Source organism: Marinomonas sp. UCMA 3892, from assembly GCF_012726345.1.
Taxonomy (GTDB): domain Bacteria; phylum Pseudomonadota; class Gammaproteobacteria; order Pseudomonadales; family Marinomonadaceae; genus Marinomonas.
In genome coordinates, this window is the sequence record NZ_PTXN01000015.1 from 57,672 (window position 1) to 109,451 (window position 51,780).

41 protein-coding genes (1 of these 41 cut by a window edge) are annotated in these 51,780 nt (G+C 44.7%); 12 read left to right on the forward strand and 29 right to left on the reverse strand.

Translation table 11 applies throughout. The features are described from left to right. The 3 genes from B6N13_RS18660 to B6N13_RS18670 form a co-directional block, all read right to left on the reverse strand. A protein-coding gene (locus B6N13_RS18660) for an MATE family efflux transporter (protein WP_169460294.1) crosses the window boundary here: on the reverse strand, positions 1-274 show its beginning. It extends 1,061 nt beyond the left edge of the window; 274 of the gene's 1,335 nt are visible here — the first part of the coding sequence; the start codon lies at positions 272-274; the stop codon falls past the left edge of the window. 102 nt (positions 275-376) lie between these two features. Beyond that, entirely contained in the window at positions 377-1,621 is a 1,245-nt protein-coding gene (locus B6N13_RS18665; protein WP_169460267.1) for a multidrug effflux MFS transporter, read from the reverse strand. A 63-nt stretch (positions 1,622-1,684) separates the two neighbouring features. Then, the gene (locus B6N13_RS18670; protein WP_169460268.1) at positions 1,685-3,043 is read right to left on the reverse strand and encodes an amidohydrolase family protein; all 1,359 of its coding nucleotides are present in this window, start codon (positions 3,041-3,043) and stop codon (positions 1,685-1,687) included. Between the two features lie 570 nt (positions 3,044-3,613). Between B6N13_RS18670 and B6N13_RS18675 the strand changes: the two genes are divergently transcribed. Together B6N13_RS18675 and B6N13_RS18680 are read left to right on the forward strand one after the other, a co-directional pair. Further along, complete coding sequence (locus B6N13_RS18675; RefSeq protein ID WP_169460269.1) at positions 3,614-4,624, forward strand: ABC transporter substrate-binding protein; 1,011 nt, start codon at positions 3,614-3,616, stop codon at positions 4,622-4,624. Positions 4,625-4,756: 132 nt separating this feature from the next. Continuing rightward, positions 4,757-5,707 (forward strand): LysR family transcriptional regulator, encoded by a 951-nt coding sequence (locus tag B6N13_RS18680; RefSeq protein ID WP_012071764.1) that lies wholly within the window; start codon positions 4,757-4,759, stop codon positions 5,705-5,707. An 86-nt stretch (positions 5,708-5,793) separates the two neighbouring features. Here the strand turns inward: B6N13_RS18680 and B6N13_RS18685 are convergent, their stop codons facing one another. The 7 genes from B6N13_RS18685 to chvE form a co-directional block, all read right to left on the reverse strand. Next, positions 5,794-7,302 carry an aldehyde dehydrogenase (NADP(+)) gene (locus tag B6N13_RS18685; RefSeq protein ID WP_169460270.1) on the reverse strand — a complete coding sequence of 503 codons (1,509 nt, stop codon included), beginning with the start codon at positions 7,300-7,302 and terminating at the stop codon, positions 5,794-5,796. 170 nt (positions 7,303-7,472) lie between these two features. Beyond that, positions 7,473-9,233 (reverse strand): L-arabinonate dehydratase, encoded by a 1,761-nt coding sequence (araD, locus tag B6N13_RS18690; protein ID WP_169460271.1) that lies wholly within the window; start codon positions 9,231-9,233, stop codon positions 7,473-7,475. Further along, the gene (locus B6N13_RS18695; RefSeq protein ID WP_169460272.1) at positions 9,230-10,000 is read right to left on the reverse strand and encodes an SDR family oxidoreductase; all 771 of its coding nucleotides are present in this window, start codon (positions 9,998-10,000) and stop codon (positions 9,230-9,232) included. Before B6N13_RS18695 ends, araD begins: the two co-directional genes overlap by 4 nt. Then, entirely contained in the window at positions 9,997-10,965 is a 969-nt protein-coding gene (araD1, locus tag B6N13_RS18700; protein WP_169460273.1) for an AraD1 family protein, read from the reverse strand. Before araD1 ends, B6N13_RS18695 begins: the two co-directional genes overlap by 4 nt. A 23-nt stretch (positions 10,966-10,988) precedes the next feature. Further along, complete coding sequence (gene mmsB / locus B6N13_RS18705) at positions 10,989-12,188, reverse strand: multiple monosaccharide ABC transporter permease (RefSeq protein WP_012071769.1); 1,200 nt, start codon at positions 12,186-12,188, stop codon at positions 10,989-10,991. A 13-nt stretch (positions 12,189-12,201) separates the two neighbouring features. Next, positions 12,202-13,740 carry a multiple monosaccharide ABC transporter ATP-binding protein gene (gene mmsA / locus B6N13_RS18710; protein ID WP_012071770.1) on the reverse strand — a complete coding sequence of 513 codons (1,539 nt, stop codon included), beginning with the start codon at positions 13,738-13,740 and terminating at the stop codon, positions 12,202-12,204. Between the two features lie 125 nt (positions 13,741-13,865). Beyond that, complete coding sequence (gene chvE / locus B6N13_RS18715; RefSeq protein WP_012071771.1) at positions 13,866-14,927, reverse strand: multiple monosaccharide ABC transporter substrate-binding protein; 1,062 nt, start codon at positions 14,925-14,927, stop codon at positions 13,866-13,868. Between the two features lie 289 nt (positions 14,928-15,216). On the opposite strand from chvE, the gene B6N13_RS18720 reads away from it, so the two are divergent. Beyond that, positions 15,217-16,803 carry a cation:proton antiporter family protein gene (locus B6N13_RS18720; protein WP_169460274.1) on the forward strand — a complete coding sequence of 529 codons (1,587 nt, stop codon included), beginning with the start codon at positions 15,217-15,219 and terminating at the stop codon, positions 16,801-16,803. Between the two features lie 92 nt (positions 16,804-16,895). On the opposite strand, the gene B6N13_RS18725 is transcribed toward B6N13_RS18720, so the two are convergent. From B6N13_RS18725 to B6N13_RS18765, 9 genes are all read right to left on the reverse strand, one after another. After that, on the reverse strand, positions 16,896-17,066 hold the full coding sequence (locus B6N13_RS18725; protein WP_012071773.1) for a DUF6435 family protein: 171 nt from the start codon (positions 17,064-17,066) through the stop codon (positions 16,896-16,898). A 163-nt stretch (positions 17,067-17,229) separates the two neighbouring features. Further along, on the reverse strand, positions 17,230-18,651 hold the full coding sequence (locus tag B6N13_RS18730; protein ID WP_169460275.1) for an FAD-dependent oxidoreductase: 1,422 nt from the start codon (positions 18,649-18,651) through the stop codon (positions 17,230-17,232). A 118-nt stretch (positions 18,652-18,769) separates the two neighbouring features. Further along, positions 18,770-23,221 carry a glutamate synthase large subunit gene (gene gltB, locus B6N13_RS18735; RefSeq protein ID WP_048814150.1) on the reverse strand — a complete coding sequence of 1,484 codons (4,452 nt, stop codon included), beginning with the start codon at positions 23,219-23,221 and terminating at the stop codon, positions 18,770-18,772. A 516-nt stretch (positions 23,222-23,737) separates the two neighbouring features. Then, the gene (locus B6N13_RS18740) at positions 23,738-25,303 is read right to left on the reverse strand and encodes an AAA family ATPase (RefSeq protein WP_169460276.1); all 1,566 of its coding nucleotides are present in this window, start codon (positions 25,301-25,303) and stop codon (positions 23,738-23,740) included. A gap of 32 nt (positions 25,304-25,335) precedes the next feature. Continuing rightward, a complete protein-coding gene (gene aroB / locus B6N13_RS18745) occupies positions 25,336-26,442 on the reverse strand; it encodes a 3-dehydroquinate synthase (RefSeq protein ID WP_169460277.1) in 1,107 nt (368 codons plus the stop codon). Further along, complete coding sequence (locus B6N13_RS18750; protein WP_169460278.1) at positions 26,442-26,990, reverse strand: shikimate kinase; 549 nt, start codon at positions 26,988-26,990, stop codon at positions 26,442-26,444. The genes aroB and B6N13_RS18750 overlap by 1 nt, the downstream gene beginning before the upstream one ends. Positions 26,991-27,032: 42 nt before the next feature. Beyond that, on the reverse strand, positions 27,033-28,214 hold the full coding sequence (locus B6N13_RS18755) for a type II and III secretion system protein (protein ID WP_169460279.1): 1,182 nt from the start codon (positions 28,212-28,214) through the stop codon (positions 27,033-27,035). Further along, a complete protein-coding gene (locus tag B6N13_RS18760) occupies positions 28,207-28,917 on the reverse strand; it encodes a hypothetical protein (protein WP_169460280.1) in 711 nt (236 codons plus the stop codon). The genes B6N13_RS18755 and B6N13_RS18760 overlap by 8 nt, the downstream gene beginning before the upstream one ends. After that, on the reverse strand, positions 28,889-29,863 hold the full coding sequence (locus tag B6N13_RS18765) for a hypothetical protein (protein ID WP_169460281.1): 975 nt from the start codon (positions 29,861-29,863) through the stop codon (positions 28,889-28,891). The genes B6N13_RS18760 and B6N13_RS18765 overlap by 29 nt, the downstream gene beginning before the upstream one ends. Positions 29,864-30,023: 160 nt before the next feature. Between B6N13_RS18765 and B6N13_RS18770 the strand changes: the two genes are divergently transcribed. Continuing rightward, positions 30,024-32,468 carry a penicillin-binding protein 1A gene (locus tag B6N13_RS18770; protein ID WP_169460282.1) on the forward strand — a complete coding sequence of 815 codons (2,445 nt, stop codon included), beginning with the start codon at positions 30,024-30,026 and terminating at the stop codon, positions 32,466-32,468. A gap of 91 nt (positions 32,469-32,559) precedes the next feature. On the opposite strand, the gene B6N13_RS18775 is transcribed toward B6N13_RS18770, so the two are convergent. The 4 genes from B6N13_RS18775 to rpmE form a co-directional block, all read right to left on the reverse strand. Further along, entirely contained in the window at positions 32,560-33,120 is a 561-nt protein-coding gene (locus tag B6N13_RS18775) for a TIGR00730 family Rossman fold protein (RefSeq protein ID WP_169460283.1), read from the reverse strand. 111 nt (positions 33,121-33,231) lie between these two features. After that, the gene (locus tag B6N13_RS18780; RefSeq protein WP_012071784.1) at positions 33,232-34,500 is read right to left on the reverse strand and encodes a malic enzyme-like NAD(P)-binding protein; all 1,269 of its coding nucleotides are present in this window, start codon (positions 34,498-34,500) and stop codon (positions 33,232-33,234) included. A gap of 170 nt (positions 34,501-34,670) precedes the next feature. Beyond that, positions 34,671-35,405, reverse strand: a complete 735-nt coding sequence (locus B6N13_RS18785; protein ID WP_248280384.1) for a thermonuclease family protein — start codon at positions 35,403-35,405, stop codon at positions 34,671-34,673. Positions 35,406-35,461: 56 nt separating this feature from the next. Beyond that, the gene (rpmE, locus tag B6N13_RS18790; protein WP_012071786.1) at positions 35,462-35,677 is read right to left on the reverse strand and encodes a 50S ribosomal protein L31; all 216 of its coding nucleotides are present in this window, start codon (positions 35,675-35,677) and stop codon (positions 35,462-35,464) included. A 265-nt stretch (positions 35,678-35,942) separates the two neighbouring features. On the opposite strand from rpmE, the gene B6N13_RS18795 reads away from it, so the two are divergent. The 6 genes from B6N13_RS18795 to B6N13_RS18820 all read left to right on the forward strand — a co-directional run bounded on the left by B6N13_RS18795 (position 35,943) and on the right by B6N13_RS18820 (position 42,073). Beyond that, on the forward strand, positions 35,943-38,174 hold the full coding sequence (locus tag B6N13_RS18795) for a primosomal protein N' (RefSeq protein ID WP_169460284.1): 2,232 nt from the start codon (positions 35,943-35,945) through the stop codon (positions 38,172-38,174). 76 nt (positions 38,175-38,250) lie between these two features. Further along, positions 38,251-38,874, forward strand: a complete 624-nt coding sequence (locus tag B6N13_RS18800; RefSeq protein ID WP_012071788.1) for an SPOR domain-containing protein — start codon at positions 38,251-38,253, stop codon at positions 38,872-38,874. Between the two features lie 119 nt (positions 38,875-38,993). Next, on the forward strand, positions 38,994-39,545 hold the full coding sequence (gene hslV, locus B6N13_RS18805; RefSeq protein WP_169460285.1) for an ATP-dependent protease subunit HslV: 552 nt from the start codon (positions 38,994-38,996) through the stop codon (positions 39,543-39,545). A gap of 86 nt (positions 39,546-39,631) precedes the next feature. Next, entirely contained in the window at positions 39,632-40,954 is a 1,323-nt protein-coding gene (gene hslU, locus B6N13_RS18810; protein ID WP_169460286.1) for an ATP-dependent protease ATPase subunit HslU, read from the forward strand. A 77-nt stretch (positions 40,955-41,031) separates the two neighbouring features. Beyond that, complete coding sequence (locus tag B6N13_RS18815; protein WP_169460287.1) at positions 41,032-41,415, forward strand: DUF971 domain-containing protein; 384 nt, start codon at positions 41,032-41,034, stop codon at positions 41,413-41,415. 37 nt (positions 41,416-41,452) lie between these two features. Beyond that, on the forward strand, positions 41,453-42,073 hold the full coding sequence (locus B6N13_RS18820) for an SCP2 sterol-binding domain-containing protein (RefSeq protein WP_169460288.1): 621 nt from the start codon (positions 41,453-41,455) through the stop codon (positions 42,071-42,073). A gap of 21 nt (positions 42,074-42,094) precedes the next feature. Here B6N13_RS18820 and B6N13_RS18825 read toward each other — a convergent pair whose 3' ends face one another. From B6N13_RS18825 to ilvA, 4 genes are all read right to left on the reverse strand, one after another. Then, entirely contained in the window at positions 42,095-42,964 is an 870-nt protein-coding gene (locus tag B6N13_RS18825; RefSeq protein WP_012071793.1) for a DMT family transporter, read from the reverse strand. A gap of 70 nt (positions 42,965-43,034) precedes the next feature. Beyond that, the gene (locus B6N13_RS18830) at positions 43,035-44,015 is read right to left on the reverse strand and encodes an asparaginase domain-containing protein (RefSeq protein WP_169460289.1); all 981 of its coding nucleotides are present in this window, start codon (positions 44,013-44,015) and stop codon (positions 43,035-43,037) included. A 113-nt stretch (positions 44,016-44,128) separates the two neighbouring features. Continuing rightward, the gene (gene argS / locus B6N13_RS18835) at positions 44,129-45,862 is read right to left on the reverse strand and encodes an arginine--tRNA ligase (RefSeq protein WP_169460290.1); all 1,734 of its coding nucleotides are present in this window, start codon (positions 45,860-45,862) and stop codon (positions 44,129-44,131) included. 134 nt (positions 45,863-45,996) lie between these two features. Further along, positions 45,997-47,502, reverse strand: a complete 1,506-nt coding sequence (gene ilvA, locus B6N13_RS18840) for a threonine ammonia-lyase, biosynthetic (RefSeq protein ID WP_169460291.1) — start codon at positions 47,500-47,502, stop codon at positions 45,997-45,999. Positions 47,503-47,798: 296 nt separating this feature from the next. Here ilvA and rpiA point away from each other — a divergent pair, with 296 nt between their 5' ends. Next, positions 47,799-48,470, forward strand: a complete 672-nt coding sequence (rpiA, locus tag B6N13_RS18845; protein WP_012071797.1) for a ribose-5-phosphate isomerase RpiA — start codon at positions 47,799-47,801, stop codon at positions 48,468-48,470. 28 nt (positions 48,471-48,498) lie between these two features. Here rpiA and B6N13_RS18850 read toward each other — a convergent pair whose 3' ends face one another. Then, positions 48,499-49,467, reverse strand: a complete 969-nt coding sequence (locus B6N13_RS18850) for a zinc transporter ZntB (protein ID WP_169460292.1) — start codon at positions 49,465-49,467, stop codon at positions 48,499-48,501. A 147-nt stretch (positions 49,468-49,614) separates the two neighbouring features. Between B6N13_RS18850 and B6N13_RS18855 the strand changes: the two genes are divergently transcribed. After that, positions 49,615-50,574, forward strand: coding sequence for a class 1 fructose-bisphosphatase (locus B6N13_RS18855; RefSeq protein ID WP_012071799.1), 960 nt, complete (start codon positions 49,615-49,617; stop codon positions 50,572-50,574). 101 nt (positions 50,575-50,675) lie between these two features. Here B6N13_RS18855 and wrbA read toward each other — a convergent pair whose 3' ends face one another. After that, positions 50,676-51,272: an NAD(P)H:quinone oxidoreductase gene (gene wrbA, locus B6N13_RS18860; protein WP_169460293.1), complete on the reverse strand. Its 597-nt coding sequence runs from the start codon at positions 51,270-51,272 to the stop codon at positions 50,676-50,678. Positions 51,273-51,780: the final 508 nt, after the last annotated feature.

Consider the following 51,780-nt stretch of genomic DNA (forward strand, 5'->3'; position numbering starts at 1 on the left):
CTAACTGCTTAGCATATTGTGTATTTCCAGCACCCAGAGCACGGGAAATAATCGCCGTTGTGGCAATGCCTAACCCCACCTGTAGACCAATCACAATCATCTGAATTGGCAAGGTAAAACCTTGTGCGGCCAAAGGTAATAGCCCTAGTTGACCAATAAAAGCACTATCCACCAGCTGAAAACTCATCAAAGACAATACACCAAACAACATTGGCCATGTCATGGAAAATAGCTGTTTGGCTAAAGAGTTAGATGAAGTAACTTGAGAGGACATAGAAGGGCTCATATTAAAAAATACAGAACCCATAGTTTACCTTATTTTGCTATGGGCAGGACGTGGACAAACAGACAGATTGAAACAATGCAGAATAAAATCTTATTCTTCTGGATAGGTTTTGCTGGCAAGGTAACCATATATCAGCATGATCAAGGCGACGGCGGAAAATAAAACAAAGCCAACCGCCAAAGGAACTAAAGTAAAGTTATAAAACTGCCCTAAAATAGCCGCTAAAATAATGGCGATAAAACTGGAAAGGGAAGAAATGAGAGATGCACCAAGCCCTGCCACTTTACCCAATGGCTCCATCGCCATAGCATTCACATTACCAAAGATCATCCCAAGACAAGAAAACATCACCACACCCAGCACCATAAAGACACTAAAGGGTGGTACCCCATCAAAACCCAAAGACACTCCCAGCAAAATCAGCGCCGTAGTTAACATCACACTTAACGCTCCAATCACACAGCGCAACATACCAACACGCATCACGATCTTGCCATTGGAAAAGTTAATGATGGCGGAACCTATCGCTAAGATAGCGAAGTACAGTGGGAAGCGATCACCCGTGTCATACACATCCTGAAAAATGGATTGAGCCGTACTGATATAAAGCATAAGCGCGCCAAACACACAGCCTAATAAAATGGTGTAAGCCACCACATCACGACGACTTAAAACAAATCGAACATCTGACCAGATACGCTGCCAGCGTAGGGGAATACGATTTTCTATGGCCAATGTTTCTGGTTGACGTAATAACAACCAAATACCGGCGACGGCAGACTGCGTCATTAACAACACAAAAATCCAGCGCCAATCAGCCACCTTCACCACCAACTGCCCTACTGAAGGCGCTAACATAGGCACAAGAAGAAAAATCATCATCACAAAGGACATAATACGAGCCATGGCCGCGCCTTTGTACATATCTCGAATCAAGGCCCGCGAGGCAATCTTAGGGCCTGCGACACCAAAGCCTTGAATCATTCGTCCGATTAAAAACGCTTCAATCGAAGACGCTAGCAAAGCAATTACAGACCCAACCAAATAAACACTAATGCCTAGCAAAATACTTTTCTTGCGCCCAATCGCATCTGACAAAGGACCAAATACTATCTCGCCAAATACCATCCCCAAAATCATCGCTGAGACAATCCACTGGGTTTTCTGGTAGTCCACAATCGCCAAAGACTCAGCAATATTAGGAAACGCCGGCAACATGGCATCCATACTTAACGCCGTAAGCGACATCATCAAAGCAAACAACGCCACCAACTCTTTTTCAGCCAAGCGCTTTACTGTTGATCCAATGGGTTGTGGTGAATGAGAAAGCGACATCCTTTTCCTTAATGACGAATAAAATGGATCAATAGTTTACTCGCCTATTCAAGTATCTCGCAATTAATTAGATGGCGCTCTTGCTAATAATTCCAGCACAGCGGCTTTGACATCATGTACTAACTCAGCTTCATCCACGCCCAATACTTGGCCGTTTTCAACTACTCGCTTGCCGTTTACAAAGCTGTGTTTAATCAGCGCAGGTTCCCCACATAAAATTGGCGCTTCTAATGGACTGTGTACCCCAGAAAAACGTGGTGCATCAAGGGAATACAAGACTAAATCCGCCGCATAACCTTCAGCAATTTGACCTGTTTTTAGGCCCAAAAGCTCGGCTCCGTTTTGGGTCCCCCATTTAAGCACTTGCGAGACATTCGTTGCCGAGGGCCCGCTATGGGTTCGATGTAATAACCAAGCTAAATTCAACTCCTGCAACATAGAAGCACTTTCACTAGACGCGGAGCCATCAACACCGAGGGTAATCGGAATACCCGCTTTTTCCATTGCAAGAACTGGCGCAATACCACTACCAAGGCGACAATTTGACGTAGGGCAATGGGCAATTCGCGTTTTCGTTTGCGCCAGTAATTCAATCGCATGAGCATCCGCTTGAACCAAGTGAGCAAACCACACATCGTCACCCAACCAATCACAATGGGCGGCGTAATCAATAGCGCTCATACCGAAGTTTTGTTGTGCCATTTGCTCATCAAAAGATACTTCTAATAAATGCGAATGACGCAGTAATTTTCGTTCTTTTGCCCACTGAGCATAACTGCGTAAATCCTCTGCTGGCGAGGTATGAACCAAGCTAGTCGGTGCAACAACCAAGCGTCGCATACTGAATGGGGTGGCATCATGATAACGTTTGTAGGAAGCTTCAAGGCGATCCAGTGACAAATCCAATGACTCTGGAACAATGCCGCTGTCTTTCATACCTTTATGACTGCCTTGCACCGTTGCGCCACCACGGCATAAAACTAAGCGAATACCTAAATCTTCGGCAGCTCGCCAAACAGCGTCTTCCAACTCAGGTGATGTGTTCGCATGGTATAAATAATGGTGGTCCGCGCAGGTTGTCACCCCAGAGCGCAGCTGTTCATAAAGACCTAATTTCGCCGCGACATACATTAAATCTGGCGTGATTTGTGGCCAAAAACGATAGGGAACGCTTGCCAGCCATTCCCCTAAACCTTGATTCAAACCCGCTGGTACGCCTTTTAGTATCGACTGAGCAAGATGATGGTGAGTATTCACAAAACCGGGATAAACCACACAATGAGACGCATCTATTAACTCGTCGTCAAGCTCGCGATTTAATGTGGGAGCAATGGCTGAAATCACGCCATCTTTGATACGGATGTCTTGAGGAAACTCATAACCAAAAACCGCTTTGGCTTGGCGGATTAAATACTGGGACATAACACTCTCCTTATTTTAGGAAAGAGCAATGTCCAGGCCGTAAGGCTTAACCGCTTCTACTCTTTATTTCACATACAATTTAACTAGACCAACAAGCAAACCCTATACCAGTCTATGCAACGGCAATAAACACACAGCAAGCACGAACCAATCATCATATTTTGCATGCTGTCACTCATATTTGTGGTGCGACGTGGCCGCAAAACGCCCAATTCAAGTGCAAAACAGAGCACTAACAACCGATTTATTGCCGAATTTATAGACAAGTGCATTTGGCCTGCTTGTTGCTTAGCCATAAATAGCGCAAACAGTTTGCGTGACGCAATGAGTAGAAGCGGTCAAATTTGGTGTCGAGTTCCAATAAACCAAATTCGGGCATTGCTCACTGCCTTGTCGACAACCCAAAGAGGATGTCGAAAGGGAAGTGACAGCCGTTTCTATCTTACTCGACTGTGTACCCAGCCCTCTCGCTCTTTCCTCATCTGGTTTTCTTTGTGGTTGTTTCAGTGACTGAGTTTGGTTTGCTTAAAAAAAGCAAAGCCGAATCTATGATGAAGCATGGAGAAAACAATGAACAACCAACTAAAAATCCCCCTATTTCGTAATCTATGCCTAGCTGGGGCAGTGGCATGCACCGGATTCAATGCTAGTGCAGTATTGGCCGCGGACAAAGTAAGATTTCAACTAGATTGGCTACCGGGGGGTGACAAAGCACCCGTTTACGTTGGCATCAAAAAAGGTTTTTTTGAAGAGGCTGATTTAGACGTCACCGTTGCCAGCGGCCGTGGTTCTAATGATTCGATTAGCAAACTCGCAACAGGCAATGCCGACATAGGTTTGTCTGACTTGGTGGCATTGTTAATGGCAAAAGCTGAAAACGATGTGCCAGTTTCTGCGATTTATTCTGTATTTAGCAAAGCTCCCCATGCTTTCTTTGTACCTTCTGACTCAAACATTAACAGCGTAAAAGACGTTGCAGATAAACGCATTACCACCTCACCTTATACCTCTTCAAATGTCTTTTTACCCTTGTTGTTAGAAGTGAATGACGTTGATCCAAACAGCATAAAATTGATCAAAGCAGACGCTGGCGCCTTAAACCCAATGTTACTTTCCGGTAACACAGACGTGGTTATTTCATGGATAACCGATACAGTGATTTACCAACAACAAGCCAAAAGTGCAGGAAAAACCTTACGAGTATTACCTTGGTACGATGCCGGATTAGAGTTTTACTCCACTTCTATCATTGCATCTGATCGCTTTATTAATAAACACCCAGACGTGACCAAACGCTTTGTTGCAGCTTATAAAAAAGCCATTGAATACACTTGGGAGCATCCAGAAGAAAGCGGAAAAATCGTTCATGACATGGTGCCAGAAGTCGATGCTAGCACGGCAACGGACACAATTAATTCCATCAAATCTTTAGTCTATAACGCCATCAGCGACCAAGACGGCTATGGTGCGTTTACCAAAGAACGACTGGCCACCACATGGAAATGGACCGCCAAAGCACAGAATATTCCAATAGACATTTTTGATCCAGAGTCAGCCGTAAACCGCAAATTTATCCCTTAATTCACATCATAATTCAGTGGACTCAAAAACTCTTCAAAAGCCCATTTATTTGGGCTTTTTTATTGCTATTAGGCACAAATAGCTTCTATTTAGAGTAAGATATCTTCATTAAAAACAATAACAGAGGTCGATATGGACATAGGTCTGGCCAAGCATTTAAAACTCAATCAGTTGCGCTTGATTTCGGTCATTTCAGAGCATGGTCAACTTGGCATCGCCGCGGATGAAATGGCGATGACACAGCCTGCCGCGTCACGTATGCTGAGTGAAATTGAACAAACTATTGGGACACGTTTATTTATTCGCCATGCCAAAGGCATGGAGCCAACACTGGTAGGTCAAGCTGTTGCACGTCGTGCGCACAATCTTCTGGTTGAGCTGCGAGATCTTGCCCGTGAAGTAGGCGAACTAAAAGAAGGTGGTGGAGGCACCACCTCAATTGGTGCGGTTACCGGAGCCGCGGTGGGCTTTGTGATTCCCGCCATTCAACAACTGCGCGCGATTGCTCCAAAAGCAGAAATTGATATCAACGTTGATACCAGTGATATTTTAGTACGAGACTTGATCGCTGGTCACAATGATTTTGTTTTGGCGCGCATCCCCAAACAATACGACGCCAATGAGTTTGAGATTTACCCTGCACGAACTGAATCGGTCACACTCGTGGTGCGTAAAGAGCACCCATTAGCCAATCTTGATAAAGTCCGCGTCAAAGACCTCGCTCATTTTGAATGGGTGATGCAATCTCATCGCGCCCCTATTCGCGAGGCCGTCGAAGCAGCTTTTATGGAAGAACGTGCGGAACTGCCGCTAAGCATTACCAACAGCACCTCTTTATTAGCATTAATTGCCATTCTAGTGTCTTCCAACGCAATTGCGCCGATGGCGAGAGAAGTCAGTGATTTACTGGTCGGTCATAAAGTAAAAGCCGACCTCAAAACACTGAAATTGGACAAAAAAATTGTCATGAGCCCGTATTATTTATTGCAAATGCGCGGCCGTCAGCTATCGCCTCTTGCCAACCAACTTAAACGCTTGGTGTTGGCGGAACTGGAGCAAAAACCCATAAAAAGTGAGGCATAAAAAAAGCGAGTCGGTTACTTTCAAAACCGAACTCGCTAAAACCCGCCTTGGGCTTCTTAACGGTAAATCATTTCTAAATCTACAAGCTAGCCAAGCAGATCTTTTGGCAACAAGGCTTTTGGAATATTTTGGTAACACACAGGACGCAAGAAACGACGAATCGACAAGGTACCGACTGAGGTTGCACCGAAGTTTGTCGACGCAGGATAAGGGCCACCATGCACCATGGTATCGTTCACTTCAACACCAGTCGGGAAACCATTTGCTAACAAACGCCCTGCTTTACGTTCCAATACAGGTATAAGTTTCTGACACGCAGCATAATCGCCTTCATCAAGGTGAATAGTACAGGTCAGCTGACCTTCCAAATGACGAGCAAGCTCGACCATTTGCTCAACACTGTCTGCCAAAACAACCAAGCCAAGCGGACCAAATACTTCATGGTGCAATGTCGGATGATCCAACCACGCTTGCCCCGTTACCGTAAATAAGTTTGGTCGTGCGGTACGATCTTCTGTATCTGCCGAACGAACCACCGCTTGAATACCCGTTTTTTCTATCGCCGCCACACCTGAGCGGTACGCATCAGCAATGCCATCCGTTAGCATGGTTTGCGCTGCCACTTCGGATAAAGCGGCACTCGCTGCTGCTATCATGGCTTTTGAGTCCTCGTTATCCAGCAGCACCGCAATCCCAGGGTTGGTACAAAACTGTCCAGCGCCCATGGTTAATGAACCAGCCCAACCTTTGCCCAATTCTTCAGCGCGGTTTTTAACAGCTTCTGGCATCACAAACATTGGGTTCACAGAACCCAGTTCACCAAAGAAAGGAATCGGCTCTGGACGCGCCGCACATAAATCAAACAAAGCACGGCCACCCGCCAAGCTGCCAGTAAAACCAACCGCTTTGATCAATGGATGCTGAACCAGAGCCTGCCCAACTTGGCGATTTCCTCCTTGGATAAGAGAAAAAACACCCGCTGGCATATTACAACGCTGCATAGCCTTATCAATGGCTTGCGCCACTAACTCGCCCGTTCCAGGGTGCGCAGAATGCCCTTTCACCACAACAGGACAACCTGCTGCCAAGGCAGCAGCAGTATCACCACCCGCGGTGGAAAACGCCAATGGAAAGTTAGACGCACCAAACACAGCAACTGGGCCGATAGGACGTTGTACCATGTACATATCTGGACGTGGCAATGGTGCGCGATCTGGCAAGGCTTCATCAAACCGACGATCTAAGTATTCACCTGATAAAATACGCTCAGCGAACAAACGAAGTTGCCCTGTTGTACGACCGCGTTCGCCTTGCAAACGTGCTTCAGGTAATCCCGTTTCTTGTACACCAATTTCGGTGATTTGATCACCTAACACATCAATTTCATCGGCGATGGCGTTTAAAAACGCCGCTCGTTCTTCTCGAGAAGAATAACCAAATGTCTCAAAAGCAGCCTCGGCTGCTTCTACCGCTGCATCCACATCAGACACGCGACCAACAGCAAATTCATGAGAAGGTCCTGTAGCAGGCGTTGAAGAAAATGTCGCGTCGCCCTTTATCCATTTACCGGCAATAAAATGCTGTCCCGTTAACATAAACACTCCTCTCTTTAATAAATGAAATTCAACACATTAAGTTAAGCTCTGAAGTAGCCTAGTGATGGTAAGCATCAAGCCCAAGGATGGGCGTTACGCCCCTCGCGGACAGGGATGTCCGTTGGGGCGGTGCTGCCATAACAAGGCAGAGTCAGACTTAAAAACTTAATTTAATGACTATCTTTTGGCACCGCTGCGCCTCGACAGCCTTTTAGGAAGTCAAAATCGGCACCCGTATCGGCGCCCTGTACATGGTCATGGAATAGTTTGATATAACCACTTTTTGGTGGTTCCAAATGACTTTTCCAGTTTGCTAAACGTGTTGCCATTTCTTCATCGGAAATATCCACATGAAGGCGGCGATTTTCTACGTCTAACTCAATCATGTCGCCATTTTGAATGACGGCCAATGGTCCACCAGCAGCAGCTTCTGGTGTGGTATGTAAAACTACAGTTCCATAAGCCGTTCCCGACATACGAGCATCAGAAATCCGCACCATGTCTTTAATGCCTTTACGCAGCACTTTTGGTGGCAAGCCCATATTGCCCACTTCCGCCATGCCTGGGTAACCTTTTGGCCCACAGTTTTTTAGCACCATGACACAGTTTTCATCGATATCCAAAGCTTCGTCATTGATCTTAGCTTTGTAGTCGTCAATATCTTCAAACACGACAGCTCGACCGCGATGCTGCAATAAGTGCGCCGACGCCGCGGAAGGTTTGAGCACCGCGCCTTGTGGCGCAAGGTTGCCTTTCAATACAACAATACCGCCTTTTTGTGTCAGTGCTTTTTCAACTGGCAAAATCACGTCTGGATTCCAATTGCGGACCTCTTTCACTTCTTCCCAAATCGATTCACCAGACACGGTAATTGCATCTTTGTGCAGCTTGCCCGCTTCGGCCAAATGCTTGATCACGACTGGCAAACCACCTGCGTAGAAGAATTCTTCCATCAGGTATTTGCCTGACGGCATCAGGTTCACAATAGTGGCGATTTCTTGGCCTAATTTATCCCAATCATCTAGGGTTAAATCCACACCAACTCGACCAGCAATAGCCAATAAGTGAATTACGGCATTGGTAGAACCACCAATCGCGCCATTGACACGAATCGCATTTTCGAAGGCTTGGCGAGTCAAAATATCAGACGGTTTCAAATCGTCTTTCACCATATCGACGATGCGACGGCCTGTAAGATGCGCCATAACGCGACGACGGCTGTCTACTGCAGGAATCGCTGCGTTACCCGATAACGCCATACCCAAGGCTTCCGCCATAGACGCCATCGTGCTGGCAGTGCCCATAGTGTTACAAGAGCCCGCAGAGCGAGACATAGATTGCTCTGCCTCAAGGAAGTCTTCTTGCGTCATCTTGCCCGCTTTAATGTCTTCCGACATTTGCCACAATGCCGTGCCAGATCCCACACGCTCGCCTCTAAAGTAGCCGTTCAACATCGGACCACCAGACACCACGATGGCAGGAATATCGACACTACAAGCACCCATAAGAAGCGCAGGTGTAGTTTTGTCACAACCAGCTAACAAGACAACACCATCCAGCGGATTAGCACGCAGCGCTTCTTCCACATCCATGGCGGCCATGTTGCGATACATCATGGCAGTTGGGCGCAATGAACTTTCACCCACAGAAAACACAGGGAATTCCAGTGGTAAACCGCCCGCTTCATAAATGCCATGCTTAACACGATCAGCGAGGTCACGAAGATGGGCGTTGCAAGGTGTAAGCTGCGACCAAGTATTACAAATGCCAATCACTGGACGACCATCAAATAAATCCGCTGGCAGACCTTGGTTTTTCATCCAGCTGCGGTGGTAAATATGATCACGTGAGGTACCGCCAAACCATTCGGTTGAACGTAATTTGCGGGGCCATGTTTTCGGTACGAACGTGCCTTTCTCAGAATCACTCATACCCAACCTCCATCAACGATAAAGTTTTGCGCCGAGCACATTGCCGCCGCATCGGACCCTAAAAACAGCGCCATGTTGGCGATATGTTCAGGAAGCACCTTGCCGGTTAGGCATTGGCTTTGTTTAATTTTTTCTTCTGCCGCGTCATCAACCCACATACGCAGCTGTTTTTCCGTCATCACCCAGCCTGGTACCAAGGTATTCACACGTATACCAAAACCACCTAGGTCTCGGGCAAGGGAACGAGTTAAACCATGCGTTGCTGCCTTGCTTGTGCCGTAAGTTGGGTAGCCAGCCGTTGCCATCATCCAGCCCACAGAGCCAAAATTGATGATCGAACCACCACCCAGTTTACGCATCATCGGCGCAACCGCTTGGGCGGCGAACATAGCGTGTTTGATGTTCACCCCAACCAACTCATCAAAACGTTCTTCTGTCAGCGATTCTAAAGAATGACGCACATCGTTAGCGGCATTATTCAATAAGACGGAAATCGGGCCAAAAACTTCTGCTGCTGCGCGGATCTTACTTTGATAATCTTGAATATCTGTGATGTCACATACTTCAAAGCGCACGTCATAACCGTCTTTGGTCAGACGTTTGGCAAGCGCCGTACCGGCTTTTTCATCTAAATCCACAAAGGCCGTTTTTGCACCTTGCTTGGCATACGCTTCAACAATGGCCGCACCAATTCCCGTTGCCCCGCCAGAAATAAACACTGACCGATCTTTTAGGTCTGGATAAACCGCGCTATTAGTCTTAATCATAATGTCGCTACCTCGGTCTCTAAGGCCTCCGCTTTTGCTAAAGCATTGCGTAATGGCAAACCAAAAGTAGGTGAAGAGATTTCAAACACATCCCCTTCTTGCGCCTGAACACCATCAGCAAACGACAAGGTTGCTGTTCCAAACATATGAACATGCAGATCACCAGGCTGGCGGAAAATCGAATACTTAAAATGATGGTGTTCAAGGTTTTTAAAGGTGTGCGACATATTGTCTTCACCAGATAAAAAGCCTTTTTCCCAAAGCGTTTTCTCGCCACGTTCGATACGCGAATGACCATCAATATGCATAGGCAACTCGCCAACTAACAACTCAGGACCAAACGATGCTGGACGCAATTTGGAATGCGCCAGATACAAATAATTTTGTCTCTCGGTGACATGGTCAGAAAACTCATTCGCCAAGGTATAACCAAGACGGTGCACTTTGCCGTCGTCACCTACTAAGTAAAAACCAGCGATTTCTGGTTCTTCACCTCCATCCAAAGCAAAGGATGGAGAAGGCAATGCATCACCAGGAGCAATAACTCCTGAACCATTCCCTTTGTAAAACCACTCAGGCTGCACACCTTCTTGGCCGTCTTTTGGCTTGCCACCCTCAACGCCCATTTGGAAGATCTTCATCGAATCGGTCAGCTCTTCGCTTTTCGCATGCATAGCATTACGTGTTGCGGCAGAACCTAGGTGCGTTAACCCAGTACCCGTCAAATACATGTGCGCTGGATCTGGATGACGAACAGGACAATCTAGCTGATTGTTCTTAGCAAGCTCTGCCAAATTTACCGACTCGCCCAAACCATGCTTTTCAATAATAGACTTCAGCGGTACGCCATGCTTAACGGCTTCTTTTGCGAGCTCGTAAACGCTCGATGCGTGAAGAACAAGGTGTGCTTCGCTGCCTTCACGACACACCACACCACCTTGTTTAATTTGAGATAAAAACAACATAAATCGCTCCTTAACCCGCGTTCTTAGCGCGCTTTTTGTTTGTTGTAGACGTCGAAGATAACCGCAGCGAGCAATACCAAGCCCTTAATAACCTGCTGCCAATCAATCCCTATACCCAATATCGACATCCCGTTATTCATTACGCCCATGATGAAGGCACCAATCACCGCACCGATGATTTTACCAACGCCGCCCGACATGGAAGCGCCACCGATAAATACGGCAGCAATAACATCTAACTCCATGGCGAAACCCGCTTTTGGCGTCGCTGTATTTAAGCGCGCAGCAAAGATCAAACCTGCCAATGCGGCCAACATCCCCATGTTGGCAAAGGTCAAAAAGGTTAAGCGTTCGGTATTAATGCCCGATAGCTTCGCCGCCTTAACATTGCCACCCAAAGCGTAGATGCGACGACCAATTGTGGTGCTGTTGGTCAAGAAGGTATAAATCGCGATCAACACCGCCATAGTCATCAACACGTTTGGCAAACCACGGTAAGTGCTTAATAAATAAGATAAATAAATGATAGCGATAGCAACTAGAGCATTTTTCACGATGAAGAAAGAAAAAGGCTCATCTTGAATCCCGTACTTCAAGGCACGAGATCGACTGCGAGCGGCCAAGAAAACAATTGCACTGGCGGCCAACACACCTAACACCAATGCGGTCACATTTGGACGCCCCACACCAAACACATCCGGTATAAAGCCTGTACTTAATAGCTGAAAGCTTTTTGGAAATGGTCCCACTGACTGACCTTCCAGCAAAGCAAGAGTCAAACCGCGGAAAACCAACATGCCCGCCAAGGTGACGATAAAGGCTGGGATTTTCCAATAGGCAATCCAATAGCCTTGTAAACCACCAATGATCAAGCCCACAAGAAGACACACAGGCACCACAACAATCGTTGGCAAGTCATAGTTAACCGACATCACGGCAGCCAATGCCCCAACGAAGCCTGCTACAGAGCCAACTGATAAATCGATATGTCCCGCAACAATGACCAGTAACATGCCAATCGCCATAATGATGATGTAGCTGTTTTGTAAGAATAAGTTGGTTAAGTTAACCGGACGCATCAAGGTGCCATCGGTCAAAAACTGAAACATGCCCATGATCACAACCAGTGCGATCAACATACCGTAATCACGCATATGCGATTTCAAGTAGCTGGTAACAGACGGTGCCGATTGGACCACTGTAGAGGTTTCTTTTGTTGTCATTATTATTGCTCCGTTACGCTTTCACTATCATTGACATGATTTTCTCTTGGCTCGCATCAGCTTTGTCTAACTCACCAACAAAGCGGCCTTCGTTCATCACGTAAATACGATCACACATGCCAAGCAACTCTGGCATCTCTGAAGAAATCATCACCACGCCTTTACCGTCATCGGCCAGCTCATTGATGATGCTGTAAATTTCGAACTTAGCCCCCACATCTATGCCGCGGGTTGGCTCGTCTAGAATCAAAACGTCTGGCTGCGAATACAACCACTTACTCAACACCACTTTTTGTTGGTTACCGCCTGATAGGTTCATCACCTTTTGAAAGACGCTAGGCGTGCGAATATTGAGCGCTTGTCGATAATCCTCTGACACCTGACGTTCAATGTTTCCGTCAATTACACCATTTGAAGACACACGATCAAGGTTCGCTAAAGTGGTGTTGGTCTGGATGGTTTCTTCTAAAATCAAACCCAATTCTTTACGGTCTTCGGTGACGTACGCCAAACCACTTTTGATGGCTTTAGGCACGGTTGATAAATCGGCGATTTCGCCGCGTAAACGCACTTCGCCTTGGATGTTTTTGCCATAACTCTGACCAAACAAACTCATTGCCAACTCAGTTCGTCCTGAGCCCATCAAACCCGCAATCCCGACAATTTCACCGGCGTGCACGTTGAATTCAATATCATGAATCATCTGACGATCTAACGCATCGGGATGCCACACATTCCAACGGCTTACTTCCATGAGCGTTTTGCCTAAATGACCTTCTTGGGTCGGGTGCTTCCTTGCTGGGTAACGGTTCGCCATATCTCGGCCAACCATATCGCGAATAATGTCTGCTTCACTGATGCTCTGCGCATGACAATCTAGAGTAGATACAGAAGCGCCATCACGAATCACTGTGATGCTGTCTGCTACACGGCTGATTTCGTTTAATTTGTGGGTAATTAGGATGGAGGAAATACCCTGAGCTTTAAATTCCAACAATAGGTCAAGTAACTTCTCGCTGTCGTTCTCTTGTAGCGCAGCCGTTGGCTCATCCAGAATCAATAACTTCACATCTTTGGCAAGGGCTTTGGCAATCTCAACAAGTTGCTGCTTACCCACTCCCAATTGACCCACTAAGGTCGAAGGAGACTCTTTCAAGCCGACTTTGGCTAACAATTCTTGCGTACGAGAATAGGTTTTTGGCCAATTAATCACGCCACCTTCTACATTCTCGTTACCTAAAAATAGATTCTCTGCGATTGATAAAAGCGGCACTAGCGCCAACTCTTGGTGAATAATAATGATGCCTTTTTCTTCGCTGTCCGTAATACCGGAAAACGCCACGGTCTCGTCATTAAAAAGAATATCGCCTTCGTAACTTCCGTATGGATAAACCCCACTCAACACCTTCATGAGAGTCGACTTACCCGCACCATTTTCACCCACTAAAGCGTGAATCTCGCCAGCACGAACTTTAAGGTTCACCGCGTCGAGGGCTTTTACTCCAGGAAATGTCTTGGTAATGCTGCGCATTTCCAAAATAATATTTTCCATAAAACATCCCATTAGCAGACGCGCTCTTGCCGTATCGACACACGGTCAACAACGCCTCTGCTGGTTTATTATTGTTGAATCAGGATAAATTTAACAAAGTATTGGTAAGCACAGTCATCGTGCGCTTATTCGACCTGAGACTTCGTGTAATAACCGCTACCTAGCAACACATCTTGCCAGTTGGATTTATCAACGGTTACAGGCTCAAGCAAATAGCTTGGAACAACTTTGATACCGTTGTCATAGGTTTTAGTATCATTGATTTCAGGCTTCGCACCATTTAATACAGCTTGAACCATGCCCACCGTTACGTTGGCTAATTCGCGGGTATCTTTAAAGATGGTGGAATATTGCTCACCCGCGATAATGGATTTCACCGATGGCACTTCCGCATCTTGACCCGTTACGATAGGCATTTTCAAATTGCCTGAACCGTAACCAACCCCTTTAAGCGATGACAAGATACCGATTGAAATACCATCATAAGGCGACAACACACCGTCTATGTGTTTCTTGGTGTAATGGGCAGACAACAAGTTATCCATACGGGCTTGAGCGGTCGCACCGTCCCAACGCAAGGTACCCACTGTGTCCATACCCATTTGGCCAGACACAACATTCACCTTGCCTGAATCAATCATCGGCTGAAGCACTGACATAGCACCGTTGTAGAAAAAGTAAGCGTTGTTATCATCAGGAGAACCACCGAACAACTCCACGTTGTAAGGACCTTTACCGCGTTTTTCCATACCGCTAACTAAAGACTTAGCTTGCAACACGCCTACTTTGAAGTTATCGAATGTTGCGTAGTAGCTCACATAAGGGCTGTTTTTAATCAAACGGTCATAGGAGATAACTTTAATACCCGCAGCATCGGCGTTTTCCAATGCGTTAGATAGAGTCGTACCATCAATCGCGGCGATGACTAATACATCGACACCTTTTACGATCATGTTTTCAATCTGGGAAAGCTGATTTGGAATTTCATCTTCTGCGTATTGTAGGTCAACTTTGTAACCAGCATCTTTGAAGAGCTTTACCATGGAGTCACCATCGGTGATCCAGCGAGCGGAAGACTTAGTTGGCATGGCAATACCAACATAACCATTCGCAGCCAAAGCACTAACGGAACTCAGCGCAGTGGCACCTAGTACTAAACCAGCAATGGTATTCTTTAGATAGTTCATTAGCTTCTCCTGTTACGGCCAAGCGAGCACCGTAAGGAACAAGCTTCAGGTGGCCATAGATTTTTTATGATTATTTTTTCGAGCCAATCAGGTCTTGAAAAACCTGTTATGCAGAGTAGGCAAAATGAACATACCAATCAAATAGAATAAATGTTGTTCTTCATATCATTTTTGATATGTTGGTTTATTATTCGAGATCGGAATTTTTACAGCATTACGTGCTGCGCGACTTAAACAAATTCCGTATGATAAAACCCCCTTTACACATTCTTTAATTTAGAAGGAATCTATGGAATTCATTTGGATCTTATTCGCATTTGTATGCGGACTGGCCGTCAAGGTGATCAATTTGCCGCCCTTAATTGGTTTCTTGTTAGCTGGTTTTTTACTTAACTATGCTGGTTTGGAACCAAGCAATACATTGGACTCCCTCGCCAATATTGGCATCACACTAATGCTGTTTAGTATCGGCTTAAAATTACATGTTAAAGACCTTCTAAAACGCGAGGTTTGGGCATCAACGCTAAGTCATATAGGAATAAGCACCATCCTATTTGCCGGGATTGCCTTGCTGCTTGGTACTCTCAGCCTTCCATATTTTGGTGTGCTTGATTTTAAAACCGCCGCGCTTATCGGTTTCGCACTGAGTTTTTCTAGTACCGTTTGTATAATGAAACTGCTAGAGGAAAGTAGCGAATTAAAAACTCGCCATGGACAGTTATCTCTTGGCATTTTAGTTATGCAAGATATTGTAGCCGTGGTTTTTCTTGTTGCAGCCACTGGCAAAATACCGTCAATCTGGGCTCTTGGATTATTTGGTCTGCTACTAATTCGTCCAATTATCAACAAAATCGTCGACAAAGCTGGTCACGGGGAAATGCTACCATTAACAGGGCTTTTTCTTGCCCTAGGCGGTTATGAACTATTTTACTTTGTTGGGGTAAAGGGCGACTTAGGCGCACTAATCTTCGGTATTTTATTAGCGTCACACCCCAAAGCAGCAGAAATGAATAAGTCGCTAATGAATTTCAAAGATTTGTTTTTGATTGGCTTTTTCTTGTCCATCGGCTTCACTGCATTACCCACATTAAGCATGGTCGGCATGAGCCTAATCATTACTTTAGTGATTCTGGTGAAGTTCGCTCTCTTCTTCGTATTAATGACAAAAATGAAACTGCGCGGCAGAACGTCATTTTTATCATCGGTCATTCTTTCTAACTATAGTGAATTTGGCTTAATTGTCGTCGCCCTTAGCGTGGCAAACGGCTGGTTAGAAAAAGAATGGCTAGTCGTATTAGCATTGGCAGTGTCTTTCTCCTTCGTGATCACAAGCGTGCTTTATCGCAACGTTCACCGTATGTACCGGAAAAACAAAGACATCATTCGCCGTTTTGAAAGCGCAGATTGTTTATCCGAAGATATCTTCGTACAACCTGTAAACAGCGACATTCTCGTGGTGGGCTTAGGTCGAGTTGGACGCGGGGCATTTGACTCTTTAAAAGGCTTGGTGGGTGACACAGTCGCGGGTATGGATGCGGATCGTAATCGTATTAACCAAATGCAAGCTGCTAAAGAAAATGTATTCTACGGCGATGGTGAAGACGCAGATTTATGGGAACGTTTGGATACATCTCGAATTGAGCTCGTTTTGTTGGCATTACCAGCCACAGAAGACACGACCAATGTCGCCATACAACTGCGTAAGGCCAACTACAAGGGACAAATCGCTGCTATTGCTCGCTATCAAGATGAGAGAGAAATCCTCATCAACAGCGGCATAGACAACGTTTTCAACTTCTACACTGAAGCAGGTACAGGTTTCGCTGAGGAAAGTTTGGCACTGATTCGGCCACTAGAAAGCGCCGTAGCTGCCTAGCTATTTCAAAGCTAGGCTATTATAAAGCTCTAGACGATAAGACTAAAAACACGGTGCCATTAACATGACACTGTGTTTTTTATTGACTCTATTTATGCAGACCTAGCTTCGTCTATCTTGGCTTTTACCGCTTCGGCTTTTTCCGTCAGTTCTGAATAGAGTCGGATGTCACCGCCGCGTTGGGCTTGCATGGCTTTTTCTAGTAACTCGCCATATTCTTTATCGAGCTTTTTAATCGGATCGGACTTTAGAAAAGAAAACATAATTAGCCTATGGTTATGAGTTTATAGAGTTAATACGACGCAGATTGAGATTTAGATCGTTTTGACTAACAAATTACCTAAACAAAAACGCCAATCAGATTTCTCTGATTGGCGCTTTGACCCAAAACTCTACAAGGTTTCGAGCGAAGCTAAGACATTGTGGTTAAACGTCTAGGAAATCCATAATCCCTTCAGCCGCTTTACGACCTTCATCAATAGCCGTTACCACTAGGTCTGAACCACGCACCATGTCGCCACCAGCAAAGATTTTCTCATTAGTAGTTTGGAACATGAATTTGCCGTTCTTCGGAGCGATAACACGACCACGAGCGTCTGTTTCGATACCAAATTTTTCGAACCAAGGCGCAGGGCTAGCTTGGAATCCAAAGGCAATCAATACGGTGTCTGCTGGAATGATCTGCTCGCTACCTTCAACAATCTCAGCGGTACGACGGCCGTTTTCGTCAGGCGCGCCCATTTGAGTCTCAACAACCTTGATGCCTTCCACTTTGCCGTTACCAATGATTTCCACCGGCTGACGGTTGAAAAGGAACTGTACGCCCTCTTCTTTCGCGTTTTGCACTTCTTTACGAGAACCCGGCATGTTTTCTTGGTCACGACGGTAAGCACAAGTAACACTTTTCGCGCCTTGACGAATCGCAGTACGGTTACAGTCCATCGCTGTATCACCACCACCCAAGACAACCACTTGCTTGCCTTTTAGATTCACGTAATCAGCAGCATCTTCTTCGAAGTCTAGGCAATGGTTAACGTTAGAAATCAGGTAATCCAAGGCATCGTGAACACCAGGTAGATCTTCACCTGGGAAGCCGCCTTTCATGTATTTATAAGTACCCATGCCTAAAAACACAGCATCGTACTCTGCCAATACGTGTTCGAATGGCACGTCATCACCAACGGACGTTCCGAGAACAAACTCAACGCCCATCTCTTCAAAAATTTCACGACGACGTGTCATGACGCTTTTTTCCAGTTTGAATTCTGGAATACCAAACGTCAGCAAACCTCCGATTTCTGGGTACTTATCAAATACCACAGGCTTGATACCGTTACGCACCAAAACATCGGCACAAGCAAGGCCTGCAGGACCCGCACCAACGATAGCAACCGTTTTGTTAACCGGTACTACGTTAGACATATCAGGACGCCAGCCCAAAGCAAATGCCGTGTCTGTAATGTATTTTTCAACAGAACCGATCGTCACCGCACCAAAACCACCTTCACCAAGCGTACAAGCGCCTTCACAAAGACGATCTTGTGGACAAACGCGACCACAGACTTCTGGCAAAGAGTTGGTTTGATGACTCAGCTCCGCCGCTTCTAAAATACTACCTTCGCTTACTAGCTTCAGCCAGTTTGGAATGTAGTTGTGTACTGGGCACTTCCACTCACAATAAGGGTTGCCACACTCTAGACAGCGATGTGCTTGATCTTTCGCACCCGCTTCTTCAAATGGTTTATAAATTTCGACGAATTGCGCCTTACGAGTAATTAAAGGCTTTTTCTTAGGATCCTTACGGTCCACTTCGACGAATTGAAATACGTTGTTCAAGCGCTCAGACATAAGCTGCTATCTCCTCGGCCGCCTGTAAACAGACGGCGCTTCTCTCAAATGGGTCAGACTGATTCGTTCACAGTGCTTAGTTTGTTTCATTACAAACCAAGCACCACAACAGCGTGTTTTATTCCGGACGTTGACGAGTGTTTGCCAATAGCGCGCCTAAACTCGCGGCTTTTGGTTTGACTAGCCAGAACTTACCAATGTAGTCATAGAAGTTTTCTAAGATCTCATGGCCCCATTCGCTGTCAGTTTCTCGGACGTATTCTTCGATCACAGAGCGAAGGTGTGAACGATACTCTTCCGTCAATTCCGTACCGATACGGTGAATTTCCACCAATTCGTGGTTGTACTTATCTACGAAGGTACGGTCTAAATCGAGTACGTAAGCGAAACCGCCAGTCATACCCGCACCAAAGTTGTAACCCGTATTACCCAGTACAGTGACCATGCCGCCAGTCATGTATTCACAGCAGTGATCGCCTGCACCTTCGATAACCGTATGAGCACCTGAGTTACGTACAGCAAAACGCTCACCTGCCGTACCTGCAGCAAACAACTTACCGCCCGTCGCGCCATACAAACAAGTGTTACCGATAATGGCAGAATCTTGTGATTTGAAAACAGATCCTTTTGGAGAACGAATAACCAATTTGCCGCCTGTCATGCCTTTACCAACATAATCGTTAGCATCGCCTTCTAGGTACATGTTCAAACCACCCGCGTTCCATACACCGAAACTTTGACCTGCCGTACCAGTCAACTTCAATGTTAATGGCACATCAGACATGCCTTGGTTACCGTAACGTTTGGCAATCTCACCAGACAAACGAGCACCGATAGAACGGTCGCAGTTAGTCACTTCAAAAGTAAACTCTCCACCTTCTTTTTCTTCAATCACGTCTTTAACTGTGTCCCACATTTTCAAAGCTAATAGGCCTTTATCATGTGGTGGGTTAAATGGTGAATTGCAGTATTGTGCTTTGTTCGCTGGAATCGCATCGTTTTTCAAGATCGGTGAAAGATCTAAATTACGTTGTTTATCCGTTTCACCCGGCAAGATAGCTAATAGGTCTGTACGACCAATCAAATCTTGCAGGCTGGCAACACCCAGTTTCGCTAACCATAGACGCGTATCTTCTGCCATAAAGCGGAAGAAGTTTTTGATCATTTCTACCGTACCGATGAAGTGCTCATCACGTAGCATTTGATCCTGAGTTGCCACACCAGTCGCACAGTTATTCAAGTGACAAATACGCAAGAACTTACAACCCATGGCAACCATTGGCGTGGTACCAAAACCAAAGCTTTCAGCGCCAAGAATCGCCGCTTTCACCACATCCAAACCAGTTTTTAGACCACCGTCGGTTTGCAGACGAATTTTGCCGCGAAGATCGTTAGAACGAAGTGCTTGTTGCGCTTCCGCTAAACCTAACTCCCAAGGCGAACCCGCATGGCGAATAGAGGTAATAGGCGATGCAGCAGTACCACCGTCATAGCCAGAGATGGTGATCAAGTCCGCGTAAGCTTTCGCTACACCAGCAGCAATCGTACCAACACCCGGTTCAGAAACCAGTTTCACCGACACCAAGGCATCTGGGTTAACTTGTTTCAAATCGAAAATCAGCTGAGCTAAATCCTCGATAGAATAAATATCGTGGTGCGGTGGAGGCGAAATCAAGGTCACACCTGGAACAGCATAACGTAGACGAGCGATTAAGCCGTTCACTTTACCGCCAGGCAACTGACCACCTTCACCCGGTTTCGCACCTTGCGCAACTTTAATCTGTAACACTTCAGCGTTAACCAAATATTCTGGTGTAACACCAAAGCGGCCAGACGCGATTTGCTTGATCTTAGAACGGCGCTCTGTACCATGACGAGCAGGATCTTCACCACCCTCACCAGAGTTAGAGCGACAGCCTAATTCGTTCATCGCTTGAGCTAGAGCTTCGTGTGCTTCTGGTGACAAGGCACCCAATGACATACCCGCTGAGTCGAAACGAGGTAGAATCTCTTCAATAGATTCCACTGTGTCTAACGGAATGGCTTTCGCTTTGTCAGACAAAGTAAACAAGTCACGCAACATAGACGCTGGACGGTTATTCACTAGCTCTGTGTATTTAGTGAAATCTTCAAAGCGACCACTGCCCACTGCAGTTTGCAAATTGCGAACCACGTCTGGGTTAAACGCATGGTATTCCGCTTCATGGACGTATTTTAGGTAACCACCCTGTTGAATCGGTTTACGCAATTTCCACGCATTGTTTGCGATAGATTCTTGATCCTTTTGGAAATCTTCAAAGCGCGCGCCTTTAATACGGCTTGGAACACCTTTGAAACAAAGATCCACCACTTCAGTAGCCAAACCAACGGCTTCAAACAGTTGCGCACCACGATAAGAGGCGATGGTAGAAATCCCCATCTTAGAGATGATCTTCATCAAGCCCTTGTTAATACCTTTACGGTATTTAACGTGACAAGCAATTGGGTCACCCAAGACTTCGCCTTTATCAATCATGTCGTTGATTAAACGATAAGAAAGATACGGATAAACCGCTGTCGCACCAAAGCCTAGTAACACAGCAAATTGATGAGGATCACGGGCAAAGCCAGTATCAGCAATGATATTGGAATCACAGCGCAAACCTTGCTTAGACAAATAATGATGCACCGCACCTACCGCCATAGGCGAAGGAATAGGCAAATGGCCTTTTGCTATATCACGGTCGGTTAATACAACAATAACGGCACCATTACGTACCACTTCTTCTGCTTTCAATTGCAAGTTTTTAATCGCTTGCTCAAGAGAAACTTCTTCAGGGTTGTAATTAGTGTTTAGACGAACCAAACGGAAACGGTGGTCATCTAACGCCAACAATCGGCTGTACTTACGTGGTGACAGTACAGGTGAAGACAAAATAATACGGTTCGCATGCTTTGGCGTTTCTTCAAATAAGTTACGCTCTACACCGATACAAGTTTCCAACGACATCACAACAGATTCACGAAGCGGATCTATTGGCGGATTGGTTACCTGTGCAAATTTCTGACGGAAATAATCTGTCACTGGACGAGTCTGGCTAGACATAACTGCCATAGGTGTATCATCACCCATAGAACCTACTGCCTCATGACCACTTTCTGCCAATGGACGGAAAATCTGCTCACGTTCTTCAAAAGACACTTGGAACATCTTCTGATAGGTCAGCATTTCTTCTTTTGTAAAAGGTTCGAACTCTAGAGAAGATTCTTCCAACAAAGATTCAATTCGAATCGCTTCCTGCTTCAACCATTTTTTGTATGGGTGCATGGATTTAAGGCGATTATCGATATCATCAGTATGAAGTACTTTGCCGTTTTGTGTGTCAATAACCAACATTTGGCCAGGACCAACACGGCCTTTCGACACAACATCTTCAGACTTATAGCCGTAAGTGCCGACTTCTGAAGCTAAGGTGATAAAGCCATTCTTAGTAATAACCCAACGAGCAGGGCGTAAACCGTTACGGTCAAGCATACAAATCGCATGACGGCCGTCAGTCATAACCAAACCAGCTGGGCCGTCCCAAGGATCCATGTGCATAGAGTTGTACTGGTAGAACGCACGTAACTCTGGATCCATATTTTCAACGTTTTGCCATGCTGGTGGAATGATCAAACGCGCAGCGCGGAAAATATCCACACCACCTGTTACCAACACTTCCAACATGTTATCCATAGAAGAAGAGTCAGAGCCTGTTAGGTTAACAATAGGTTGAAGATCCTGTAGCTCAGGAATCAGCGGAGTGCGTAGCTTACTGCTACGAGCCAATGCCCAATTACGGTTACCTTCGATCGTATTGATCTCACCGTTGTGAGCCAGCATGCGGAACGGTTGTGCCAAAGGCCACTTAGGAAGCGTATTAGTAGAGAAACGTTGGTGGAAAACACAAATCGCTGTTTGCATTTTTTCGTTGCCCAAATCTTTATAAAAGAAAGGCAAATCCACTGGCATCATCAAGCCTTTGTACGCCAACACTTTATCGGACAAAGAACAGATGTAGAAATTTTCGTATTGCGCTAGTGCGATTTCAGTTTGGCGGCGAGCGACAAACAAACGTGTTGCGAAAGTACGAGCGTCCATACGGTTGCTGTCGACAAATACTTGCTCGATACGAGGCAAGCAATCCATCGCGATAACACCAAGACAAGACGCATCAATTGGCACTTCCCGCCAACCAACTACATTTAAACCTTCATCAGTCAATTTTTTCGTCAAAGTTTCACGTTGCTCACTTGCAAGCGTGTCATCTTGATCAAGAAACACCATGCCAATACCGTAAAGGTCAGACAAGGTGTGATTAAATAAAGCGTGTGCTTCACCACGTAAAAATAGATCCGGCTTTTGGATAAGAAGACCACAGCCGTCACCTGTTTTGCCATCAGCGGCGATGCCGCCACGGTGTGTCATACATGTCAAAGACTCAATGGCTGTCTTAAGTAATTCATGGCTAGTATTGCCTTCCATATGAGCAATTAAGCCAAAGCCACAGTTGTCTTTGAACTCGCCAGGACGATAAAGGCCTGCATTCATACACCAACTCCCACAGTTGAAACGTAAAAAATAAAATTAGATATAAATTCGATTATCAGGTGGCTGGGCTAAAAAGCGAAAGCGTGAAAGATCCCGCTTCGAGAATGACTATCATCTACCCAAAATACCACCGAAATGGACGATCATACTACCCTGCTGAAGAGCACTACTCAAACGAGCATAGGCCTGATTTATGTTATTTTGGCGCTTTTTATAGGGGTTTTAGCAGCAAATAACGCGGACTTAGAGAATTATCTATGGCTGTAGTTTTTCCAAACAGAAAATTCCACTGTTCATTCATGTTTTTCAGGGAATTACAGTGATTTTTACTAAATTGAGAGGTTTGCTATACAAAAGCCTCACAAAAAGAGACTTTGATGGTGTTTTAAACGCTTTGAATCGGAAGAACACTTGGTATTGTCGACATAAAACCTAAATTGCAAACGTAAAACAGCATGAGATGCTTTGCACAAAGTCACGAACGAAGCTAAATCGAGACAAAGGTCTCAGCAGAAATCACTGGGCTTTCTTAATATCGTCCTGAATACCGCGAGCACTTCGCGCCCAAGGATTAAGGTCACGAATATCTTTAGGAAGAGATTCCGCTGCCGCTATTGCTTCGCTACGATTACGATAAGAGCCATAAACCACGACAAACCAATCCTTGCCATTATGTTTTGACTTAAAATAGCCAAAGGCATCCACACCGCCTTGATCACGAATAAAGTCCCGCACTGTTCCTTTATTATGTGTTCCTAATAGCTGTAAGGTATAGCGGTTTGGGTTCTGGGATAGCCACCACTCCGTCTTATCAAAACGGTCTTGTGAGACTTTTAGGTTAGTTTGTTCATTTTTAGTTGGCACCATTTCAGTTGCTGTATCAGCAGTAGGAGCTGCTTGCGCTAAAGGTGCCTCAGCACGAATAGGTGCAGTTGTAATAGCTGGAGTCATCATAGATGGAACACTCGGCTGCTCTGTAGATGGAGCATTAGACATACTTATAGCAGGCAATGAAGAAGTACCAGCTGGGATAGGTGGAAGTATGATTTCACCTTCTTGGCCAATCTTACGCTGCATGGCATCAATGCGTGCGATAGTCTCAGCTGATGATTGCCCCTGTCTTGGGCTTAATGGAATAACATTACTGGTTCTATCTGTTACTGAAGACGATGTCGAAGGTTTGTCAGACTGTTTATCAGAGAATAATACCGCCACCAAAATCCCTAACATCACCACAGAAAGCAATGCCATATGCGCTAAAGGAAAGCCTATCGCTAAATTAAAGCGCATACCTGATTTTGCTGGTTTATTACCATTCCCCATCATGGCTTGAGCAAGCTGGTTGATTCGCCCAGGATACCCACCAGACTCCTGATGGATTTGCTTCACTTGCTTATCACTAAAGGGTAAGTTAATTCCGCCGCCAACCGCGCGAACACGATGCAATAAGTAAGCACGTGTTTGCTCTAATGAATAAGGCGCCAAGGTAAATGAATGACTTAGTTGTTCATAACGAGAGCGCTGATAAGCATCAAGATTACGTGATAATGAGTATTCGCTGAACAACACAATATGAGGAACAGTTTGATTTTCAGTCGCCAATGACATCATGTCTAGCAGCATGCTCACCGCATCGGTGTTTAACTCTTGGGCATTATCAACTAATACCAACGCCGCTTGGCCTTTCTCATCTAAATCATGAGAAAACTTAAGCAAAGGGCCGAAGGTGGTTTCATTAGGAGGTTGTGTGAAGTGACTAGCAAAACCGGCATATATAGCTTGCAGCAATTGACCAGCCGTCATCAACATAGTCGCTTTAACGTGACTAACAACAGTGGTGTCATCTTGATGACGAGCAAATTCCATCAAAAAACGACTTTTGCCACTGCCTTGTGGCCCTTGGACCACAGACAGCAAACTACTATAGCGACTCAAATGCTCAAGCAAAGCCAGTTGCTGATTGCCTTCTTCAGACGCAAAATAAAGCGATGCGTCTTTCGAGCCAAAAGGATCCCTCAGCGTGGCTTTTGGGGGCTGATTAAGCGCATCCTCTAGATCAAACTGAAAGTCTGGCTTAGACATAGTTGTCCTTCAATATTAAATAACTAACAATATTAAGCAAGGCTAGCTTGTTTACTCGCTTCTAGTGCGTCTAGAAGACAGGAATTAAAGTCTTCCATCGGAAAATCCGATGTTACGATAGCATCACCCAATGCGCCAAGCAGAACCAAACGCAAGCTTCCATCCAATACCTTTTTATCTAACGCCATGCGTTCCACAAAGCACTCGACCGTCATCTCAGCAGGCGGTAAGACAGGCAAATTTGCTGCTTGAAATAGTGCTACGGAACGACAGATATCTTGTTCCGTTAAATTCCCCATGCGCCAAGAAAGATCAATCGCTAACATACTACCAGCAGCAACAGCTTCACCGTGCAACCAATTGCCGTAGCCCATTTCAGTTTCAATCGCATGACCAAACGTATGGCCTAGGTTTAAAATAGCACGAATGCCACCCTCTCTTTCATCTTGGGCAACTACATTGGCTTTTGCCAAACAGGAGCGGTAAATCGCTTCACTGATTTTATCATTATCTAATGCCATTAATTCAGGCATTTCTTGTTCGAGCCAATCAAAAAATGGCACATCGCAAATCAAACCGTATTTGATCACTTCCGCCATGCCTGCTGACAATTCACGCTGTGGCAAGCTTTGCAAGGTTTCTGTATCAATGATCACAGCTTGAGGCTGATAAAAAGCGCCTATCATATTTTTGCCAAGCGGATGATTCACACCTGTTTTTCCACCAACAGAAGAATCAACTTGAGAAAGCAAAGTGGTTGGCACTTGAATAAATGGCACACCTCGCTGATAAGTCGCAGCTGCAAACCCAGCCATATCACCAACCACACCACCACCTAAAGCGATAACAGTAGTCGTTCGATTATGCTTGGCTTCCAATAAAGCGGACATGATCATGCCGTAAGTTTCTAGCGTTTTATATACTTCACCATCAGGCAGAATACAGGTATCAACTTTATAATCCACTGATAACATTGACACCATGGACTCTAGATACAGAGGTGCAATAGTCTCATTGGTTACTATCATGACTTGTTTGCCATGAATCGCATCATCAAAAAGGGCTTTCTGCTGACGAATGCCGCTACCAATAAAAATAGGGTAGCTACGATCATCAAGGTCAACGGTTAACGTACGCATTAGGATACGGTTATCTCCATTTTAAGGTGGCGCTTGATTGCATCTAGCACCTTATTAGCGACAGAACGAGGGTGACGGGAATCTGTTTCAATAACTAAAGTAGCAACTTCTCTATATAGAGGGTCACGTATTTCAAATAGTTTTTTTAACGTTGCTCTCGGATCACCAGTTTGCAAAAGAGGGCGATGTGTACTTTTTGAGGTGCGATATAACTGTTGAGCGACGGAAGCGTACAAGTATACCACGAGCGCATTTTCTCGAAGAATATCTCTATTTTCCTCACGCATCACGATACCGCCACCGGTTGCTAACACACAATCACCGGTGTCTGATTCCACTATTGAGGCCAGGGCCTGAGTTTCACGCTTACGAAAACCGTCTTCACCTTCCCGTTCAAAAATCCAAGGAATGTCTGCACCAGCATTGTCTTCTATGACTTTATCGAGATCATAAAATTCTTTGCCCATCGATTGAGAAATCAAACGGCCTATCGTCGTTTTTCCTGCGCCCATCGGGCCTACTAAAATAATATTGGGGGCTTTTATCATTGTATTCAATTACGTCGGAATTAAGCAGATTTAGACTGCGGCCTAGTTGACTGACATTTGTAGCAGCTTTGGTGTAATAAATACAAGCAATTCAACCTTTTCTTGCTGTTCTGATTGTCTTTTAAACAACTCGCCCAACCAAGGAATGTCACTAAAGAAAGGAACCCGACTCTCGGACTCGAAGCGCTCTTCTCGAAAAACCCCACCTAAAACAAGCGTTTCTTGGTTTTTCACTACGACCTGTGTTTTTAAACGATTAGTTTTTAAACTAGGCACACCATTAACTAAATCTCCCACAGAATCTTGATGGATCGTTAACGATAGCAAAATGTGCCCACTGTCTTTTACAAACGGGGTCACCTCCAACATGAGTACTGCTTGGCGAAACTCAATACTCACCTTATCATCACTAACCGTTTGATAAGGTACTTCAGTTCCAGATTCAATTCGAGCAGGCAGCCCTTCGGAAGTGACAATTTTAGGCTTTGACACCACATTAGCTAAACCTTCACTTTCCATCATGTCCAAAGTGAGTGCCAATAAGCCAGAACCACCGATACTGGAAAAGTCCAAACTCGTCGTTGGTGTCAACGCGCCTAAATCAACAGCTCCTCCGATAGAGGATCGGACACCATCAGATAACTTAGCTTGCCAGTTCACCCCAAACTGCGATTGAGCGGTTCGACTTACTTGGGCAATTTGCGCACTGATTTCAATTTGTTTTAACGGTGTATCTAACCAATCAAGTGTTTCCTGAATACCTTCGAAAGAAGTACAAGAATGAGCAATAATCGAATTGGTTCGATCATCCACAACTAAAGAAATGGATGGGTGCAAGGCTCTTAAATGTACACCCACATCTTTTGCTTTAGCATGTTTCAACACCCAATAAGCTCTCTGACACATAACAGATGTAGGTTCGGTACTGTCTTCTAAAGGTGTTTTCACGGGCATCAGCACCGCTACATGCCCTTGCCATTCAAGCTGGATATGTGGCAGCTGTGCAATAGCCTCCATCACATCTTTCCAGCTTGCATCTTTAATAGAAAGTGTTAATACATCATCGATTTCTGGGCTAATCACCACGCTTTCATTCATTTGTGACGCAAGCCAAGGCAATACCTCTTGTAGCGAACGAGATTCAAAATAGACATCCATCGCCAACACACGGCTAGCCCCAAGAAAGAAAAATACCAAGAGCCCATAATATAACCGCTTAGTCATCACGGCCTCCCTGCTCTCGAACAGCTAAAGCATTCTCAGAACCATCCTTTGCCATCAGGGTTACTCGATCAAAAGATACTTCATTCACGGTTAAACCGGCCTCTGGTAACCAACTGCCCTCACTAACCCAATGACGAGCATTTTTGTATGCAACTAACGCCGATGTGTTATCACCTATTCGCATAGTCGACAATAACTGCCAATCTTTTTGCTCAAACCGATTCATATATAACTTAGTGGGTAACCAATCATGGTATTCCCGATTCGCCTTAGGAATCTTAATTGCAAACAACAAGTGTCCTTGCCAATATCCATTACTTCCTCTTTGCCAAGATGCGGCAAGCAGATCTAAAGCAAACTGTGTTTCAATTTTTTCCAGCACTATTTGCCATTCGATAAGAGAAGCTGAACCATTGATAGACCATTGCGTGGGCACACCATTTTTAGCGTCTTCCACTCTGTGCTGTAGCCAAGATTCATCAAGCAAGTACATGTCGCGTAATAGAATCGCTTGTTGCTGCGTTTTTTTCCAATCACTCTCAGCTCGGGCTTTCAATTTAGATTGTCGATTTAGCTCATCTTGAGCCTGTGATAAGAATGGATACCAAACAGCAATTTGCAAGAGAAGCAAAAGTAACACCACGGAACCTTTGATATTTTTTAATGATGCGCCGTTAGTTTTTAAATACTTTGATAGAAACATCCACCACCTCCTCCTTCTGAACAGTTGGAGAGACAAAGCGATGCGGCTGTTGTTCGACATTCCAGCGCCAATCTGGATTCTGCAGACGCCAAGCCTCCAGCAATAATTTGAAATCTTGTATAGGCAATGTCATTTGGAGAGAAGCTTGTTGAGCTTCACTTTCAAAACATTCAAGTCGAGCGGACATAGGCAAAGCCTGAACCAAATTCAATACTGACGCAGAAAATCCATTAGAGTCATCCATCGATGACCATGCAGATTGAGTTGCTTGTATTTTTTGACGAGCAATCAAAGCTTGTGTCGATTTTTGATGTAAGGATAAAAAGCAAATAGAAGCCACCCCTTGGACCAGCAGGCTAACAACAATTAAACACCAACAAAGCCGTCGAGCTTTTAAACGTTTACTTTTTTCCGGCTGATACACTGACAAGGCCCGAGGGAAACAATATGACCAAGACCGATTGCGCAAAGCAATGGCTTCCCATTGCCCCATCGGCATAAGCAAAAAAGATTTGGCAATCGACTGAAATGGCAAGCACAACTGCTTAGCCCACTCACTTGAGCAAGCAAACGTCGTAAGTTGAGACTGCTGCTCTGGCAATACCTCGTATTGATAACTAAACAGCAAACTATCAGGTGGTGAAAATGTCGCTTCTACAGCATAGCTCAATGCAGCCAATGGCAGTAACGATGAAGGTATAAGGTGATCAATCCTATGCTGCGACACAGATAACCAAGCATCAGGTACTAATATAATTATCCGAGATACATCTATCGGATAATCTAATGTTAAGCTTCGCTGGATAAGCTCTAATTGTGAAGTATTGGGCAGGGGATCATTATTTAATGAATAACAATCCACCAAATTGGCAGTTTTACTAGAGTCATATAATGTACATTCTTGAGCTGAGTAAACAGCTATAGAATAGGCATGCATGAGCTTCATCATTCATCCTTGAAATTGTAAGCAACAGAGTATTGTTTTCCATTTGGCTTCCATGCCAAATTTTTACCAAGATAACACGATTTGATGCAAAGTTAACCGCCTATTCTGTGGTCATCTTAGGTATAATGCAATTTTCTCACTCTGTATTAATTGAATTTATATGGCTAAGACACTCAAAATACTTTTTTTTCTCGGTCTGTTTGGAACACTTTGCGCGGTTGGCATTACCTATGCGGTTTATTACAACGTAAAAGACCGTATTCCAACTGTCGCTGAACTAAAAGACATCGAGTTAAGAATCCCACTGCGTATCTATACCGCCGACAATAAATTAATTGGTGAGTTTGGTGAGCAGCGCCGCTCCCCTATCAATTATGCAGAAATCCCTCAAGATCTAGAGCATGCAATTTTAGCTGCAGAAGACACCAATTTTTATCACCATCCTGGCGTTGACATTCTGGGCTTAGGCCGAGCCGTTGTACAGTTAATTACTACTGGGCAAAAACAAGGTGGCGGCAGTACTATCACCATGCAGGTAGCACGTAACTACTTCCTCTCATTTGAACAAACCTACACCCGTAAATTCACAGAAATCTTTATTGCCCTAAAGATGGAACGAGAGTTATCTAAACACGAAATTCTTGAGCTGTACGTCAACAAAATCTACTTGGGTAATCGTGCCTATGGTTTCGAAGCAGCGGCTCAAGTCTATTATGGAAAAAATCTCGCTGAGCTTAATCTTGCGCAACTAGCTATGATTGCTGGCCTACCAAAAGCGCCCTCTCGCTTTAACCCAGTCGTAAACCCTTCTCGTGCACTAATTCGTCGTAACTGGATTCTGCAACGTATGTTATCGCTCGGCATGATTGATAAAAGCGCATACCAAAATGCTGTTGAAGCGCCAATCACTGCTAAGAACCATGGTGTCATGCCAGATATCGAAGCTGGCTACATCGCCGAGATGGTTCGCTCTGAGCTATACAGCACATTTGGAGACGATCTTTATAGCACAGGCATGACAGTCTATACGACCATTGATTCTGAACGCCAAAAAGCCGCGAACGAAGCTGTTTTCAATGGCGTTTTAGATTACGACATGCGTCATGGTTACCGAGGTTCTATTGAGACTCGTGTTGACTTGATTGACGCACCATTAGAAGAACAAGAAAAAGCCCTACAAGACATAGAGCGTTTCAAAAATTGGCAAACAGCATTGGTTATCTCAACGACAGAAACCACCGCTGATGTACGTTTAGCTAATGGCGAACGTGCCACATTGCCATGGGACGCCGTTAAATGGGCAAGACCTTATATTAATGAGGACTCCCAAGGCGCTTCACCTTCCACCGTTGCGGATGTTTTGGTACCTGGCGATATTGTTCGTTTGCGCCCAGACAACCAGCAAAAATGGCTACTCGCGCAAAAGCCTGAAGTACAAAGCGCACTCATTTCTTTGAACAGTAAAGATGGTGCAATCCAAGCTTTAGTGGGTGGTTTTAACTTCTACGAAAACAAATTTAATCGAGTTACTCAATCTAAACGTCAACCGGGCTCCAACTTTAAACCCTTCGTTTACGCGAGTGCACTAGACCGAGGTTATACTGCAGCCAGTATTATCAATGATGCTCCGGTTGTCTTTAACGATACCAATCTAGCGTCTGCATGGCGACCAACTAATGACGGAGGCAAGTTCTATGGCCCAACCCGTTTACGTCAGGCACTTTACCGATCACAAAATATCGTCTCCGTTCGTTTGCTTGACGAGATGGGTATTCGACCAACACTGGATTTTCTACGCCGTTTTGGGTTTGATCCAAACGAGTTGCCACACAACCTGTCTCTATCTTTAGGTAGCGCAAACTTATCACCACTGCAAATAGCAACGGGATACGCAGTGTTTTCTAATGGCGGCTATCAAGTACAGCCTTACCTCATAGATAAAGTCATAGATAGAAATAATAAAACTCTATTCCAAGCCAACCCTGTGACAGTCTGCGTAACGTGCACTCCGTTAGAAAAAACGACAGATGACGAACAACAAATGGGTCTATTTAATACACCTGAAGGCATTCGTAGCTTACCAATCGCACCGCAAGTTCTCGACCCAGAAGTGAATTACATCACTTACGATATGATGCGAGATGTTATTAAATACGGTACTGGTCGACGAGCACGAGTACTTCAACGAGATGATCTTGCGGGGAAAACAGGTACAACAAACGATGGCCGCGATGCATGGTTCTCGGGCTTCAATGGCAATCTAGTAACATCAGTATGGAGCGGTTTTGATAACTCATCACCTCTAGGGCGTGGTGAATGGGGGGGCTCGGTTTCATTGCCGCCTTGGATTGATTACATGCGCGACGCGCTAAAAGATACGCCTCCTGATTTCGTAGCAAAACCATCCTCTTTGGTAACAGTAAGAATTGATCCGAATACAGGTGAACGTGCGTTACCGGGGCAGTCTAACGCAATTTTTGAGATATTTAGAAAAGACCATGTGCCACCACAACGTAATCTGAGCTTACCAACATTTAACAATAATATTGGAAACGAAGCGCAAGAAGAGAAACACGAAAATAACGTGTTGGAAAACTTATTCTAATCTAAGCTTCTATTATTCTAACCAAAAACGCCAGCTTGAACGCTGGCGTTTTTATTACAACTGCCAAGTCCAGAGCCCTACCAAATAGTAGCTAACTCCACTTAGGTTTAGGCGCTTGATAAGTTTTGCAAGCAGACACTAAAGTTTCCGGAGTGTTAACTTTAATGATCATATCAATATAAGACTGCTTCACAAAACCTTCCTGCTGCATACTTTCCACCATAGTAAACAATGGGTCATAAAAACCATTTATATTGTAAAAAGCACAAGGTTTGCCATGTAAGCCGAGTTGTCCCCAAGTCCACACTTCAAACATTTCCTCTAACGTTCCTACACCACCTGGAAGCGCCACAAATGCGTCGGCCAGCTCACTCATCTTAGCCTTACGTTCATGCATATCTGCAACCACATACAGCTCAGTTAAACCTGTGTGAGCAATTTCCTTTAGCTTTAAATGCTGGGGGATGACGCCTATCACCTTTCCGCCAGCTTGCAAAGCAGCGTTCGCAATAATGCCCATTAAGCCAACATTCCCTCCGCCGTAAACAATATCAATTCCTTGCTTGGCAAGATGCACACCCAAGGCTTTCACACCATTGGCGTATTCAGGAGAGTGACCCTCAGCAGAACCACAATATATTGCTACTTTCATACTAACACTCCTTGCTTCTATTGAACTAACGTCAATTTAGTCATCAAAAAATCCACATAAAAAAAGCGACTCCTTATGAGGGAGCCGCCTTTTTAGCAAGATACTATTCGATTAAGCACCGAAGTGATCAAGATTCTCAAGTGGGTAAAAATCTGGGTATGGAAGCATAGCCACACCAGAATCAACCGCTGCACGAGCAACTGCTGCAGAAACAACATTTAGCAAACGAGTATCCATTGGTTTTGGCAAAATGTACTCTTTACCAAAGCTCAAAGGTGTACCGCCGTAAGCAGCAACAACATCCGCTGGAGCTTCTTCTTTTGCAAGATCTTTAAGTGCATGCACCGCAGCCAATTTCATTTCTTCGTTGATCTTAGTCGCACGAACGTCTAAAGCACCACGGAAGATGAAAGGGAAGCCAAGCACGTTATTTACTTGGTTAGGGTAATCAGAACGGCCAGTCGCCATGATCAAATCATCACGCGTCGCACGGGCAAGCTCTGGATTGATTTCTGGATCAGGGTTTGAACAAGCGAATACGATTGGGTTAGCCGCCATTTTAGCAAGTTGATCAGCAGACAATAGATCCGGACCAGATACGCCGATAAACACATCTGCGCCTTCTATTGCATCATCAAGCGTACGCTTGTCAGTATCAATCGCAAACATTGCTTTGAACTGATTCAAATCAGTACGACCAGAGTGAATAACACCGTTACGGTCAAGAACGAAGATATTTTCGCGCTGTGCACCACAAGCAATGATCAGCTTCATACAAGCTGTCGCTGCTGCACCAGCACCTAAACAAACGATTTTAGCATCAGCAATGTCTTTACCTTGAAGCTCAAGAGCGTTCAAAAGACCCGCTGCTGTCACAATCGCAGTACCGTGTTGGTCATCATGGAAAACAGGGATAGAACAACGTTCAATCAACTGACGTTCAATTTCAAAACACTCTGGTGCTTTGATGTCTTCTAAGTTGATGCCGCCATAAGTGTTTGCAATACGAGCAACAGTATCAATGAATGCTTGTGGACTTTCAGATTCAACTTCTACATCAACAGAGTTAATGCCAGCAAAACGCTTAAACAATAAACCTTTACCTTCCATTACTGGCTTACTAGCCAATGGACCTAGGTTACCCAATCCAAGAATCGCCGTACCATCAGAAATAACAGCAACTAAGTTGCCTTTACCAGTGTAACGGTAAGCCGCTTCAGGGTCTTTTGCGATTTCACGACAAGGCTCAGCCACACCTGGGCTGTAAGCTAGAGAAAGGTCACGAGCGGTCGCTGTTGGTTTAGTAATAGTTACGCTCAGTTTTCCTGGAACTGGATACTCATGGTAGTCCAGTGCAGCTTGCTTTATATCTTCTGCCATTATGATGTTTCCGTCTATTTGGTGTAATTAATTAGTTTTATCATAGCCAAACTGGGCCTTGTTCCCAAGCCTACAAAAGCTTCGAAAGTGGCACCTTATAATTTTGTGTCGTCAGAATAATCGATCTACTCAATACTTTAAAGCGTAAAACCATAGGAATATTCTATCAATCATTGATCGAGAGAAGCTTTGATTTCAAGCAAGTCATTAGGATGTCTTACAGAAAGCACCCAAGACTTAAAGTCTGAATGGCGACTTTTCCTTTGATGTTGCCAACCACGCACTTCAATTTCCTTACCCTCAAGATAAAACACTTTTTGGGAAGGCCAATAATCAGTGACATAAGATGGCAAATTGATTACTAGATCCTGATCGGTTTCTAGCCACCAACCTCCTCGGTTCTGAGTGATTGAAGTGATGTTGACACGAGAGATTGCAAATCCAGCTTTTGGCTGCCATTGCAAATTTTGCTGCCATAATCCCTTATGCGCATTGCGAGCTGCATTCTCAGCCGCCTCAAAACAGTCTTGATAGGCTAAGTTTGGAGGGACAGCAATACGATAACCAAGTCCTTCGGATAGTAACTGACTCGTCAGTGAAATACGATCTTTATCGAAAAGGTAGTACAAATAACGACCGTATCTGTCTTGATCATTTTTCGCTCTTTGTAAGTAGACAAATTGATCGAGGCGGGATCGAACGAAATCCGTCGCAGCGACAGCATAAGGTTCGTGATTGCCTTTTTTGTGGTCAAGTTCTGGTGTATCTATACCCACCAGACGGACTTTTCGGCCATCGGTAAGATGTATTGTATCACCATCAACCACTCGCTTGATCTGAGCTTTTTCAAGTTCGCCTATTGCAGTACAGGATTCATTAGCTTGAACAGCAAGTGACAAAAACAAAAAAAGCGCCAAGAGAACTTGGCGCCTTTTTAAAGCGATCACTATCATGCCACCAATTACTTAGTAGTACGACGTGCTCCAAAACGTTTGTTGAAGCGATCAACACGACCACCAGTATCAACCATTTTCTGTTGACCTGTGTAGAATGGGTGACAGTTGCTGCATACGTCTACGTGAAGGTCAGAACCTAGAGTAGAGTTCAACTGTAGTGTATTACCACAAGTACAAGTAGCAGTAACTGCAGAGTAATTTGGGTGGATATCTTTTTTCATCGTATATACCTTTAGGTTTGGTGTGCCGCCACTTGATCGATATTAATGGGCTTTCGCCGCGTCAAGCACCGCACGTTTCGTTGTACAGACATTGTACAGTGGAGCCAAGAGTCGCGTATTTTAGGGATCTATTGACTAATCAGCAACCTTTTTTCATGCTTTTCTCATAAATTTGTGACTCGCATCAACCCACCACTCTGACGTACACTTAAAAATAATCAAGATATTCTATTTTTGCTTTATTAAACAAGGTCTAACCTAACGCATGTCAGAGGCGCTTCTTACCCCTTACCCTTTTATCAAAGTCGCTCTACCCGTGCCGATGCGCACTCTGTTCGACTATAAAGTGCCCAAAGCCATCGCATTAAGACATGCGCTAAAACCTGGCATGCGCGTCAAAGTGCCCTTTGGTAAAAGCAGTCGTCTTGGCGTTATTGTCGCCCTAAGCGAAACCAGTGACTGGGATCCAGAGCAAGTCAAACCACTGACATCAATGCACGATCAAAGCCCAGTAATTACCGAAGAGCTGATGGCATTATGTGAATGGGCTGCACGTTACTATCATCATCCAATTGGCGATGTCATCTTTCACGCCTTACCGGTATTACTACGCAAAGGTGAGAGTGCGGAATTTCGTACAGAAAATTGGTGGCTCACCACACCAGAAGGGCAAGCATTGCCGCTTGAACAACTGAGCCGAGCACCCCGCCAACAAGATTTTTTGAAGGCAGTGCAACAACATCCCAATGGCTTAAGCCAACACGCTGCATCAGTTTTAGACCTTGCCCCTGCCGCCGGAAAAAGTCTAGAAGAGAAAGGTTTGCTGCGCCGAGAGCCTCGTTCCTTCAATAAAGGCGGCGAAAAGCACGCTCATCAGACTCAGGTCCCACCGACACTTAACCCTGAGCAAATGCGCGCAACAGAACATTTATTAGATTACCGTCATCAATTCAACGTTACGTTATTGGACGGCGTGACTGGCAGTGGTAAAACGGAAGTATTTCTTCGAGTCATGGAGCGCTTGATCGAGGAAGGAAAGCAAATTCTTGTCATGGTGCCAGAGATAGGCCTGACACCTCAAACTCTAAAACGCTTTGAAATTCGCTTCAATACCGACATTGTCCTAATGCATTCTAATATGAGTGATCGAGAACGTTTGGATGCTTGGTTACTTGCGGCAAGCGGCCATGCCAAAATTATCATTGGCACAAGGTCAGCGGCTTTTATCCCAGCCCCCAACCTTGGCATGATTGTCATTGATGAAGAACATGACACCTCTTACAAGCAACATGAAGGCTTTCGATATCATGCTCGTGATCTCGCTATAAAGCGCGCTCAAGCCCTTAACATTCCGGTATTACTTGCTTCCGCCACCCCCTCTTACGAAAGCCTAACCAATGCTCTACAAAAACGCTTTGCTTGGCTGAAACTTCGTCAACGAGCTGGGAATGCACACATTCCTGAAATGGAGCGAGTAGACCTTAGAGGCAAAACCTTGGTTCATGGTTTCAGTGAGCATGCACTGGCTAGCATGAAGCTGTGTTTAGAGCGTAAAGAGCAGGTCTTAGTCTTTCTGAACCGTCGTGGCTACGCACCGACCCTGATGTGTCACCAGTGTGGCTGGATTGCCGCCTGTGATCATTGTGACGTCAACCTAACGGTGCATAAGCGAGCAAACAAACTTCATTGTCACCATTGCGACACGCAAAAAGCATTGCTTCATACTTGCCCTGAGTGTCAGTCAGAAGAGTTATTTACCGTTGGTGAAGGCACGGAACAAATAGAAACTCAGCTAAGCACACTATTTAAAGATGTACCTATTTTGCGTATTGATCGTGACAGCACTCAGCGAAAATCTGCTATGGCAAAGCTGACCCAGAAAATCCATGAACATGATCAAGCTATTCTAATCGGTACACAAATGCTGGCGAAAGGTCATCATTTTCCTAACGTTACTCTCGTCATTATCATGGATGCCGACGCAGGTTTATTCTCTTCCGATTTTCGAGGCATGGAGCGCACCGCTCAGCTAATCACTCAAGTCGCAGGTCGTGCTGGTCGTGCCAAGAAACCGGGGCACGTATTATTACAAACCTATCATCCAGATCATGCGGCTATCGAATGTTTATGCAATCTCGGTTACGAACACTTTGCTATTGATGGTTTGGCCGAACGTAAATCGCTTTCACTTCCGCCCTTTTATCATCAAGTCATCATTCGCGCCGAATCGGGTAATGAACAAGAGGCTATGCAGCTCTTATCCGCCATGAGAAACGACCTTGAACCTTACTTTGCCAAGGACGTTTATCTGGTTGGCCCTTATGCAGCCATCATCGTTCGCAAAGCGGGGCAGCATCGTGCTCTGATTTCAATCAAAGCCGCTCAGCGTGCGCCTTTGCACCAAGCGACGCAAATGATGACCGAATGGTTAGAACAATCCACAAAACAACATAGAATTCGTTTCGCAATTGATGTCGATCCACTGGAAACTTACTGATCTTGCCCGCATAATGTGCGCAACTCACATTCTGTTTATTTATTTACGCTAAAGCTAAAAGCAAAAAGCCCAAATTATGTTTAATCCTGTTCAAATTGCAGCAAAAGGAAGTCGCCCAAAGAAAGGCGCGACACGTCGTACACCACCGCCACCAAAACGCAAAACTGCTTGGTGGCTTTGGCTGCTGGTTCCAGCAATCCTTGTAGCGTTTATTTACGGGCTTACACAGTTAAACCAAGTCGTGCCAAAAGCTAAACCGGTTGAAAAAGAAAAAATTCAAGTCCCTGCACCGGCCCCTAAGCCTAAACCCGCTCCAGCACCGGCAAAAGCGGAAGTAAAAGCTAACGTTGCACCGAAAAAAGATACGTTTGAGTTTTATCAAATATTGCAAGACAGTGAAGTGGACACCAGTCACGTTGATGCTTATCAATACACACCACGAGGCGAGCAAGATTTTTATTATATGATCCAAGCCGCTTCCTTCCGTAATGCTGAAGATGCCGACCGTTTACGAGCTAAGCTAATTCTATCTGGCATGGTTGAAGCCAACATTCGCAAAACCATGGGAAAAGGCGATCAGCCTTGGTATCGCGTGGTATTAGGACCTTATGAATCACGCTCAAAAATGAACCGGGCAGAAGATAAGCTGGTTTCCATGGATATTGCCTCCTATTCCTATAAAGTTAAAAAAGAGCCATAACCTTCCCCATAATTTTGTCTAGATTGCATACAGAAAGTGAAATCTAACTCTGTATGCAATCCTTGCTTGAAATCTTCCTGCTTGCCCCCATTTCGTTAGAATCGAAACTGGAGTAGACCATGACAACAATTCTTACTGTACGTAAAGGCAACCAAGTCGTCGTTGGTGGCGATGGACAAGTATCTCTAGGTAACACTGTGATGAAAGGCAATGCCCGTAAAGTGCGCCGCCTATACCGTGGTGAAGTCATTGCAGGCTTCGCAGGTGGAACCGCAGACGCCTTCACTTTATTCGAACGCTTTGAAGGTCAACTAGAAAAACACCAAGGTCACCTTGTACGTGCCGCGGTAGATCTTGCCAAAGATTGGCGATCAGATCGTGCATTACGCAAACTTGAAGCCATGCTGATTGTCGCGAATAAAGAAAGTACTCTAATCATTACTGGTACTGGCGATGTGGTCGAGCCACAACACGGTGCATTAGCCATTGGTTCTGGCGGTAACTTCGCAGAAGCGGCAGCTCGCGCCTTAATTGATAACACAGACTTAACAGCCAAAGAAATCGTTGAGAAAAGCCTCAACATCGCCGCTGATATCTGTGTATTCACCAATCACAGCTTAACGATCGAAGAAATTACTATTGATACGCAGCTTGAAGATAAGTCTAAGTAACACCGAATTAATGTATAGACAGACTTTAAAGCGACGCGACCATCATTCAAGAACACATCATTCAAGAACATAAAAGAGATTTGATAATGAGCAGCATGACCCCAAGAGAGACGGTTAACGCCCTGGACAACCACATTATTGGTCAGCAAAAAGCAAAACGTGCGGTGGCCATCGCACTGCGTAATCGCTGGCGTCGCATGCAACTTCCTGAAGAAATGCGAGCGGAAGTGACACCTAAAAACATTTTAATGATTGGGCCAACTGGTGTTGGTAAAACTGAAATAGCGCGTCGTTTGGCTAAACTAGCCAATGCTCCTTTCATTAAGATTGAAGCCACTAAATTCACCGAAGTGGGTTATGTTGGTCGCGATGTTGAATCTATCATCCGTGATTTAGTCGAAATGGCTATCAAAATGCTACGCGAGCAAGAAACCGCGAAGCTACGTCATAAGGCAGAAGATGCGGCAGAAGATCGCATTTTGGATGTGCTATTACCACCAGCGCGCGGTGGTGATCCTGAGCTAGAAGATAATAGTACACGCCAGACTTTCCGCAAAAAATTGCGCGAAGGCCAATTGGATGACAAAGAAATCGACATTGATGTTGCTGACTCTCCAATGGGGGTCGAAATCATGACGCCACCAGGCATGGAAGAAATGACCAGCCAATTACAAAATCTTTTCTCGAGCTTTGGTTCTCAGAAAACCAAAAAGCGCAAAATGAAAGTGAAAGACGCTTTCCGCCAAGTTCGTGATGAAGAAGCTGCTAAGTTGGTAAACGAAGAAGAGCTAAAAGCGCGCGCAGTTGAAGCCGTTGAGCAAAACGGCATCGTCTTCTTAGATGAAATAGATAAAGTCGCAAAGAGCTCTGAACGCTCAGGTGGGGAAGTTTCTCGCGAAGGCGTACAGCGTGATTTGTTACCTTTAGTTGAAGGTTGTACTGTTAGCACTAAATACGGCATGATCAAAACCGACCATATTCTGTTTATTGCTTCTGGTGCTTTCCACCTATCTAAACCATCCGACTTGATCCCCGAGCTACAAGGTCGTTTACCTATTCGTGTTGAATTAGATGCTCTTACCGTAGACGATTTCAAACGTATTTTAGTCGAGCCAAGCGCCTCCCTCACTAAGCAGTATGTGGCACTGGCTAAAACTGAGAGCATTAATTTAAACTTTACCGAAGAAGGCATTCACCGCATTGCCGAAATTGCTTACCAAGTAAATGAACGTACAGAAAATATTGGTGCTCGTCGCTTACACACGGTTCTAGAACGATTACTTGAAGAAGTATCCTATTCAGCCAGTGACATGCCAGATGATCAAGTTGTCGACATTACCGCGGCATATGTTGATCAGCAGCTTGGTGAGATTGTTAAAAATGAAGATTTGAGCCAATACATTCTGTAGTAACTCAGCTAAACAGCCCTTTCACTGAAAGGGCTGTTTTAAGTCGTAATGAGCGAAGACCAGGCAAGGAAAAAATCATGGCCACACCAGTGCCGACCAAAATTAATTACCATAAACAGGCTCGTGAGTTAGCGATCACTTTCGCTGACGGACAAAGTTTTCGACTCAGCGCTGAGTTTTTAAGAGTTCACTCACCTTCTGCCGAAGTCCGTGGTCACGGTTTGCAAATGCCCATATTGCAATACGGCAAAAAGAACGTCGGAATCAACAATGTTGAAGGTGCAGGCAACTATGCACTGAAGATTTCCTTTGATGATGGTCACGACACAGGCCTTTATACGTGGGAATATCTCTACAATATTGGTAAAAATCACGATGAGCTTTGGCAAATGTACCTAGATCGCCTTGAAAAAGAAGGTCAGACGCGTGACACTTCAGTAATTCAAATCCACCAACTTTAACTTGTTTCATATTTAAGACATCATCGGGAAAATTTTTATGGGCTCACTTAGTTTATCGGCACTCAGCGCTATTGAAAAAGCAATCAATCTTGCCCTTAAACAAGACGCCCCTTCCCAAGCCCGTCTAAGCAAATTAGCAGGACAGCAAGTCTTTCTATATGTAGAAGACTTCGACTTTATTTTGCAGATTCATATCCTTGAAGAAGGCGTCATGCTCAATCGTCCTGAAAGCTTAGAGGAAATCGAGCTAGACCCACGATTAGATACATTAGTGCAAGGCCCTAGTGCGGCCTACCGAAAATTGCTTGAGGGTGATGGCTTTTTTGACGGAGATTTACGTATTCAAGGCAATGCCCAAGCTCTCATGACATTGCATAAAGTGATGGAAAACTTTGAATTTGATTGGGAAGGGTTGCTTGCTGATTACATTGGCGACTTATCCGCAGCCGCCTTGGCGCGCCTACTGCGTGCTCAATGGTCTTGGAGCAAAGAATTTGCCACCAACGCCAGAATGCAGATGGTCCATCACCTACAAACCGACAGCCAGTTACTGCCAAGCAAAATTGAATTCGACAACTTCGTCGATGAAATGGAACGCTTCGGCACCTTGATTGATCGTGCTGAAGCCAAACTCAGAATCCTTGAGAAGAAAAGCTAAAACCACTTTTCTTCTCACGCTTCATTTCTCGCTTGGGTTTACTCGGCTAAAATACACACCGACTATCGTTATCACAAAGCCGATAATCTGAATCATGGTCATGGATTCACTAAATAGAAAGTAACTTTCTACTGCGGCTAACGGTGGTGCTAGCAATAACATAGTCGTCACCTGAGATGCTCTGACTTTTCTTAATAACCACACCATCAAGAAAACACCGCCACCTGATAATACCAATACGCCCCAGATAACCAACAAGAAAGACTCTAATTGAACTTTAAAAAGAGTTTCGCCAAGCAACAACATAAAGCCAATAGACACGACACTGGCAGCGAGATTTTGCACAGCCATCGAGCTAAAGATATCTGACGATGAAATCGACATTTTCTGATAAGTGACACCAAGGGATAGAGTAAATATTGCCGCACAAGCTAAGGTAAATGTCAGTAAGGTCACGCCACCATGAGTCATATCCAACTCTAGCGCTGGGCTAACTACCAATAGCAAACCAACAATCCCCACCAGCATACCCACAATGCCTTTAAGCGAGGTCTTTTCCTTAATCAATAAAAAAGCCAACAAGGTAACCAATGCCGGCTGTAACGCACCAATCAGCGCCATCATGCCTGCAGGCAATCCTTTGGCAATGGCCACATAGGCAAAGCCAAGGTAAAAGCCATTCATCAACATGCCAGCAATGATATGTTTCGGTAATTCTTTTATTGGGGGGAAACGTCGGCGCTGCCACAAGGCAATAGCAAGAAACAACAAGCCTGACAGAACAAAACGAATGCTCAAAAAAACGTTAGGATCAATTAGACCAACGATGAATTTTCCCGTGATAAAGCCCGTCGACCAAATAACTACTAAAAGTACATATAAAAATGCCATTCAAATTCCCTTTCTTTTTTAGCAATATGAATTTGCTAAGCGTTACCCGAATAATTTCAAAACTCATTTTCTAGAAGCCAGCTCTAATTTCTTCACTCAAAAGACCTAAACCTATCAAGAAACTCAATTTCACAAACGCAGCTTCGTAAGTCATATCGATCCCCGAAACGACCCCCGCTTTAACCAAGGCAGAACCAGCAGCATAAGCACCAGCAGCAACACTTCCGGCGCCACATTGGCTCACATTGACAATAACAACTCCGCGGTCTGTCGCAGTTTTTAATAGTGCTAAAAGAGCAGGATCTTTATCGGGTGCATTGCCTGCACCATAGCTTAATAACACAGCTCCTTTTACTCTTTCACTCAATAAGCCTTGCCAATGAGCGGCCTGCACACCAGGGAAAACAGGCAGAATAGTTACAGAGCCTTCGTCCATATCTGGGATTTGAATAACCATTGGTTGCTTAATAAGATTCGTAGAGCGCCAACGCCAATCAATACCTAATACGCCTCGCTCAGAGCAATTTGGGGAACTGAAAGCTTGCCAATCACTGGTGTGAGCTTTATGCGCTCGGTCACCTTCTATCAATCGGCCTGCAAAGAATAAAAACACACCATTGCTATTCTTTTCACAATTAAGTTCTTCGCAAGCAGAAATGGCGCCCATAACATTTATCATCGCATCAGTTCGCACCTTATACATAGGCACTTGTGAACCTGTCACGATAATAGGTTTGTCGCTGTGAGCAAACATAAAAGACAACGCTGCCGACGTATAAGCCATGGTGTCTGTACCATGTAATACAATAAAAGCATCGAAGTCATGCCACTTGCTTTCAATATCACGAGCGATGGTTTGCCAGTCCTTTGGGGTCGCATTTGAGGAATCGATCAGTTCTGGGTAGCTTGAAATAACAAAGTCATGACTAAGTTCATCGGCTTCATTTAAATGTTGGATAAGATGATCAGCAAAAGCCGCATCAGGTATCAAGCCTTGATCCGAAGGCACCATACCAATGGTGCCGCCAGTGTAGGCAATATAAATCTTCATTTGCTGATTTTTCCTCTTTGTTAATTCTATTTCAGGACGGGACACTTAAGACATAAAAGGCGCTATTCTTTAGAAAAGCGCCTTTTATTTTACTCATTAGAAACGTAGATAAATTACATACGCTCTAAGGTTTCAATCCCTAGCAAAGACAAGCCAAGTTTCAAGGTTGAAGCGGTATTCAAAGCCAATTGTAAGCGACTATGTTTCACTTCATCCTCGGCATTAAGAATAGGACAAGCTTCATAGAAAGTCATAAAGGTTCCCGCTAGATCATACAAGTAAGCACATAAGAAATGCGGCATACCATCATTAGCGACCTGTTGAATGGCCTCTTCAAACTGACATAACTTAACCGCCAAAGCACGCTCTTGTGGCTCGTCGATCGAGATCTCACCCGTCAAGTTAACGACATCGATTTCCGAACGCTTCACAATACTTGCCACACGAGAATAGGCATACAACAAGTACGGCGCGGTATTGCCTTCGAAACTCAACATAGAGTCCCAATTAAAGACATAATCACTGGTACGGTTCTTCGATAAATCCGCGTATTTAACCGACGCAATACCAACCACACGACCAATGTTACGCAGCTCTTCTTCGTCCATTTCTGGATTCTTCGATGCCACTAATTGATAAGCACGCTCTTGCGCTTCTTCCAATAAAGAAGACAATTTCGCCACGCCACCTGAGCGTGTTTTGAATGGTTTACCATCGCTGCCCATCACAGTACCAAACGGCATGTGCTCTAATTGTGTTTCAGGTTTCACAAAGCCTGCTTTACGAGACAAGGTGAAAATTTGCTGGAAGTGCAAAGACTGGCGCGCATCTACAAAGTACAAAACACGATTCGCATTCAAAGTATGCTGACGGAAACGCACCGCCGCCAAATCCGTTGTGGCATATAAGAAACCGCCACCGGTCTTTTGTACGATAATCGGTGTGATTTCGCCTTCTTTATTAGCAAACTCTTCCATGAAGACACATTGTGCACCATTGGATTCTTGCAGCAAACCTTGTTCTTTCAGCTCGTTAACAACATTGGCAAGGTCATCGTTATAAGCGCTTTCTGGCATCACGTGCTGGCGCTCCAAAGACACGCCAAGCATTTTGTAAGTCTCTTCACAGTGCGTCAGAGAGATATTGATAAACTCATCCCAAAGAGCCAAACATTCTTCATCTCCAGACTGCAACGCCACCACCAATTCACGAGAGCGAGTAGCAAAAGCTTCATCCTCATCGAAACAGGTTTTCGCTGCGCGGTAAAAGGTTTCTAGATCAGAAAGCGCCATGCTGATGGTGGCATTTTCAGAGCGTAAACGTTCCATGTACGCCAACAACATACCAAACTGCGTGCCCCAATCACCCACATGGTTTTGACGCACCACATGATGACCAAAAAACTCTAACGTACGAACAACAGCATCACCAATCACCGTTGAACGAAGGTGTCCAACGTGCATTTCTTTTGCAAGGTTTGGTGAAGAATAATCCACCACAACCGTTTCTGGTGCATCAACAGGATTTACATCAAGACGTTCGCTCGTGCGCAATTGCGTCAGCTCTTTGCTCAACCACACGTTCTTCAAGAAAATATTGATAAAGCCAGGCCCTGCGATTTCCACTTTTTCAGCAAGGTCAGACAAATCTAATTTATCTAATGTGGCTTGAGCGAAATCACGTGGATTCATTTTCAAGGCTTTTGCCGCGCCCATGATGCCATTGGCTTGATAATCACCAAATTGAACTTTTGCAGATTGGCGCACTAACGCTTGCGCCGTATCAGACGCGCCAGCTGCAACCATAGCCGCTTGAATGCGTTGATTTAGAAGAGTTTGAATATTCACAAAGGAGACCTTTAAACAGTAAATATGTCGCTAATAATGGCGACATATTAGAATCACACAGCCCTCTGATCGTTACCAATCAGAGGGCTGAATTCAAAAAATAGTTGCGCTAATGATAACCGATTTTCGCGCTTTTAGCGAAAGAACAGCTTGCAGGCTTCGTTGTTATTTTCATCTTGATAGGGATACCCCAATTCATCCAAATAATGGGTAACATCGGTTTCTTCCCCAACGGCTTGCAGACCAACTAAAACACGACCATAAGCATCGCCATGATTGCGGTAATGGAACATAGAAATATTCCATTGCCCACCCAGTGTATTCAAGAATTTCAATAAAGCACCTGGGCGCTCCGGAAATTCGAAACTGTATAACAACTCACCTTTGTCACTGCGTAAATGACCACCAATCATATGGCGAACATGCACTTTAGCCGTTTCATCATCGGTCAAATCAACAATTTCGTATTCTTTTAAGTCTTCTAATAACTCTTTGCGACTATGAGGGCTGCCGCCCAAGGCAACACCAACGAAAATGACCGCTTCTTGGTCATCTCCATAACGGTAGTTGAATTCAGTAATATTACGCCCCACCAAAGCTTGGCAGAAGTCTTTAAAACTGCCTGGATGCTCAGGAATCTTCACAGCAATAATGGCTTCACGCTTCTCACCCAATTCGGCACGTTCAGACACATGACGCAAGCGGTCAAAATTAACATTTGCACCACTGTTGATAGCGATAAGCGTTTGGCCTTTCGCGTCTTCACGTTCGATGTATTTCTTCAAGCCGGCCAAAGCACAAGCACCAGCCGGTTCAGTAATAGCGCGAGTATCATCGTAGATATCTTTAATCGCAGCGCACATTTCATCTGTGGTTACCGTAATAACTTCATCTACTGTGTCTTTCGCTATCGCAAAGGTATTTTTACCAATTTCAGCCACGGCTACGCCTTCAGCGAAAATACCCACTGTTGGCAAGCGAGTCGGCTCGCCTTTTTCCAGAGCAATTTTTAAACAGGCCGCGTCTTCAGGCTCGACCCCAATGATTTTAATATCTGGGCGAAGATATTTTATGTAAGCGGACACACCAGCGATTAGACCACCACCGCCAACAGGGATAAAAATCGCATCAATGTTGCCTTCATGTTGATGAAGAATTTCCATGCCAATCGTGCCTTGACCAGCGATGGTGTCCAAGTCGTCAAATGGATGAACATAAACTTGGCCTGTTTTCTCCATGATCTCACGAGACTTGGCTGACGCTTCATCAAAAGCATCACCAAATAACACCACCTCAGCACCGTGATTACGAACCGCACTCACCTTTACTTCTGGTGTGGTTGCAGGCATAACGATAGTGGCTTGAATACCCAACTTTTTAGCAGCCAAAGCCAAGCCTTGCGCATGATTTCCCGCTGAGGCGGCAATCACACCACGAGCACGTTCTTCTGGTGTTAACTGACAAATTTTGTTGTATGCCCCACGAATTTTGAAAGAGAAAACCGGCTGTAAGTCTTCTCGCTTCAAAATAATCTCGTTGCCCAATCGATTGGATAATTGATTGGCACGAGACAGTGGTGTTTCTACGGCAACGTCATAAACGCGCGCCTGTAGAATCTTTTTGATCATGGTATGAGGCATAGTGTTTCCTAAACGAATAAAAATAGACAACACGATGTTCTTAAGACATCTACGCTGACTGCTAGTCAAAAAAAACCGAGTAGGAAATATACTCTTTCACTTCCTTTGGCGCAAAGACAGATCGCTTCTAAATACACATTAAAAAAGCATACAATTGATAAATAGTCTGATCTAGCGGGGTAACAATCGGGTCATTAAGTGCCTATAATACGACCACCATCAGAGGTGGCTTATCGTTATAAATAAGCCAAATAATACCGCCCCTAGTAAAATTATAATAGAAGGTGAACATCACCATGACTCAAGATGAATTAAAACAAGCCGTTGCTAAAGCCGCTATGGCTTACATTCAACCTATGTTAGAAGCTGACACTATCGTCGGTGTTGGCACAGGCTCGACAGCAAATCTATTCATTGATGAATTAGCTAAACACAAAGGCTTATTTGACGGTACAGTAGCAAGCTCTGAAGCGTCAGCAGAACGCTTAAAAAAACATGGCATTCCTGTCTATGATCTAAACAGCGTTGACAGTATTCGCGTGTATGTTGATGGTGCAGATGAATCAAATGACAACCTACATTTGATCAAAGGTGGCGGCGCAGCGCTAACACGTGAAAAAATCGTAGCGGCTTGCAGTGATGAGTTTGTCTGTATTGCAGACGAATCTAAACTGGTAAAAGTTCTAGGAGACTTCCCTCTTCCGGTTGAAATCATTCCAATGGCACGCGGCCATGTTGCGCGCGAACTAGTGAAATTGGGCGGTGACCCAGTTTATCGTGAAGGAGTGGTAACCGACAACGGTAACCATATTCTTGACGTCTACAACCTAGAAATTCTAGATCCAATCGCACTGGAAAAAAGCATCGACGGCATTGTCGGCGTAGTGACGAATGGGTTATTCGCGAAACGCTCTGCAGACGTTTTGTTATTAGCAACGAAAGAAGGTATTAAAACACTGAAAAAATAGTCTTCAGTGTTTAGTTAAGAAAAGCCGCTCAAAACCAGCGGCTTTTTCTCATCACCAAGAACTGCCCGCCGCCTAATACCACAAGAACAACACAAAAGAACCAAAACGCCGACCCATTGTCTGTGCCTGGCATACCGCCAATATTGATACCAAACAGTCCTGTCAAAAAGCCCAAAGGCATGAAAATACCCGACAAAATTGATAGCACATACATTCGAGCATTCATCTTTTCAGCTTGTAAATTCGCAAACTCTTCTTGCATCAACAAACAGCGCTCCCGCAACGACTCCAAACCTTCCACATAACGAGTAATGTCGTTAGCCGCTTCTTGTACACGAGCAATTTGCTCAACACTCATCCAAGATATTGCTTCTTGAGATAGCTTATTGATAGCTTCTTTCTGCGGCACCAAAAAACGTCTCAAACGAATCGTTTCAAGACGACGCTGAACAAGCGAATCTCGTTGCCCAGAATCAATACCTTCACCAATGCTCTCTTCTAGATCCGCTAATTCATCTTCCAAATCAGTAATGACTGTTGCCATTCTATCCGTTAACGTTTCCGTTAATGTCGCAACAATATCAGCTGTATTAGTCGGCCCTTCATTGTTATTAAGATCCTTCATGACGCCCTGTACCGACAATAACTTACGTCTTCGACTTGATACTATAAAATGCGGGGTTACCCAAAGGCGTAAAGACACCATATCGGATGGATTCGACTCTGGATTTAGATTAACACCTCTAAGCGTCAGCAATAGACCTTTTCCCATTCTAACGGCACGAGGACGTGTTTCTTCGGCAAATAATGCTTCTACCGCAGTCTCAGGAATTCCCTCTACACTCGACAACCATGTGTAACCCTCTTCTTCATAACAATCTAAATGCACCCATCGACAACCATGTTCAGGCACTGTATGGGGCAAATCTACCAGCGGCAGCGACACCGCACCGCCTTGACCATTAAGTTCTAAATTGTGTACCACAAACGCAGACATATCATTTCCTCTCAACATTTTTCGTAGATTAGCGGAAAACGTTGGCTTTCCCTATTTATTTTGCCTTCATATTCCTACCTTGGCTGACACTCAATGTCTAGAGTGGCATAATTTAAGCAACTTCAAATAACAAGGAAATGCCAGATCATGCAAAATCTACCTGATGTTTTAGCATCCAGCGCGACACCGAAAACATTACAAGATGTGTTAGCGGTCACTACTGATACCTGCATCGCAATTTCTGATGCGCTGAAACAAGGCTCGCTTGCAGGTATTCTAGGCATGGCTGGCAATGAAAATGTTCAAGGCGAAGAACAGAAAAAACTGGATGTCATCTCTAACGATATGCTGAAAGACGCACTGATTTCCTGCCCATCAGTTAGAGCTATTGCCTCAGAAGAAGAAGATTACATAGTGCCAGCCAACACTGATGGCGAATACTTCATTGCTTTTGATCCATTAGACGGCTCTTCTAACATCGATATCAACGCAATGGTCGGCACTATCTTTTCAATCTATCGCCAAACAGGCGACAAACCTGCAACCGAAGCTGATTTTTTAATTCCTGGCAAAGAACAAGTCGCAGCAGGTTATGTTCTCTACGGCCCATCAACCATGTTGGTTCTTACCACTGGCGATGGCGTTAATATGTTTACTTACGACCCAACCAAACGTGTCTTTACGTTAACCCATGAAAAAGTGCAAGTGGCGAAAGATACTCAAGAGTTCGCCATTAACATGTCTAATCAACGCTTCTGGTCTGCGAATATGCAGAGCTACGTAAATGATTTAGTAAAAGGAAAAGAAGGTTCTCGTGGTAAGAACTTTAACATGCGCTGGGTAGCAGCTATGGTGGGTGACGTACACCGTATCCTTTGCCGCGGCGGTATCTTCATCTATCCTTGGGATAATAAAGATCCATCTAAAGCTGGCAAGCTACGCCTAATGTACGAAGCCAACCCAATGGCCATGCTCTTAGAGCAAGCCGGCGGTAAAGCCCACACTCACACACAACGTATTCTTGATATCCAACCAGAAGCCATCCATCAGCGTGTTGCCGTGATTTTAGGCGCGGCAAACGAAGTGGATAAGTGCCTAAGTTATTAACAAAATAAAAGTATTGAACCATCTTAGGCTTAATGTGGATAGGTTGGTTGCAACAAAAAGGGCAAACGGAAACGTTTGCCCTTTCAACTCATAACATAAATTTATGCGCTTAACTTAGCCGCAATTTCAGCAACATGTTTACCTTGGAATCGCGCCATCGCAATCTCTTTGTCTGACGGCATACGACTACCATCAGCACCAGCAATGGTTCCGGCCCCTAGTGGCGAACCGCCTTTCACTTCACTAATATCAGCAAGCTCAGGACAAGAATAAGGCAAACCAACAACGACGAAGCCATGATGGAATAAAGTCGTATGGAAAGACTGTATCGTGGTTTCATTACCACCACCCGTACCAGTGGAAGTGAAAACACTACCGACTTTACCCACAAGCTTACCTTGTGCCCATAAGCCGCCAGTCATATCCAAAAAGTTTCTCATTTGAGAGGCCATATTACCAAAACGCGTTGGCGAACCAAAAATCACGGCATCATAATTTACCAAGTCGTCTGGTTTCGCTACCGGAGCATCTTGATCAAGCTTCACACCTGAGTTTTTAGCCACATCTTCAGGCATCAATTCAGGTACACGCTTAATATCCACTTGAGCTCCAGTACTGCGAGCACCTTGTGCTATTTCATTAGCCATTGCTTCAATATGACCATAACTTGAATAATAAAGAACTAACACTTTTGTCATCTTAAACTCCTTGTTCAATTAAACAGTTCATTCATTGTAGACCTGATTCCCAGAAATTAAAGGCAGCCCGCCAAGGTTTAGCATTGTTTGAACTTTGCTTGGACATTGATGAGGATTTTTTTCAAAGGCCAGTTTCTTTCACGAGGGAAAAGAGCATAGGTCTAATCTAGTGGATAGAAGAGTGAAGGGATTTCTAAATCAAAAGTTGCTTATGCCGTCTTGGTATTGGATTCGCGCAGACGCGTTGAGCTTGCGAAACAGGCGCAAGCGAAGGCAATGACAAGATGGTATTCCTACAGGCAAAAGAATTTTCTGCAGACGAAAAAAAGCCCTGACAGCGTAGCTATCAGGGCCTTCTTAATATAAAGCTTGACGACTGATGCCGACTGTCACATGCGTGTCTTTGATAAAGAGCCCCACACGCATGTGGGAGCAATCCTATTACACCGCCTAAACGAAAAAACCCCGCCCTGCTTAGCAGGACGGGGTTCTTTTCAATATAAAGCTT

Excerpts from the sequence above, each read along its gene's own strand:
- B6N13_RS18695 (WP_169460272.1), bottom strand. The coding sequence starts at position 10,000 with ATGATTAAGACTAATAGCGCGGTTTATCCAGACCTAAAAGATCGGTCA.
- hslV (WP_169460285.1), top strand. The coding sequence starts at position 38,994 with ATGACAACAATTCTTACTGTACGTAAAGGCAACCAAGTCGTCGTTGGT.
- B6N13_RS18770 (WP_169460282.1), top strand. The coding sequence starts at position 30,024 with ATGGCTAAGACACTCAAAATACTTTTTTTTCTCGGTCTGTTTGGAACA.
- B6N13_RS18850 (WP_169460292.1), bottom strand. The coding sequence starts at position 49,467 with ATGTCTGCGTTTGTGGTACACAATTTAGAACTTAATGGTCAAGGCGGT.
- rpmE (WP_012071786.1), bottom strand. The coding sequence starts at position 35,677 with ATGAAAAAAGATATCCACCCAAATTACTCTGCAGTTACTGCTACTTGT.
- B6N13_RS18795 (WP_169460284.1), top strand. The coding sequence starts at position 35,943 with ATGTCAGAGGCGCTTCTTACCCCTTACCCTTTTATCAAAGTCGCTCTA.
- aroB (WP_169460277.1), bottom strand. The coding sequence starts at position 26,442 with ATGCGTACGTTAACCGTTGACCTTGATGATCGTAGCTACCCTATTTTT.
- araD (WP_169460271.1), bottom strand. The coding sequence starts at position 9,233 with ATGAGTGATTCTGAGAAAGGCACGTTCGTACCGAAAACATGGCCCCGC.
- mmsA (WP_012071770.1), bottom strand. The coding sequence starts at position 13,740 with ATGGAAAATATTATTTTGGAAATGCGCAGCATTACCAAGACATTTCCT.
- B6N13_RS18815 (WP_169460287.1), top strand. The coding sequence starts at position 41,032 with ATGGCCACACCAGTGCCGACCAAAATTAATTACCATAAACAGGCTCGT.
- B6N13_RS18665 (WP_169460267.1), bottom strand. The coding sequence starts at position 1,621 with ATGTCGCTTTCTCATTCACCACAACCCATTGGATCAACAGTAAAGCGC.
- wrbA (WP_169460293.1), bottom strand. The coding sequence starts at position 51,272 with ATGACAAAAGTGTTAGTTCTTTATTATTCAAGTTATGGTCATATTGAA.
- hslU (WP_169460286.1), top strand. The coding sequence starts at position 39,632 with ATGAGCAGCATGACCCCAAGAGAGACGGTTAACGCCCTGGACAACCAC.
- B6N13_RS18740 (WP_169460276.1), bottom strand. The coding sequence starts at position 25,303 with ATGTCTAAGCCAGACTTTCAGTTTGATCTAGAGGATGCGCTTAATCAG.
- B6N13_RS18720 (WP_169460274.1), top strand. The coding sequence starts at position 15,217 with ATGGAATTCATTTGGATCTTATTCGCATTTGTATGCGGACTGGCCGTC.
- B6N13_RS18780 (WP_012071784.1), bottom strand. The coding sequence starts at position 34,500 with ATGGCAGAAGATATAAAGCAAGCTGCACTGGACTACCATGAGTATCCA.
- B6N13_RS18820 (WP_169460288.1), top strand. The coding sequence starts at position 41,453 with ATGGGCTCACTTAGTTTATCGGCACTCAGCGCTATTGAAAAAGCAATC.
- mmsB (WP_012071769.1), bottom strand. The coding sequence starts at position 12,188 with ATGACAACAAAAGAAACCTCTACAGTGGTCCAATCGGCACCGTCTGTT.
- gltB (WP_048814150.1), bottom strand. The coding sequence starts at position 23,221 with ATGAATGCAGGCCTTTATCGTCCTGGCGAGTTCAAAGACAACTGTGGC.
- B6N13_RS18685 (WP_169460270.1), bottom strand. The coding sequence starts at position 7,302 with ATGTTAACGGGACAGCATTTTATTGCCGGTAAATGGATAAAGGGCGAC.
- araD1 (WP_169460273.1), bottom strand. The coding sequence starts at position 10,965 with ATGTTGTTTTTATCTCAAATTAAACAAGGTGGTGTGGTGTGTCGTGAA.
- ilvA (WP_169460291.1), bottom strand. The coding sequence starts at position 47,502 with ATGCCTCATACCATGATCAAAAAGATTCTACAGGCGCGCGTTTATGAC.
- B6N13_RS18755 (WP_169460279.1), bottom strand. The coding sequence starts at position 28,214 with ATGACTAAGCGGTTATATTATGGGCTCTTGGTATTTTTCTTTCTTGGG.
- B6N13_RS18855 (WP_012071799.1), top strand. The coding sequence starts at position 49,615 with ATGCAAAATCTACCTGATGTTTTAGCATCCAGCGCGACACCGAAAACA.
- B6N13_RS18760 (WP_169460280.1), bottom strand. The coding sequence starts at position 28,917 with ATGTTTCTATCAAAGTATTTAAAAACTAACGGCGCATCATTAAAAAAT.
- B6N13_RS18800 (WP_012071788.1), top strand. The coding sequence starts at position 38,251 with ATGTTTAATCCTGTTCAAATTGCAGCAAAAGGAAGTCGCCCAAAGAAA.
- B6N13_RS18825 (WP_012071793.1), bottom strand. The coding sequence starts at position 42,964 with ATGGCATTTTTATATGTACTTTTAGTAGTTATTTGGTCGACGGGCTTT.
- rpiA (WP_012071797.1), top strand. The coding sequence starts at position 47,799 with ATGACTCAAGATGAATTAAAACAAGCCGTTGCTAAAGCCGCTATGGCT.
- B6N13_RS18725 (WP_012071773.1), bottom strand. The coding sequence starts at position 17,066 with ATGTTTTCTTTTCTAAAGTCCGATCCGATTAAAAAGCTCGATAAAGAA.
- B6N13_RS18775 (WP_169460283.1), bottom strand. The coding sequence starts at position 33,120 with ATGAAAGTAGCAATATATTGTGGTTCTGCTGAGGGTCACTCTCCTGAA.
- B6N13_RS18675 (WP_169460269.1), top strand. The coding sequence starts at position 3,614 with ATGAACAACCAACTAAAAATCCCCCTATTTCGTAATCTATGCCTAGCT.
- B6N13_RS18750 (WP_169460278.1), bottom strand. The coding sequence starts at position 26,990 with ATGATAAAAGCCCCCAATATTATTTTAGTAGGCCCGATGGGCGCAGGA.
- B6N13_RS18670 (WP_169460268.1), bottom strand. The coding sequence starts at position 3,043 with ATGTCCCAGTATTTAATCCGCCAAGCCAAAGCGGTTTTTGGTTATGAG.
- B6N13_RS18730 (WP_169460275.1), bottom strand. The coding sequence starts at position 18,651 with ATGTCTGAGCGCTTGAACAACGTATTTCAATTCGTCGAAGTGGACCGT.
- B6N13_RS18680 (WP_012071764.1), top strand. The coding sequence starts at position 4,757 with ATGGACATAGGTCTGGCCAAGCATTTAAAACTCAATCAGTTGCGCTTG.
- B6N13_RS18830 (WP_169460289.1), bottom strand. The coding sequence starts at position 44,015 with ATGAAGATTTATATTGCCTACACTGGCGGCACCATTGGTATGGTGCCT.
- B6N13_RS18765 (WP_169460281.1), bottom strand. The coding sequence starts at position 29,863 with ATGAAGCTCATGCATGCCTATTCTATAGCTGTTTACTCAGCTCAAGAA.
- chvE (WP_012071771.1), bottom strand. The coding sequence starts at position 14,927 with ATGAACTATCTAAAGAATACCATTGCTGGTTTAGTACTAGGTGCCACT.